Below are 54617 nucleotides of genomic sequence, written 5' to 3' on the forward strand. Positions count from 1 at the left end.
TCGGTAGCGCCTTCCAGGCAGTTGATGGGCAGGTAGCCGGGCGGAATCGGCGGGTTGCCGGGGCGGCAGGTCCAGATGTGGGTGCCGGGCTTGAGCTCTACCACCACCTGGGTGCCGGCCAGCTTGCCCAGCTCGGGGTGGTGGGCAATGTCGGCCTGCAGCACGTTGGGGCGTGGGGAGGTGACGCGCAGTTGCGGGTTGGCAATGGGCGGCGCGTATTTTTGGATGTCCTTGGGCCAGTCGTCCAGCTCGTTGCGCGCCTGGACCATGGCAATGCGCCACTGCACCAGCTCACCCCACACCGGGCCGACATTGACCGACGCCAGAAACGAGCCGCGCGTGACCGGGTTGAGCTGGGGCGTGAAGAGCGCACTGGCCACAAACAGCGTGACCACCGCAATCACCACCGCGCGCACCACGGCCTTGGACAGCAGGGGCTTCAGTCGCTCAAACATGATTCCAACACCATGAGGCCCGCATCCCGAATAGTGGGGCAGCGCCAGTGCAGCCGCGCTGTGTCGCCCGTGCCGCGCACATGGATGAGGTTGCCCCAGAACAGGCTGCGCAGTTCGTCGTCTTGCAGATAGGGCCGCGCACGGCCCAGCTCGTCGGCCTGCAGCAGTTGCTGCAAACGCGTGCGCGTGGCAGGCGCCTGGGCCAGCGGCAAAAAGGTTTGCCACAGGCGCGGGCTGCTGGCCAGGTGCGTGCGCAGCGCGCTGGATGATGCATAACCCTCGCCCACACCCTGGTCTACCAGCCACTGCAGCCCTTCTTCAAACAACGCGGGGTGGCCGCCGCTGAGTGCTTGCAGTGCCGAGATCACGGGCTCGGTCCAGCGGTGCTCGGGCCAGCGGTGGCGGGCCAGTTGCAAAAGGTCGTCCAGCGACGGGTCGGGCCAGTGGTTGACCTGCGCGATGTTGAGCAGCGACAGGTCGCCACTGCGGTATTTGAGGTCGGCCAGCGCCTCGCCGCCGCACAGCAGCAGGTGCAGGCGGCCGCTGTGCATCTCGCTCAGGCTGCGCAGGATGCCGGCCAGGGTTTCGCGCAGCGCGGGCGTGCCTTGCTCGAAGCGGCTGACCAGGCAGAACAGGCGCTCGCCCGCCAGTAGGCGGCGCTCCAGCGCAGATTCAAACTCGTAGTCCGACGCCACCTCGCCCAGGCCACACTGGCGGCCGATGGCGGCAAAGTAGTCGGCCTGCGCGGTGCTCACGCTGTAGGGCGGCTGGATGTGCAGCACCGCGCCCTCGCCGTATTGCGCGCGAGCGCGCTGCAGCAACTCTTGCCGAAACGGTGGCTGCCCCCAATGGGCAGGCGACAGCAGCAGCGAGATGGGGTACGGCACGGCCTGCGCGAGCTGGGTGAACAAACGGTCCTGAAACGCCGCAAATGGCTGCGTGCCCACCGACTCGGCCTGCAGCGGAAACTCGGGCTCGAAGCCCGCGGCGCAGAGCAGGCGGTTGGCCTCGCTTTCTGTGAGGCGCAGGTAGCGCGTGCAGGCCACCACGCGGTCGCGCGAGCGAACGTTGGGGGCAGAGACGCCGTTGCGCCAGTTGTTCACCGCCTCGCGGCTCAGGCCGATTTCGGTGGCTACGCCCGAGGCACTGGCGCGGATGCGGCGCATATAGATCGACAGCAGGTCGGCAAAAGAATCGGTGGCCATGGGCGGTGGAGTGGGGGGGCGGTGCAAGGGTGCCAGCGCCCCGAGAGCGGTTCAGACAGAAAAATGGGGAGGTGGGCTGGCACGGATTGTCATCTGTGCCAGAGCCTCTGGCGGCCGAAAGGCTGGCAATGGGCTGCAGAAAGCCTGCGGCCTGCTACACCAGCCCTTGCACCATGGGCCACGCCTTGGTGCAACCCAGCCCGCAGGCCACGAGCACCGGGCTGTACAGCACCACAGCACCCAGCACAGACGCCCACCCGTCAGACGCTTCGGCTTCGGCGGGGGGAGCCTCGTCTTCGCTGGTGTCGCCCGTCAGTTCCTGCGCCAGCATCACCAGCACCATCACTAGCGATGCCGCCAGCACGGCCAGGTAGGCGTACTGCAGTGCCGTGCGCTCCAGCGGATAGAAGTAACCCGCCAGAACCACTGCGGGCAGCAGGTAGAACGCGTGCATCTGCAGCCGGTACCAGGGGATGCCTTCGTCCTCTGTCTCCAGCGCGCCCATCACCATCCGGTAGGTCAGCGCGCCCACCACAAAGATCAGCCCGCCCCACCATTCGATTGGCGTCAGCATGGTGCCTGCCTTCGGGTTCAATGGCTGGCCATGACGGTGACCGGGCCGCCGTCCTCGCCATCCGCATCGCTGTCGTCGTTGTCCCCCTTGAGGGCCTTGTACTCACTGAGCATGTAGTACAGCGGCAGCACCACCGCCAGCACCAGCCCCAGGCCCAGCCAGAGCCAGAAGCCCTTGAACAGCAGCACCGCGAGTACTGTAAAGACGAACGCCTGCAGCAACCCTTTGAGCCCGGCGCGCAGCAGCAGCACCGCAATCAGCCCCTGCACCGGCGAGGTGCCGCTTTTGCCCATCGCCTGGGCCAGGCCGACAAAGGCTTCCACGGCTTCCTGGGCCTCGCGCTTGCGCTGTGCCTCCTGCTTGCGCAGTTGGGTGACGGAGAGGGGCTTGACGGGGTCCTTGGAGCAGCCGTGGTCTGCGTCCTCATCGCCCTCGCTGGCATCGCCTGCTTCGTCGCGCCCGGCCTGGGGCTCCACCACGGGGAGCCACTGCGGATTTTTCTGGATGAACGCTTTGCGTGACACCCATTGCCCGGCGTCGAAATGCATGCGCTCGGTCTCGCCCACCTGGTCGTAGAACACCTCCAGCACGGCCGCCTGCAGGCCGTGGGCAAACAGGGTCTCCAGTGCGTGCAACGGCAGGTCGTCGCTCGTGCCGGTGTCAAAGCGCAGCGTCAGGTGGTCGGGCCTGGCAAACACCTCCTGGTTGAACCACTGTGCATCCCACAGCGCTTGCAGGTCGGAGGCGCCGAGCCTGTCGGCCCAGCGCTGGGCCTGTTCGGTATGGCCCGTCACCAGGTACTGGTAGACCAGTTGGCCCAGTTTGAGCTTGATGGGGTCTTGAAAGAAGAGGTGCAGGGTATGGGTGTTCTGGGACATGGCGCGGCGGGTGGTTGTTGGCGTGCAAAGGGGGTGTGCGTTGATGGACCCATTGTTCCGTGCAGGGCTGCGGCTGTCCCTCGCGACCTTGTCCATGGCGCACGGCACGGTCTTGACAAAATGTCCACCGCTAGTGTCCTGTCCCGCTGATACGTGAGCAAAGTCGATGCAACTTCTCAAGAATCGAATCTGCGGTGGCCGTCCATTTGAACGGCTGGCTGTTGGCGTTGTGGTGAGCGACGAACTGATCGATGCGCTGCACGAGCTGCTTGACGCTGGTGAACGATCCGCGCCGGATAGCCTTGTCGGTGATCAGTGCGAAGAAGCGCTCGACCTGATTCAGCCAGGAACTGTAGGTCGGAATGAAGTGCATGTGCCAGCGCGGCCGGGTGGCCAGCCAAGCCTTGATCTTCGGGTGACTGTGCGTGGCGTAGTTATCCACGATGCAATGGATGTCGAGCTCGGGCGGCACAGCAGTCTCGATCTCGCTCAGAAACGACAGGAACTCCTGATGCCGATGGCGCGGCTTGCAACTGGCCAGTACTGCGCCGTTGAGTACGTTCAACGCGGCAAACAGCGTTGTGGTGCCATGGCGCTTGTAGTCGTGAGTGACACCTTCGGCGTAGCCAAAGCCCATGGGCAGCATCGGCTGCGTGCGCTCCAGCGCCTGACATTGGCTTTTCTCGTCCACGCAGATGACCAAGGCGTTGTCCGGGGGACTCAGGTACAGACCCACCACGTCGCGCAACTTCTCCACGAAGAACGGATCATTGGACAGTTTGAAGCCCTCGGTGCGATGCGGCTGCAGGCCAAAGAGCTGGAAGTAGCGCTGCACGCTGGTCTTGGAGATGCCCGTCTATGCGGCCACGCCGCGCACGCTCCAGTGCGCCGAGCCGTTTACCGGCTTGGTGTGCAGCGTGGTGTTGATCAACTCCGCGATCCGCTCATCGTCGATGGTGCGTGGCGCGCCGGGGCGAATGTCATCGTACAGACGGGCGATGCGCCGCTCGATGAAACGCGAGCGCCACTTGCCCACGGTGGCATTGGTCAATTTCAGCCGCGCGGCGATCGCGTTGTTGGGCTCGCCCTCAGCGCTGCTAAGAACAATGCGCGCCCGGCTGCTCAATGCCGCTGGCAACGAGCGGCTGCGCGCAAACGACTGCAATTGCGATCGCTCGTCGTCACTCAGTACCAATTCAGATTTCGGTCTGCTTGTTCTCATCGCGGTATCTCCGTTCCAAAGATACCGCACTGGCACGCAAAACTAATGCCAGTTATTTGCAGGACGGGACACTAGCGCGGTGAAGGCGCTGGCGGTTTCCATTCCACGCCATACGGGGGTTGACAGAGTTGCATGTGCGGGTGGCTTTGCTCAATCGACTCACGCAACTTGGGTGCCCGACAACGGAGCCAGTGCCTGTCGTGGCATGGCTGCGTCTGGTTTATGCAACAAAGCCTTTCCGTACATTTTCCGTACGAACAAACAAAAATGCCCGCTTGTTAGCGGGCACTTCTGCTGCAAGCCCTGGTTTAGCTTGCAATATTTGGTAGGCGCGATTGGACTCGAACCAACGACCCCCACCATGTCAAGGTGGTGCTCTAACCAGCTGAGCTACGCGCCTGTAATCGTTTTCGAGAAGCTAGAAGTATAACAATAAAAAAACGCCTCCCAAGAAACTACAGCGATTTTTTCAACGTCGCCTTGCGGCGCGCACGCCCTGCACGCCAGCGACCATCGCCAGCACCTTGTTCAGGCGGCCGGAGTCGGAAACCTCGACGGTGAAGGTCATCCAGGCCGTGCCTTTGACGGACTGGGTCTGCACGCCGATGACGTTGGTTTTCTCGCGCGCAAAAACTTCTGAAATGTCGCGCAGCAGGCCCTGGCGATCGGCGGCCTCGACGGCCACGTCCACCGGATAGACGGTGCTGGCGACGGTGGTCTTGGGCTGGCCCCAGGCAACGTCGATCACGCGCTCGGCACTGCGCACCTGCATTTCGCGGAAGTTGCTGCAGTCGCGCCGGTGCACGCTCACACCCTTGCCACGGGTGACGAAGCCGGCAATCTCATCGGGCGGCGCCGGGCGGCAGCATTTGGCCAGCTGCGTCATGAGCGAATCGACGCCCACCACCAGCACCCCGCCCTTGGGGCTGCTGGCGTCCTGCGGACGCGGTTTTTTCAGCAGCAGCTGCTCCTCGGGGGCCGGCTCGGGCTCGCTCGGGCGCAGCAGGTTTTCGATGTTGCGCAGCGAAAACTCGTCCTTGCCCACCACTTCAAACAGCGCATCGGCGTTCTTGAAGCCCAGCTGCACCGCCAGGTCGTCGAGCTTGAGCGCCGTCTTGCCCTCGCGCTGCAGCAGTTTTTCCACCGCCTCGCGCCCACGCCCTATGGTTTCGTGCAGGGCCTGGGCGTTGAACCAGGCGCGCACCTTGGCGCGCGAGCGCGGGCTCACCAGGTAACCCAGTTCGGCATTGAGCCAGTCGCGCGAAGGCCGGCCTTCCTTGACGGTGGTGATCTCCACCGTCTGCCCGCTTTGCAGCGGCGTGTTCAACGACACCATGGCGCCATCGATGCGCGCACCCCGGCAGCGGTGGCCCAGGCTGGTGTGCACGGCGTAGGCAAAATCAACCGGGGTGGCGCCCTGCGGCAGCTCGATGACGGCAGCATCGGGTGTGAGCACGTAGATGCGATCGTCGAACAAGCCGCTGTGGCTGGAGTCGGCCATGTCGCGCCCCCAGGCCAGCAGCTGGCGCAGCACGGCGATCTTGGCGTCGTACTCGCCGCTGGCGGAGACGCCGGCATAGCCCTTGGTGCCCGCCTCTTTATAGGCCCAGTGCGCGGCCACGCCGTGCTCGGCGTGGTCGTGCATGGCCTGGGTGCGGATCTGGATTTCGGTGGCGCGGCCATCGCCGTCGCGCACCACGGTGTGCAGCGACTGGTAGCCGTTGGGTTTGGGTTTGGCGATGTAGTCGTCAAATTCTTCGGGGATGGACTCGAAGTGCTCGTGCACCCACGACAGCGTGGCGTAGCAGTCTTTGACCGAAGGCACGATGACGCGCAGCGCGCGAATATCAAACACCTGCTCGAATGGCAGCGACTTGCCGCGCATTTTCTTGACGATGCTGTAAATGTGCTTGGGCCGGCCAGAAACCGTCGCGCTGATCGAGCGCGCGCGCAGCTCGGCCTCCAGGCGGCTGCGCAGCTGCTCCATGTTGAGTTCGCGCTCAACGCGTTTTTCGTCGAGCAGGCGCGCGATCTGCTTGTAGGTATCGGGCTCCAGGAAGCGAAACGACAGGTCTTCGAGCTCCCACTTCATCTGCCAGATGCCCAGGCGGTTGGCCAGCGGCGCAAACACCTGCAGCGCCTCGCGCGCCAGGCTGGGCGAGACGGGGCGCTTGCTGGCGGCGTAGTAGCGCAACGTCTGCAGGCGCGAAGCCAGGCGCAACAGCACCACGCGCAAATCGCGCGAAAAACCCAACAGCATCTTGCGCACGTTCTCGGTCTGCAGCTGGGCATCATCGACGCGCTGGCCCGCATCTTCTGCCGCGCGCGCCTGCTGCTGCACGCGCATGAGCTTGGTGGTTTCGACCGCCAAGGTGGCAAAGTTCTGGCCAAACGCCTTGGCGATCACGTCCTCGGGCTTGTTCAGGTGCACGCAGGCGTGCACCAGGTAGCTCGCGGCCTGCATGGCTTCGGAGCCGCCGATGTCGCGCAAGATGGCCGCCACGGCGTCGGCGTGCTCCAGGGTGTTTTCCCCGGTTTCCATGACCTCGGCGGCCAGCAGCGGCTCGGCAAAAGCACGCGCACGGCCCAGGGCGTTGACCTGTTCGGGCAGCTGCTGCGCGGTGGCAGCGATCAAAGGCGAAATAGGGGCTGGCGTGGCCTCGCCCAGCACCAGGCTGGGGGGCGCGCTGGCAACGATGCTCTTCATGCAGCTTCCAACAAAAACGATTGCACGGCGGCCACCTGCTCGGCAGCCACCAGGGTCGGGGCGTGACCCACACCCGGAAATTCCAGCAGCCGCGCACGCGGGCCGCGCTCGCCCATGGACTGGGCCGTGGCAGGCGAGAGCAGGTCAGAGTCCTGCCCGCGCAGCAGCAGGGTGCGCGCCTGAATCTGGTCGTAGAGCTGCCACAGCAGCGCCTCGCCGGCCTGCGCCGCCTCGGGCGTCACGGCCTGAAACGGCTGCGCCAGCGCCGGGTCGTAATGCAGGCCCCAGCCACCACCGGGCAGCGCGCGCAGCATAGGGCGCGACAGCGCCAGCCAGGCCTCAGGCGTATGCGGGCCAAACGATTGCGAGATCGCCCACAGACCGGCAGCGGCCTGCTCGATGCTGTCAAAACGCGGCATTTTTCCCAGGTATTGGGCAATGCGCTGCAGCGCCGGCCAAGCCAGTGCCGGCCCCACATCATTGAGCACCAGGCGGCGCAGCGGTGCGGGCAGCGGCAAGCCACTCTGGCCCGCCAGCACCATGCCAATGAGCCCGCCCATGCTGGTACCCACCCAGTCGAGCTGGGCAATGGGCGCCTGCGCCTGCAGCTGCGCCAGCAGGGCCAGCATGTCGGCGGCGTACTGCGGTATCTGATAGCCCAAAGGCTCTGCGAGCCAATCGCTCTCGCCGCGCCCGACCACGTCGGGGCAGACGACGCGCGCGTGCGGCGCGAGGGCGCGCGCCAGGGTGTCGAAGTCGCGCCCCTGGCGCGTCAGGCCGTGCACGCAGACGATCACGTGCGGATGACCCATATCACCCCACTGCGAGTACGCCATGCGGTGCTGGCCTTCATGCCCCGGCTGGGGGGATTGCGCAGCGCCTGCGCACCATACGTGGTTCAACCTGGGTTCTGTCATGGGGCGGGTCTAGGGAACTGGCCCAATAATGGCCGGGTTCGATCCTAAATCATCCGGAGAGTTACTTATGCTGAAAGGTAAAACTGCCCTCATCACCGGCTCCACCAGCGGCATCGGCCTGGGCATTGCCAAGGCCCTGGCGCAGCAGGGCGCAAACGTGGTGCTCAACGGCTTTGGAGATGCCGATGCGCCCCAGGCCGAAGTGCTGGCCGCCGGTGCTGGTATCGGTGTGCAAGTGGCATACCACGGCGCCGACATGTCGCGCGCCCAGGAAATTGAAGACATGATGGCGTTTGCCGCTGCCCGCTTTGGCCGGGTAGATATCCTGGTGAATAACGCTGGTATTCAACACGTCGCGCCGGTAGAGGAGTTCCCCCCCGAGCGCTGGGACGCCATCATCGCCATCAACCTCAGCAGCGCCTTTCACACCACACGCCTGGCGCTGCCGGCCATGCGCGCGGCCAACTGGGGGCGCATCATCAACCTGGCCTCGGTGCACGGCCTGGTGGCCTCGGCACAAAAATCGGCCTACGTTGCCGCCAAGCACGGCATTCTGGGATTGACAAAAACCGTCGCCCTGGAAACCGCCACCACCGGCGTCACCTGCAACGCCATCTGCCCTGGCTGGGTGCTCACGCCGCTGGTGCAAAAGCAAGTCGATGCCAAGGCGGCGCAGCACGGACTGTCCAACGCCGACGCCACCCGGCTGCTGCTCGGAGAGAAGGAGCCGTCGCTGCAGTTCACCACGCCCGAGGAACTGGGCGCACTGGCGGTGTTCTTCTGCTCCGCTGCCGCCGCCAACGTGCGCGGCGCCACCTGGAACATGGACGGCGGCTGGGCGGCGCAGTAACCCCTCGCATTAAGCTATAAAAAAGATAGCTGCTTGCGCTTACCCCACAAGCGTTAGCAGCCATTTTCTTTCAAATCAGTGCATTTGCACGCTGCCCGAGACGCTGACCTCGACCTGGGCCTTTCCCGCCTCCACCGGCAGCGGCGCATCGTCCATCGGCGCGGCCTTGGCGGCCATGGCCCACATGCGCGGCTGGGGGCCGGGGCTGCTCTCGTGGCTGTTGACCTGCACCTCGCGCAGGCTGTAACCAGTAAAACCAAAGCTGCGCGAGAGCTCCTGCGCCTTGGCCTGAAAGCGCGCCACGGCCTGCGCCTGCACCTGGCTCTCGGCCTCGGTGCGGGCCTGGGGCGAGAGGGCAAAACCAATCTGGCGAATGACCATACCCGGCACCTGCGCTGCCGTGCCGGTGATGCGCCCAAAATCGCGCCCTTGCAGTAGCAACTCGGCACGGCCTTGCCAGCCGCTGATCTTGCCGTCCTTGCCGTAGCGCGGCGTGATGGCAAAAGCGCCGCTGCGCCACTCGAGCTGCCCCGGCTGTGCCTGGCGCCGCAGCAGGGCCTGGGCACCCTCCAAATCCTGGCGCAGCTGCGCCTGCACCGCGCCCGCGTCGCTGCCCTCGTGGGTGCTCGCCAAGGTCAGCTGCAGCCAGTCCTGCGCCACCTCGGTGCTGGCGCTTGCCGAGAACTGCAGCACCTGCTGGGGTACAGGCAGCGCAGAATTTTGAGAAAAAGCGGCCGTAGCGCCCGCCAATAAAGCGCCAGCAGCTACAAATTGAATAGCAAATCGCATCATTACATCCTTTCCTGAAACAAGCCCACCACGCTGCCACGGAGGAAAGTGGCGCCGGCGCAAAACATGTAACATTGGGTCAGGCTGCCCGAAAAAGGCAGAACTTCGCCGCCGGCTCTGGTCAGAATCGGTACTGTTACAAATCAGACGTTGCAAGTATGGCCACAGTTACCACTTCCCGCGCCGACAAAATTCTCGTCGTCGATGACGATGCGCGCATCCGCGACCTGCTGCGCCGCTACCTGACGCAAGAGGGTTTTGAGGTCATGATCGCCGAGGACGGCAAGGCCCTCAACCGCATCTTGCTGCGCGAGACGGTCGATTTGATCGTGCTCGACCTGATGATGCCGGGTGAAGACGGCCTGTCGATCTGCCGGCGCCTGCGCGCGGCCAGCGACCGCACGCCCATCATCATGCTCACCGCCAAGGGCGAGGACGTGGACCGCATCGTCGGCCTGGAGGTCGGCGCCGACGACTACCTGGGCAAGCCCTTCAACCCGCGCGAACTGCTCGCGCGCATCCACGCCGTGCTGCGCCGGCGCCCGCCGCAAGAGGCTCCGGGCGCACCCTCGGGCGAGAACGAGATCGTCACCTTTGGCCCCTTCAGCTTCGACATGGGCACGCGCACGCTGCAGAAAAATGGCGAAGAGCTGCCCCTGACCACGGGCGAGTTCGCCATGCTCAAGGCCCTGGTGCGCCACCCACGCCAGCCGCTGTCACGCGAAAAACTGGCGCTGCTCGCGCGCGGTCGCGAGTTCGAGCCCTTCGACCGCAGCCTGGACGTGCAGGTCTCGCGCCTGCGCAAACTCGTCGAGGTGGACGCCGCCGCACCGCGCTACATCCAGACGGTGTGGGGCGTGGGCTACGTCTTCGTACCCGACGGCACCAACTGACCCCAGGGATCGCTACTGCACTGCCGCCGCCGGCGCCTGCCCGGCGGGCCAGTGCAGCACGCGCTGCGGGTACGGAATATCAATGGCGTGCGCGCGCAAGGCCCGCAAAACTGCCAAATTGATGTCCGAGCGCAGGCCTAGCAGACCGTTGTGCGGGTCGTCGATCCAAAAGCCAACGGTAAATTCAAGCCCATCGGCGCCAAAGTTGGACAAAGCAGCACTCGGCGCCGGCTCGCGCAGCACGCGCGGGCAAGACAGGGCGGCCTCGGTCAGCAGGCGCATGACCAAATCCACATCGCTGTCGTAGCCCACGCTGATGACGGTGCTGTTCCACACCTTGGGGTCGGCCAGTGAAAAATTCTCCACCCGGCTGCCCACCACCATATCGTTGGGTACGATGGACTCGCGCCCGCTGCCGGCGCGGATCACGGTGTAGCGCCCGGTGATATCCGTGACGCGGCCCTCAAAGCCGTCGATGCGCACGTTGTCGCCAATGCGCACGCTGCGCTCGGCCAGAATGACGAAGCCGCTGACGTAGCTGGCAGCGAGCTTTTGCAGCCCCAGGCCCACGCCCACGCCCACCGCCCCGCCAAGCACCGAGAGCGTGGACAGGTCAATGCCCACCGACGAAGCCGCCACCAGCAGGCCGACGAACAGCAGCAGCGCTCGCAGGCCATTGGCCAGCGCCTTGCGCAGCGACAGGCTCGCGCCCGAAGCTTGGCGCAGCAGGCGGTTTTCCAGCACGGCCGACAGCCACAGCGTCACCAACAGCACCACCCCGGTGGTCACCAACCCTTCGAGCAAGGTGCGCAGCGACAGCGTACTGGCGCCCACTTTCCAGCGGATGTCGTCCAAGTCATTGAGCAGCACCGGCAGCAGCCCCGTGACCCACAGCGCCATCGCCACCCAGGCGAGCCAGGAGATGGTCTGCTCCAGCGGCGGCACCCAGTGCGCGCGCGGAAACGCCAGCTGCAGCACCTTGGCACCCACGCGCACCACCACCAGCGCAATGAGCACCGGAATGGCCAGGCGAAACGCCGTCGCCGGCAGCCACTGCAAGAGCAGCGCGCGCGCCAAGAAGGCGCTGCCCAGCAATGCCAGCGGAAAAAGCACACCGTCAATCGCCCGCCGGCCAAACAGCGTCGAGCGCGGGTCGTTGTGGTAGAACTTTTTGCGCAGCAATAGCACCACCAGCCAAGCCAGGCCGGCGCACACCAGCAGCGCGCCAATTTCAATCAGGATCGATGGGCGCGAAAAGTCGTACAGCCAGCGGCCCAAATCCTCAAACACCGGTGTCTTGGCGGGGCCGCTCATGCCTGCCTCCAAACCGGGGGACGTTTTTCGGCAAAGGCGCGCGCACCCTCCTGGGCAGCGGCATCCATCATGTTCACGGCCATGCTCTGGCCGGCGAGCTGGTAGGCCGCCGTCAAACCCAACTCCCGCTGCTGGTACACCAGGGCCTTGCCCATGGCCAGCGCCGCACGCGGCTTGGCGACGATGGCGTCGAGCAACTGCGCCAGCTCGGCGTCGAGCTGCTCGGGCGGTGCCACGCGGTTGACCAGGCCGTGCTGCAGCGCCTGCGCGGCGTCGATGAAGTCGCCGGTGAACAGCATCTCCAGCGCCGGCTTCAGGGGCATGGCGCGCACCAGTGGCACGCTGGGCGTGGCGCAAAACAGGCCGTAGTGGATGCCGCTGGTGGCAAAGCGCGCCTCGGTGCTGGCCACGGCCAGATCGCACTGTGCCACCAGCTGGCAGCCCGCCGCCGTCGCCAGGCCATGCACGCGGGCAATCACCGGCACCGGCAGCTGCACCAGCGCCAGCATGACGCGCGCGCACTGCGCAAACAGCTGCTGGTAGTAGGCCAGCTCGGGCTGCTGCGCCATTTCCTTGAGGTTGTGGCCGGCGCAAAACGCCTTGCCCTGCGCCGCCAGCACCACGGCGCGCGCCGCCGGGTCGCCCGCCACCTGGGCCAGCGCTGTTTGCAGCGCCGCCAGCATGGCCTCGCCCAGGGCGTTGAAGCGCGCCGGATCGTTCAGGGTAAGGGTATAGACGCCGCGCGCGTCGCGCGCCACGTCGAGCAGCGAAGAAGTGGGATCGGTCATAGCCGACCGATTTTAGGCAAGCCGGCGCTACAGATCCGCGAGCACGCGCACATGCGCCTCGACGCTGCGCGCCAGCGGATCCATGACGTAGCCGCCCTCCAGGCAAGAGACGATGCGCCCGCCGCACAGGCGCCGCGCCACGTCCTTGATGCGCTGCGTGATCCAGGTGAAATCGGACTCGGTCAGGCCGAGCTGGCCCATGTCGTCGTCGCGGTGGGCGTCAAAGCCAGCGCTGACGAAGATCATCTCGGGCTCAAACTCCTCCAGGCGCGGCACCCACATCATCTCGACGATTTCGCGAATATCCATGCCGCGCGTGTACGCTGGCACCGGCACGTTGCACATATTGGTCGCCGGGCTGTGGTCGCCGCTATAGGGGTAGAAGGGGTGCTGGAAAAAACTGCACATCAGCGCGCGCTCGTCGCCCGCCAAAATATCTTCCGTGCCGTTGCCGTGGTGCACATCGAAGTCGATCACGGCCACGCGCTGCAGGTTGTGGCGCTGCAGCGCGTACTTGGCGGCCACGGCGACGTTGTTGAAAAAGCAAAAGCCCATGGCCTTGCTGCGCGTGGCGTGGTGGCCGGGCGGGCGCACCAGGCAAAAGGCGTTTTCCAGCTCGCCGGCGAGCACGGCGTCGGTCGCCGCCATAGCGGCGCCCGCCGAGCGCAGCGCCGCCGTCCAGGTGTGGGCGTTGATGGAGGTGTCGGGGTCCATGGGCGTGTGCGCCGGGCCGCCGGCGTCCTGCTCCTCGACCAGGCGCAGCGTCAGGCCGCGCAGCGCCGCCACGTGCAGGCGGTCGTGCGCCAGCTCGATATCGTTCAGGGAGGCCAGCGGCGCCTCGCGGTGTTCGAGCGCGTCGCTCACGCCCGTGACCAGCAGGCGGTCTTCAATGGCATCGAGCCGCGCCGGACATTCCGGGTGGCCTGGCCCCATTTCGTGCTTCCAGCAATCGCGGTGGGTGAAATACCCCGTCTTACTCACAGTTGTCTCCCCAGCCTTGTTTTTCGGCTAACGTCACACCCATGCATGAACAACAAACTATTGCATCTCTGCTGAATCAGCTTAACACGGTGATCGTAGGGAAAAGCTTACAAATCCGGGACTGCGTCACCTGTCTGCTCGCCGGTGGCCACCTGCTGATCGAGGACGTTCCGGGCGTCGGCAAAACCACCCTGGCGCACGCCCTGGCGCGCAGTTTTGGGCTGTCGTTTGCGCGCGTGCAGTTCACCGCCGACCTGATGCCCAGCGACCTCACCGGCCTGTCGATCTACGAGCGCGGGCGCGAGGGTTTTGTCTTTCACCCCGGGCCGGTGTTCACCCAGGTGCTGCTGGCCGACGAGATCAACCGCGCCAGCCCGAAGACGCAAAGCGCGCTGCTCGAAGCGATGGAGGAAAAGCAGGTCACCATCGAAGGCCAGACACGGCCGCTGCCGCAGCCGTTCTTCGTCATCGCCACGCAAAACCCGCTCGACCAGTTGGGCACCTTCGCCCTGCCCGAGAGCCAGCTCGACCGCTTCCTGATGCGCATCGCCCTGGGCTACCCCGACCGCGCCGCCGAGCGCCTGCTGCTGTCGGGCCAGGATAGGCGCGACCTGCTCGACACCCTGCCGGCGCTGCTCACGCCACAGAGCCTGGCGGCGCTGCAGCAGCAGGTGCGCGCCGTGCACGCCAGCGATGCGCTGCTGGCCTACGTGCAAGACCTGCTCGACGCCACGCGCTCGGGGCGCTGGTTCGTGCAGGGCCTGTCGCCGCGCGCCGGCATGGCGCTGCTGCGCGCGGCCAAGGCGCGGGCGCTGATCGAGGGGCGCGACTACTGCGCCCCGGACGACGTGCAGGCCATCTGCGCCCAAACCATGGCGCACCGCCTGGTGCCCGTAGGCGAGGCCGGGCGCGCCGCCGTGGCCCAGGTGCAGGCCATGGTCGAAGCCACGCCCCTGCCCTGACGCGCAGGCCGCCCCCATGCGACAGCGCCTCCTGGCCCCCCTGCGCCGCTGGTGGCTCGCACGCCTGCCAGCCACCGACCAGCTGCAGCTGACGCAGCGCAACGTCTACATCCTGCCCACCGGCGCCGGCGCCATGCTGGCGCTGACGCTGCTGGCGCTGCTCATTGCCGCCATCAACTACCAGCTCAACCTGGGCTACCTGCTGACCTTCGCCCTGGCCGGCAGCGCCGTCAGCAGCATGGTGCTGTGCCACGCCACGCTGCGCGGCCTGCAGCTGCACCTGCTGCCGCCCGAGCCGCAATTCCTGGGCCAGGTCGCGCGCCTGACGGTGCAGCTGCACAGCAGCGCACGCCGCCCACGCTACGGCATTGGCCTGGCGCCGCGCCCCGAGGACGGCCAGGCGCCGTCCTGGGCCTATTGCGACGTGCCGGCGCAGGGCATGGCGCAGCTGCAGATCGGCTTTGCGCCGCAGCACCGGGGCTGGCACCGGCTGCCGCTGCTGACGGCGCAAACGCGCTTTCCGCTGGGCATTTTCCGCGTCTGGTGCTGGTGGCAGCCCGCGGCGCAGCTGCTGGTCTACCCCGCGCCCGAGGCGCACCCGCCGCCCCTGCCCGCCGGCCAGCCACGGGCCGGCGACGGGCGCAGCCACAGCGGCGGCAGCAGCGGCGAGTTTGACGGCGTGCGCCCCTACCGCCGGGGCGACCCGCTCAAGCAGCTGGTGTGGAAGAAAGCCGCCCAGGCCTTTGCCAGCGGCAGCCAGGCCCTGGTGAGCCGCGACGCGCAGCACAGCCAGCAGCTCGACCTGTGGCTGGACGTGAACCACTGCGGCCTGGCGGCGCCCGAGGCGCGCATCGCCCGCGTCACCGCCTGGGTGCTGCAGGCCGAGCGCCTGGGCCTGCGCTGGGGCCTGCGCCTGCCCGGCGGGGCGCAGATGGCCCCCGGCAGCGGCGCACAGCACCAACGCCGCTGCCTGGAGGCGCTGGCCCTGTGCTAAATCAGCCTCAAACCCATATACAGCAAGCGCTACCAGCTATTAAATTCATAGTATGTTGAGCCCCCTCCTGCGCCCTGCCGCCTGGCAACACCTGCCGCGCGAGAGCCGCGACACGCTGTTCCTGCTCGCCCTGTGCGCCTGGCTCGTGCTGCCCCTGGCCTGGCAGCTGCCGCCCTGGGTGCCGCTGGCCAGCGCCGCCTTGCTGCTGTGGCGCGCGCAGCTGGCCTGGCGCGGCCGGCCCCTGCCCCGGCGCCGCACCATGCTGGCGCTGGCCGCGCTGGTGCTGGTGGCCACCCTGGCCGAGCACCGCAGCATCCTCGGGCGCGACGCTGGCGTCAGCTTCGTGGTGCTGCTGCTGGCGCTCAAGACGCTGGAGATGCACGCGCGGCGCGACGCCATGGTGGTGTTCTTTCTGGGCTTCTTCGTGCTGGTGGCGAACTTTCTGTTCTCGCAAAGCCTGCCCGTGGCCGCCGCCATGCTGCTGGCGCTGCTGGGCCTGCTCACGGCCCTGGTCAACGCCCACCTGCCCGTCGGGCGCCCGCCGCTGCGCCAGTCGCTGCGCCTGGCGGGCCAGATGCTGCTGTGGGGCACGCCACTGACGGCGGCGCTGTTCCTGCTCTTTCCGCGCGTGGCGCCACTGTGGGGCCTGCCCCAGGACGGCCTCAGCGGCAAAAGCGGGCTCTCGGGCGAGATGCGCGTGGGCGACATCGCCAGCCTGGCGCTCGACGACAGCGTGGCGCTGCGCCTGCGCTTTCTCACCCCCGGCGGCCAGCCGCCGGCGCAGTCGGCGCTGTACTTTCGCGGCCCGGTGCTCGAACAGTTCGATGGCCGCGAATGGCGCCAGGCCCATGCCCGGGTGAGCGAGGCCGCCGCGCTGCAGGTGCAGGGCGCGCCCGTGCCCTACGAGGCCACGCTCGAACCCCTGCAGCTGCCCTGGCTGCTGCTGCTCGACGCCGCCCCCGAGCCCCCCGCCCTGCCCGAGGGCTGGCGCGCGCAGCGCAGCGCCGCGCAGCAGTGGCAGGTGCAGCGCCCCATCACCTCGGTGCTGCGCTACCAGGCCACGAGCTACCCCGATTTCCGCTACGGCCCGACGCACATGACGCCGGCCCTGGCCGCCCTCACGGCGCTGCCGCCGGGCAGCAACCCGCGCACCCGCGCCCTGGCCGCCAGCCTGCGCGCGAACCTGCCGCCGGGCGCCAACGACAGCGCTGCGCTGGTGGCCGCAGCGCTGGCGCAGCTGCGCAGCGGCGGCTACCGCTACACGCTCGCCCCCGGCATCTACGGCGCCGACACCGCCGACGAATTCTGGTTCGAGCGCAAGGCCGGTTTTTGCGAGCACATCGCCTCCGCCTTTGCCGTGCTCATGCGCGCGGCGGGCGTGCCGGCGCGCATCGTCACCGGCTACCAGGGCGGCGACAAAAACCCGGTCGATGGCTACTGGAGCGTGCGCCAGAGCGACGCCCACGCCTGGGTCGAAGTCTGGCAAGAGGGCCAGGGCTGGCGGCGCGTCGATCCCACCAGCGCCGTGGCCCCGGACCGCATTGGCGAGCTCGCCCGCCTGCGCCCGCCGCCCACCCTGCTGGGCAACGCCGTGGGCATCGTCCTGAGCCCCGGCCTGGCGCAGCAGCTGCGCGCGCTGTGGGAGGCAACCAACAACGGCTGGAACCAATGGGTGCTCAACTACACCCAGACGCGCCAGCTCGACCTGCTGCAGCGCCTGGGCTTTAGCGCCCCGAGCTGGGCCGACCTGCTGCGCCTGCTCGCCGGCCTGATCGGGCTCGCCGGCCTGGCCGGCGCCCTCTGGGCCGCCTGGGAGCGCCAGCGCCGCGACCCCTGGGTGCGCCTGCTGGCGCAAGTGCGCCAGCGCCTGGCGCGCCGGGGCATCGTGCTCGCCGCGCACCTGCCGCCACGCGCCATGGCGGCCCAGCTGCAGGCACAATGCCCGCCGCCCCACCCCGAGGCCGAGGCGCTTGGCGCCTGGCTGCTGCAATTTGAACGCGCCCGCTACGCTGCAGCGGGCCGCACCGCCGATACCTCCTTGACCCTGCTGAGGCGCCAGCTGCGCCGCCTGCGCTGGCCCCGCCGCCCAACCCCACCATGAAACGCCTGCTCGCGATTGCTCCATTTTTGATAGCTGCTAGCGCTTGCCCCGTAAGCGCCAGCACCCAAAAACACGCCAAAAACCACGCCCCCAAGCCCGCTGCGGCCACGCAGGGCAGCCACAGCTACGCCGGCAGCGCCCAGGCGCAGGCTTTTGCCGCCGAACTGGCCGAGCGCCACGGCCTGGAGCGCGCCTGGATCGACGCCGCCCTGGCGCAGGCGCGCTTTCTGCCGCGCGTGCCGCAGCTCATGCTGCCGCCGGCGCAGGGCCAGGCGAAGAACTGGCAGGCCTACCGCAGCCGCTTCGTCGAGCCCATCCGCATCCGCGCCGGGCTGCGCTTTTGGCAGGAGAACGCCACCACCTTGGCACGCGCCGAGGCCGAGTACGGCGTGCCGGCGCAGATCATCGTCGGCATCCTGGGCGTGGAGACGATCTACGGCCAGCACATGGGCGGCTTTCGCGTGCTCGACGCCCTGGCCACGCTGGCGTTTGACTTTCCCAGCGCCCACCCGCGCGCGGCCGAACGCCAGGCGTTTTTTCGCGGCGAACTAGAACAGTACCTGCTGCTGTGCCAGCGCAGCGGCCAGGCGCCCGAGGCGCTGCGCGGCAGCTACGCCGGCGCCATGGGGCTGCCGCAGTTCATGCCCACGAGCTGGCAGCGCTGGGCGGTGGATTTTGACGGCGATGGCCGCATCGACCTGTTTCGCAGCCGCGCCGATGCCATCGGTTCAGTCGCCAACTACTTCAAGGCCCATGGCTGGGTCAGCGACATGCCCACGCACTACGCGCTGGAGTTCGACGCCGCCGTGCTCGACCTGCCGACGCTGCTCGCGCCCGACATCCGCCCCACTTTCAACGCCGCGCAAATGGCCGCCCTGGGCGCGCAGCCGCAGGGCGCGGGCGCCACGCACGCCGGGCCGCTGGCGCTGATTGCGCTGCAAAACGGCAGCGCGCCGCCGAACTACGTTGCCGGCACGCAGAATTTTTACGTCGTCACGCGCTACAACTGGTCGAGCTACTACGCCCTGGCCGTGATCGAGCTGGGCGCGGCCATTGCGGCGGCACGCTGACGGTACGCGCTGACGGCAGGCCATCACCAGCGCTGCATTTACCAGCGCTGCATTTACCAGCGCTGCATCTGGCAGCTGCTGGGCAGCTCGGCCTGCGCCGCCGTCAGCTGGCGCAGCACGCGAAAGCCGTAGCCCGAGCCTTCCACATCGAACGGCACGCCCGGCTGCCCCTGGCGCTGCATCACGCCCACCACCAGCGGCTGCTGGAACTGGTGGTCGAGCGCGCGCATGGCCCCGCCCTGGCCGGCGAGCTGCACCCGCGCCTGCTCCAGCGCGCGCGCCAGGGGCGCGGCCTCCAGGCTCTGGGCACGCTCCATGGCCTGGGCCAGCGCTTCGAGCATGAGCTGCATCCGCAGGTGCAGGTAATCGTCCTGCGGCTGGGGAAAGCGCTGGCGAAACGCCTGGTAGAACGCCGCACTCTCGCGCCCGGGCAGATTCGGCAGCCATTCGGCCACCGCCAGCACCTTGCCCACGCCGGCCTCGCCCAGCGCCGTCGGCACGCCCAGGGCGTTGCCGTAGAAGGTGTAGAACAGGCCGTCGTAGCCGACCTCGCGCGCAGCCTTGACGAGCAGCGTCAGGTCGTTGCCCCAGTTGCCCGTGACGACGGCCTGCGCGCCGCTGGCCTTGATCTTGACGGCGTACGGCACAAAGTCCTTGACCCGGCCCACGGGGTGCAGCTCGTCGCCGACGATGGTCACGTCCGGGCGCAGCTGCGCCAGCTGGCTGCGCGTCTGGCGCAGCACGGCCTGACCAAAGCTGTAGTCCTGGCCAATGAGGTACACCTTGCGCAGCGCCGGCTGCGCGCGCAGCTCCTGCATGAGCGCGGCCAGGCGCATGTCGGCGCTGGCGTCGAAGCGAAAGTGCCAGAAGCTGCAGTGTTCGTTCGTCAGGCTGGGCTCGACGGCGGCGTAGTTCAGAAACAGCACGCGCTTGTCGGGCTCGCGCTGGTTGTGCTTGTTGATGGCCGCCAGCAGCACCGCCGCCGTGGCCGAGGAGTTGCCCTGCAGCACGATGCGCGCACCGGCGTCGATGGCGGCGCGCAGGGCGGCGAGCGCCTCCTCGTTCTGCCCTTTGCTGTCGTAGCGCAGCAGCTGCCAGGGGCGCGCACCGCCGGGCAGCGGCACACCGCCCCGGGCGTTCACGCGCTCGGTGCCCCACAGCAGGTTGCGGTACACGGCCTCGCCGGTGTTGGCGAAAGGGCCGGAAAAACCTTCGATCAGGGCCAGGGGGATGGGCGCAGGCGCCGGTGTGGGCGAGGCCGCCCCGGCGCGCACGCCGGCGGCGGTGGCCAGGCCCGCCAGCAAGGCCTGGCGGCGCAGTCGGTTCATGGTTTTTACTCTGTTTTTGATAGCTGCTCGCGCTTGACCATCAAGGGCTAGAAGGAAATTTGATGCCTATTCAAGCTAAGGAATCGAGCGGCCAGCGGGGTTTGACGTCAAAGGCGTACAGCGGCGCCGGCACCTCGCGCCCGCACTGCAGGCGCATGGCGGCGGCCATGGCGATCATGGCGCCGTTATCGGTGCACAGGTGCAGCTCTGGGTAGTGCACGCGCACGCGCTGCTGGGTGCAGGCGGCGTTGAGCTGGGCGCGCAGCAGCGCGTTGGCGCCCACGCCGCCGGCCACCACCACGCGCTGCAGGCCGGTGTGCTGCAGGGCCTTGAGGGTTTTTTTCACCAGCACCTCGACGATGGCCGCCTGGGTGCTGGCGGCCAGATCGGCGCGGCGCGCATCGAGCTGGTCGCCGAGCTTCTTGGCCTGCGTCAGCACCGCCGTTTTCAGGCCGGCAAAGGAAAAATCAAGGTCGCCGCTGTGCAACAGGGGGCGCGGCAGGGCAAACGCTTTGGCATCGCCTTGCTCGGCCAGGCGCGAGAGCGCCGGCCCGCCGGGGTAGCCCAGGCCGAGCAGCTTGGCCGATTTGTCGAAGGCTTCGCCAGCGGCGTCGTCAATCGTCTCGCCCAGCAGCTGGTACTGGCCGACGCCATCGACGCGCATGAGCTGGGTGTGCCCGCCCGAGACGAGCAGGGCGACAAACGGAAATTCGGGCGCATCGGCGCTCAAGAAAGGCGAGAGCAAATGCCCTTCGAGGTGGTGCACGCCCAGCACCGGCTTGCCCAGCGCCGCGCCCAGGGCGCAGGCCAGGCCCGCGCCCACCAGCAACGCGCCAGCCAGGCCCGGGCCGCGCGTGAAGGCAACCACGTCCACCTCGGCGCGGCGGCGCCCGGCCTGGGCAAAAACGTCTTCCATCAAGGGCAGCACGCGCCGGATGTGGTCGCGGCTGGCCAGCTCGGGCACCACGCCGCCGTAGGCCTGGTGCATGTCGATCTGGCTGTGCAGGGCGTGCGCCAGCAGGCGCGGCAGGCCGCTGGCGGGGGTCTCGACCAGGGCCACGCCGGTTTCATCGCAGGAGGATTCAATCCCCAGAATCAGCAAACTCATGGCCGCGAGTGTAGGGCCGGCGCGCCCGGCCTGCGGCCACCGGGGTCAGCGCCCGCCGCCGTGGATGTAGTGCGTGAGCTGCTCGATGATGAACTGCTGCGCGCTGATGATGTCCTTGACCAGGTCGCCGATGGAGACCATGCCCAGCAGCTTGCCGCCCTCGTCCACCACCGGCAGGTGGCGCAGGCGGTTTTCGGTCATGAGGGCCATGCACTGCTCGCTGCTCTGGCTCGGGCGCACGCACAGCACGTTGCGCGTCATCACATCACGCACCGGGGTTTGGGCCGAATTGCGCCCTTGCAGGGCAATTTTGCGGGCGTAGTCACGCTCGGTGAAGATGCCAACGATTTTCTCGTCCTCCATCACCAGCAGCGCGCCAATGCCCTCGCTGGCCAGGAGTTGCAGGGCGTCAAGCACCGAAGACTGCGGGCCTACGCGGTGCACGGCGACGCTGGATTTGGCCTTGAGGATGTCGGCAACAGCGGTCATACAAAACTCCCGAAAAAAAGTAAACGCTGTGATTCAAACCCAAGCACCCGGGCCTGGCAACAGGGTCAGCCCGCTGTGAGCTGGGCCTGGGCCGCGCCAGTGGCCACCGGTGCGCGCTGCGCCTTCATGTTGCGGCGCAGGGCGACGGCATCGGGCGCCGGCGCGCGCGCACCATCGTCGAGGCGAAACACCTGCACCGTCTCGGACATGGTCTGCGCCTGGGCCTGTAGCGCCTGGGCGGCACTGCCGTTGTGCTGCACCAGGGCACTGTTTTGCTGCGTGATGGCGTCGAGCTGTGCCACAGCAGTGTTCACCTGCGAAATACCCGTGAGCTGCTCGTTGGCGGCGTGGTGGATTTCACCCATGCAGGTGCTGACGCGACGCACCAGCGCCAGAGATTCGCCCATGGTGCTTTGCGCGGCCTCGGTGCGCTCGTGGCCCTGGCGCACTTTGTCGGCGGAGTCGGTGATGAGCTGGCGGATTTCTTTGGCCGCATCGGCGCTGCGCTGCGCCAGCGAACGCACCTCGCCAGCGACCACGGCAAAGCCCCGGCCCTGCTCGCCAGCGCGCGCGGCCTCTACCGCTGCGTTGAGCGCCAGGATGTTGGTTTGAAACGCAATGGAATCGATGAGCTGCGTGATCTCGCCAATGCGCCCCGACGCCTGCTGAATCTGCGCCATGGTGGCGGCCACGCCATCGACGGCGCTGCTGCTGCGCTCGGCCACCGCCGTCGCTTCGCTCGCCAGCTGCGCCGCCTGGTTGGCCGAGTCGGCGGTGAGTTTGACGGTGCCGGTGATCTGCTCCATGGAGGCCGCCGTCTCCTGCAGGTTCTCGGCCTGGGCCTCGGTGCGCTGCTCGAGCTCGTCGTTGCCCTGCGCCACGTCGTTGGACGAGGCGCGCATTTTCTGGCTTTCATCGCGCGCATCGCGCACCACGGATTGCAGGTTGACGCGCAGCTGGGCCAGGGCTTTTTCCAGATCACCGACGATGCCGCTGTGGCGCACATCAATGGGGTGCGACAGATCACAGGCCGCCAGGCGGTTGGCCAAGCGCACCAACGCCAGCAGCGGCAGCACCGCCATGCGGTACGCGCCCCAGGCAATGGCCAGGGTCAGGCCCAGGGCCACAGCCCAGGCCAGGGCCGTGCCCATGCCCCACACCATGCCGCTGGCCAGGGCCGCCATGCCGCCCACGAACAGCACGCTCAAGGCCACCAACACCAGGCGCCCGAACATGTTCAGTTGCAACACCTCTTGCACGCGCCCCCAGGCGCTGGTGCTTATCAGGCGGCCCGCACGCAGCCGGTGCCCAGACTGACCAGCGGCCTTTTCATCGCGCAGGATTTTGAAGTGGCGCTCAGCGGCCGCGATCTGCGCCCGCGTGGCCTCGGTGCGCACCGACATATAACCGGCGGGCTGGTCACCCTCCATGAGGGGGGTGACGTTGGCCATGACCCAGTAAAAATCGCCGTCTTTGCGGCGATTTTTTACCGGGGCGGACCAAGGTTGGCCGCTTTTGACCGTTTCCCACAGGTCGAGGTAGGCGGCCTCGGGCATGTCAGGGTGGCGCACGATGTTGTGCGGCTGGCCCAGCAGCTCCTCGCGCGGGTAGCCGCTGACTTCAATAAAGCTGGGGTTGCAGTACAGGATGCGGCCCTGCAGGTCGGTGGTGGACACCAGGGTCTGCCCCTTGGGGAAGGGGTACTCTCTCTCGCTGACCGGAAGATTCACGCGCATACGCTATTCCCTCCAAAAAGTCGATAGATTCATTGCGGCATTGCCGTCCCGGACAATAGCCGGCGTTTTGAACCACTTCAACCCCTTTTTTCCCCATGGGCATCAGCCACTACATCAAAGAAATCGGGCGCGGCGCACGCGGCGCCAAGGCCCTCACCCGCACGCAAGCGGCCGACCTGCTCAGCCAGTTGCTCGACGGCCAGGTGAGCGATCTGGAGATCGGCGCCTTCTGCGTCGCCATGCGCATCAAGGGCGAGAGCGCTGAGGAGATGTGCGGCTTTTTGGACGCCGTGCTCGCGCGCGCGGCGCTGTTCCCGCCCACGGCACGGCCCCTGATCGTGTTGCCCAGCTACAACGGCGCGCGCAAGCTGCCGGTGCTGACGCCGCTGCTGGCGCTGCTGCTGGCACGCCAGGGACTGCCGGTGCTGGTGCACGGAATGCGCACCGAGGAGCGCCGGGTTTTAGCGTCTGAAGTGCTGCAAGCGCTTGATATACCTGCGCTAACAGCTCCTGAAACAATAGCAAACGGCACGGTGGCGCACATCGACACGGCGCAGTTGCACCCGGCACTGGCGCGGCTCTTGGCGGTGCGCCAGGCGATTGGCCTGCGCACCCCCGGCCACAGCCTGGTCAAGCTGCTGGCGCCCTGCCAGGGGCCGGCGCTGCTGCTGACCAGCTACACCCACCCCGAATACGCCACGCTGATGCAAGAGGTGCTGGCCGCACGCGGCGCCCACGCCCTGCTCTCGCGCGGGCTCGAAGGCGAGGTGGCCTGCGACCCGCGCCGCCAGGCGCGCTACGACGCGCTGCTCGCCGGCGTGCACCAGGTGCTGGCCGAGCAGCAGCCGGGCACGGCAGCCGAGGTGCCGGGCCTGCCCACAGCCATCGACGCGCAGAGCACCGCGCACTACACCCGCGCCGTGCTCGCCGGAGCGCTGCCGGTACCGCCGGCGCTGGCGCAACAGGTGGCGCATGTCTGCGCCCTGGTGGCGCAGCTGGAGGCGGCGTGAGCACACCCGACTTTGATGCCATCGTCATCGGCGCCGGCGCCGCCGGCCTGCTGTGCGCGGCACTGGCCGGGCAGCGCGGCCTGCGCGTGCTGCTGATCGACCACGCCGAGCGGGTGGCGGAAAAAATCCGCATCTCCGGCGGCGGGCGCTGCAACTTCACCAACCGCGACCTGGACGTGCGCGCGCCGCAGCGCCACTACGTTGGCCAGAACCCGCAGTTCTGCCGCTCGGCGCTCTCGCGCTACACGCCGCAGGACTTCATCGCCTTGCTGCAGCAGCACGGCCTGGCGTTCCACGAAAAGCACAAGGGCCAGCTGTTTCTGGACCGCTCGGCACAAGACCTGATCGACCTGCTGCTGGCCGAATGCGCCCGGGGGCAGGTGACGCACTGGCAGCCCTGCCGCGTAAAAAATGTGGCGTTTTTGGCCGCTAGCGCAGACCAGTCAAGCGCGAGCAGCTATCAAATTGATACCGATAAAGGCCTAGTACAGGCGCGTAGCCTGGTGCTGGCCACGGGCGGGCTGTCGATTCCCGCCATTGGCGCAAGCGATTTTGGCCACCGCCTGGCACGCCAGTTCGGCCTGCCGGTGGTCGCGCCGCGCCCCGGGCTGGTGCCGCTGACGTTTGACGGCACCGCCTGGGCACCCTACGCGCAACTCGCCGGCCTGGCGCTGCCGGTGGAAATCAGCTGCGGGGCGAAGAAAGAGCGCGTCGCCTTCCACGAGGATTTGCTGTTCACGCACCGGGGGCTTTCCGGCCCGGCGGTGCTGCAGATTTCGAGCTACTGGCAGCCCGGCCAGCCCCTGGGCATCAACCTGGCGCCACACACCGACCTGGCGGCGCACCTGCTGGCAGCCAAGGCGCAGTCCAAAAAACGCATTGCCAACGAACTCGCCACCTTGCTGCCCAGCCGCCTGGCCGAAGCCTGGTGCAGCCAAAGCGCCGACTGGCAGCGCCCGATCAACGAAGCGAGCGACAAAGCCCTGCTGCGCCTGGCCGAGCAGCTCGCGTGCTGGCAGCTCACGCCCACGGGCACCGAGGGCTACAAAAAAGCCGAAGTGACCCTGGGCGGCGTGGACACGCGCGCACTCTCGCAGCAAAGCATGGAATGCAAGGCGCAGCCAGGGCTGTACTGCATTGGCGAGGTGGTGGATATCACCGGCTGGCTCGGCGGCTACAACTTCCAGTGGGCCTGGGCGAGCGCTGCCGCCTGCGCGCGTGCCTTGCCGGGTGCTGGTGATTCGTTATAATGCTCGGCTTTGCTGGCAAACGCCCGTCGGCCGGAATACTAGTTAGAGACGGGCAACCCCGCTGACCATGGCTTTTGGGCCCGATCTTCCCAACAACCCGCTGGCAGCACTTAATTTGGAATCCATAAGCCAATGACCACCATCCGCGTAAAAGAAAACGAACCGTTTGACGTTGCCCTGCGCCGCTTCAAGCGCACCATCGAAAAACTGGGCCTGCTGACCGACCTGCGCGCCCGCGAGTTCTACGAAAAGCCCACCGCCGAGCGCAAGCGCAAGAAGGCCGCCGCCGTCAAGCGCCACTACAAGCGCGTGCGCAGTATGCAGCTGCCCAAGAAGCTGTACTAAGCTTCTACTGAGCATCGTCCAGGGCTTTGCGCCCAGACACTGAAAAAACCCGCGCTAGGGACGCCAAGCGCGGGTTTTTTCGTTCTGTATTTTTTTGATCTGACCCCGCCGGAGAGAACGCCATGAGCCTCAAAGAGCAAATCACCGAAGACATGAAAACCGCCATGCGCGCCAAGGACAGCGCACGCCTGGGCACCATCCGCCTGCTGCAAGCGGCGATGAAGCAAAAAGAAGTGGACGAGCGCATCACGCTCGACGATGCGGCCATCGTCGCCATCGTCGATAAGCTCATCAAGCAGCGCAAGGACAGCATCACGGCATTTGAGGGCGCGGGCCGCCAGGACCTGGCCGATCAGGAAAAGGCCGAACTGGCCGTGCTGCAGGTGTATTTGCCCGCACGCATGTCGGAAGACGAGATTCGCGCCGCCGTGCAGGCCATCGTCGCCGAGCTGGGTGTAAGTAGCCCTGCGGATATGGGAAAAGTGATGGGCGTGGTAAAAACCCGGCTTGCAGGAAAAGCCGATATGGGCTTGGTGTCTGCGGCCGTCAAAGCCGCCTTGACCCCCTAAGCCGCCACCGGCACTTACTCCCGCTTTTATTTTTCGCCGCTGCCAGCACCCCACCAGGGTGCTGGCTTTTGTTTTTTCAGGGCCCAAGAAACCCTATCGCCCACCACCAGCGCATAGCAACCGACGGCATTTCACAGGCAGACAGAGACCGCCTGAATTCTGGCACAAGAAACCATCAGTTACGCGCAAAAACAAAAAAACATGAACCCACACCATTGGAAGCAACTCCCCGCCCTCCTCCTGAGCGCCGCCACCCTGAGCGCCTGCGGCTGGGTACCCGACGACGACCTCCATGCCAACAACAACGGCAACACCACCCAACCCGACGGCGGCAACCAAAACGGTGGCAATGGCGAGGTCACGCCCCCAGTGACCGCACCCCCAACAACCACGCCGCCCGAGACCACCCCGCCGGCCACTACTCCGCCCACAACCGAGCCCGAAGACCCTGGTGCAGTGGGTACACCGCCTGCGACGACGCCGCCCGTCACGACACCACCGGTGACCACTCCGCCCGTCACCACGCCCCCCGTCACGACACCACCGGTGACCACTCCGCCCGTCACCACGCCCCCCGTCACGACGCCACCGGTGACCACTCCGCCCGTCACCACGCCGCCGGTGACCACCCCCCCCGTCACGCCCCCGCCACCCCTGACCCCGGCGCAGAAGTACCCTGAGCCCGTCGGCGCCCAATACCAAGTGCCCAACGCCCGGGCGTTTTACGACAGGGACAAGACCGGCGCCCCGCGCGCCGTGCGCAACGACCTTGGCGGCACGCTGCCGGGCATGGTGCAGTTTGTGCAAAGCCATAGCGTCGATCCCTCGGGCAACGAGGCCAAGGAAATGCCGCGCCTGACGATGCAGCGCGAGGCCCTGCTCCTGGTCACGCCCGACCCGGCACTGCAAGACGTGAGTGACCTGCAGGTCAGCGTCACCGTCAACGGCCAGAGCAAGGGCACGCTGGCCCTGAAGCACCCGAACCTGATACCGCGCTCGGATTACTCCAACCGCGATGGCCGCCCGGACTACGTTTACTCACTGCGCGCCTGGTCGGCCGTGCTGCCCTGGGACTCGATGGTGCCCGGCCTGGAGCTGCGCGTGAGCGACAGCAAGAACCGCACGGGCACGCTGGCGGCCAATGCCATCGACTTCTCCGGCGCGGGCGAACTGGTGCTGCACAGCGTGCGCCTGGGAATGCTGACCGACCCGCCCAACGGCAACCACCGCTTCCTCACCAACACCATCGACGCGGCCAGCGACTACCTGCAAACCATTCCGGCTGCACGCATCACTGCCGCGTACTACGAGGACGTCAAACTCTCCAAGGTCATCGTCGCCTCGGGCGTGATCTATGACACCCAAAGTGCCACCAACGGTGACGTCTACAGCGGCGACATGCGCGAGAACACCGGCAAAGCCACCTTCAGCGTCGGCATCAACCTGGCCAATTGGGGCGTGACCAGCGCCGGGATGCAGTCGCAGCAGCAGCCCCAGGTAACGCAGGCGGCCGTCATGCACCACGCGCGCGGCATGTACGCCAACGGCGCCCAAACCCACGGCCTGTCGGGCGGCAACAGCATCCTGACGCTGTACGACAGTGCCGGCAACGAGTTCAGCCACGAGATCGGCCACCACTACGGCCTGGGCCACTACCCTGGAGAGGTCAACGGCAACTACTTCTGGTCGGTGCACCACCACGACAGCGGCTGGGGCTACGTCAGCTACCGCAAGCGGATGCGCGCCAACATCAACTGGCACGAGAGCAAAACCTACGGCCCCAACGGGATGCCGGTGCTCGACGACACCTACGCCTTCAACAAGGACGCCATGGCCGGCGGCAACCACGCCAGCGCCCTGTCCCACTACACCCAGTACACCGGCTACAGCACCAAGCAAAGAATCCAGCCGGCGTTTGACCGCGCCGCCGTGTACGCGCCCGATTCGCCCACCGGCTACCGCAGGTGGAACGCCAGCACGCGCACCATGGAAGACGTGGCCCCGGCCATCCCGAACCAGAACGATGTTTGGTTCAACAGCGCCAGCGGCAAGTTCCTCAAGCCCCGGCGTTTTGGCGTGCCCGTCGTCACCCTGCTCGGCGGCTACGACCCGACCAACAACAAGGCCCTCATCTACCCGGCGCTGCGCAGCAACTGGGGCAATGTGTTTGACCTGCCCACCCAGGCCGTGAGCACCACCGAACCGCGCCAGTGCTGGCTGCAGGTCGATTTTGCCGCCCAACCCAGCCAGCGCATTGCGGTGGCCGGCAAGCGGATGCAAAACGGCTCGATCAACAAGCTGCACGTCAACCTGGCGCAAGACGAGCAGCCGCGCCGCGCCGAGCTCAAGTGCCAGACGCCGAACCAGGCCGAAGAATCGCTGTACGTGCTCGACATCCCCACCAACCAGCCCGCCATGACCGCCCCGGTGGTGGTGGGCAAGGAGCAGGGCTACAGCGCGCTGCGCGCAGCCGAGCTGCCGCAGCTCGACAGCGCCTTGCAAGCGCTCGCCGGTAAAGCGGTGCCCGTTCTTTCAACCGCGTCCCAGCGCCAGCTCGATAGCTGGGGTGACAACACCCAGGGCCTGTCCGCCGCCGCGCAAACCCAGCTCGTCCGCTACCAGCAGCAGCAAAGCAACGCCCAGCGCCTGAGCCTGTGGATGGACACCTACGCCAGCGCCCTCGACCAGGGCCTGGCCGATGCGCAGACCGCGCTGCTGGACTTCACCCAAACCCTGGGCCTGTACCGCACCCCGCTGATCCCCACCGGCCAGACCATGAAAATGGCCAACGGCAACTGCATCCAGAAAACCGGCGACAGCGGCGTGCGCATTGCCGGCAAGAGTCTGTGCAGCGGCGACATCAATGAGCAGTGGATTCTCGACAGCCGGGGCGCCATCCGCAGCCGCGCCAATATGGACTTGTGCCTGACCGACCAGGGCGGCAGCAACGCCGTCAAGCTCGCGCGCTGCGACAGCGCCAACGACGCCCAGGCCTGGAACACCGCCACCGCCAACCGCTACAGCCGTAGCGGACGTTGCCTGGACTTGAACCAGGGCTTTTTGACCAACAACGTGGGCACCCTCATCACCTACAGCTGCTCGGGCGGCGCCAACCAGTACTGGGCTGGCCTGGTGATGAGCGACAACCCGCTGCTGTTCCTGGTCGGCGGCGCGCACCTGCACCGCCTCGAGAGCGCCGCCGCCAACGCCCAACCCAGCAGCACCGGCGTGGCTGCGCAGCGCCAGCGCTGATCCCACGCCCAGGGCCACAACCAAAAACCCCGGTCTTGCGCCCTGCAAGCCCGGGGTTTTTTACTATTAAATCAATAGCTACTCACGCTTATACAGCAAGCGTTAGCGGCTGTTTTCTTCTAAAAATCAGCTACCCGCCACCTTCATGCGCCCGATGAGCACCGAGCCCACCGTCTTGGCGCCGTAGCCGTAGGCATCGGCGCCCACGGCCTCGATGTCTTGGTACATCTGGCGCAGGTTGCCGGCGATGGTGATCTCGTGCACCGGGTAGGCGATCTGGCCGTTTTCGACCCAAAAGCCGCTGGCGCCGCGCGAATAGTCGCCGGTGACGTAGTTCACGCCCTGGCCCATGAGCTCGATCACGAACAGGCCGGTGCCCAGTTTTTGCAGCATCGCGTCCAGGTTGTCGCCCGCACGCGTCAGGCGCGAGGTGAGCGCCAGGTTGTGCGAGCCGCCGGCGTTGCCGGTGGTCTTCATGCCCAGCTTGCGCGCCGAGTAGCTCGACAGGAAATAGCCCTCGACCCGGCCCGCATCCACCACCTTGCGCGCTTGCACGCGCACGCCTTCTTCGTCGAACGGCGAGCTGCCCTTGCCGCCGAGGATGAACGGGTCTTCGCTGATATCAATGTGCTGCGGGAACACCTGCTGGCCCAGGCTGTCGAGCAAAAAGCTGCTCTTGCGGTACAGCGCGCCGCCGCTCACGGCCTGCACAAAACCGCCGAGCAGGCCCGCTGCCAGCGGCGACTCGAACAGCACCGGGCATTCGGTGGTGGCGATCTTGCGGCTGCCCAGGCGGCTCAGGGCGCGCTCGGCGGCATAGCGGCCCACGGCTTCGGGCGCCGCCAGGTCGGCCGCGCTGCGCTGCGAGCTGTACCAGGCATCGCGCTGCATCTCGCCATGGCGCCCGGGCAGCGAGGCAATCGGCGCCACCGACAGGCTGTGGCGCGAGCTGGCGTAGCCGCCGCGAAAACCGCGCGTGTGCGCGCTGAAGAAATGGCTTTGCTGCACCGACACGCCCGCGCCCTCGCTGTTGGTGATGCGCCTGTCGGTATCGAGCGCCGCCTGCTCGCACTGCAGCGCCAGGCGCGCGGCCTGCTCGCTGTCGATGGCCCAGGGGTGAAACAGCTGCAGGTCACGGTGGCTGGCCTCGGGGGCGATGTCGGCCGCATCGGGCAGGCCGGCCACCGGGTCTTCGGCCGTGAAGCGGGCAATGTCGTAGGCCGCCTGCACGGTTTGCACGATGGCGGCGCTGGAAAAGTCGGAGGTACTGGCATTGCCCCGGCGCTGGCCAAGGTACACCGTCACGCCCAGGGATTTATCACGGTTGCGCTCCACCGTTTCGAGCTCGCCCTTGCGCACGCTCACCGACAGGCCACAGCCCTCGCTGGCCTCGGCGCCGGCGTCGGTGGCGCCGAGTTTTTTCGCCTCGGCCAGGGCCTGATCGACCAAGTCGGCAAAAAAATCGCGGGAATAGCTAAAGCCGCTGTCGGCTGCGGACGGGGAGACATGGGGTTTTTTCATAGCGGCGGCTATGATACTTGCCACCCGACAGGCTGCCCGCGCAGCATCCACGCCCTGCGCCTCTGCGCCTCTGCGCCCCAGGGCGTTTTTCATTCTGGCTCCACCATGTCACGCAAACCCCAAAAAGGCTATTACGTCAAAGGCCGCTTCGTCGCCGAAGGCAGCGAACTCGACCTGCAGTACAAGGCCGAACTCAAAGGCACGACCGAGGCCAGTAAAACCGACCTCAAGCGCGAAAGCGACGCCCTGCAAACCATGGGCAAAGAGCTGCTGACGCTGCGCTCTGACCTGCGCCAGCGCCTGCAGCTGCCCGACAAGCTGCTCGACGCCCTGGCCGAAGCGCAGCGCATCACCGCCTTTGAAGGCAAGCGCCGCCAGATGCAGTTCGTCGGCAAGCTCATGCGCAAGCTCAGCGACGAAGAAATCAACGCCATCGAAGCCGCCTTGCACGAGCAGCGCCACGGCAGCGCCGAAGAAAAGCTCTCCCTGCACCTGGCCGAGCACTGGCGCGAGCGCCTGATCGCCGACGACCAGGCGCTGACCGCCTGGATGAGCGAATTTCCCGCCACCGACGCGCAGCAGCTGCGCGCCCTGGTGCGCCAGGCGCGCAAGGATGCCCCGGGGGCACACGCCGCCGCCGTGACCGAAGCCGAGGGCCTGGCACCGCGCAAGGGCCGCGCCTACCGCGAGCTGTTCCAACTGGTACGAACCCAGCTAGACAGTGCCCAGGACGACTCCCAGAATGGCAGCTCCACCCCCGAGGAGCCAGGCCATGACTAAAACGCACACCCCGCCGCCCGAGCCGGTCAAGATCGGCATCGTCTCCATCAGCGACCGCGCCAGCAGCGGCACCTACGAAGACAAGGGCCTGCCCGCGCTGCACGACTGGCTCAAGCGCGCGCTCAAAAACCCCATCGCCTTCGAGCCGCGCCTGATCCCCGACGAGCGCGAGCGCATCAGCGCCACGCTCATCGAGCTCGTCGATGCCGGCTGCTCCCTGGTGCTGACCACCGGCGGCACCGGCCCGGCGCTGCGCGACGTCACGCCCGAGGCCACGCTGGCCGTGGCCGACAAGGAAATGCCAGGGTTTGGCGAGCAGATGCGCCGCATCGGCCTGCACTTCGTGCCCACCGCCATCCTCTCGCGCCAGGTGGCCGTCATCCGGGGCCAAAGCCTCATCATCAACCTGCCGGGCCAGCCCAAGTCGATCGCTGAAACCCTGGAGGGCCTCAAGGACGACACCGGCACCAGCCTGGTGCCCGGCATTTTTGCCGCCGTGCCCTACTGCATCGACCTCATCGGCGGCCCCTACCTGGAGACGCACGAGTCCGTCTGCAAAGCCTTCCGCCCCAAGGGCGCGCAAAGGCCGGTGCGCTAAGGCAACGCTAAAACCGCCCCCTGTTTGCAGGCACAATGCCCGGCCAACGCCCCGCCCAGGGGCGTTGGCCTTTTTGTTGTTCTGACGCCCGCCCCACTCCATGCCTCTGTACCGTTGTAACCACTGCGGCTTCATCTCGGAAGAAGCCAGCGCCGCCATCGGCACCCAAACACCCTGCGCCCGCTGCGGCACGGCGGCCACCATTTTTGGTACGGTGTTCTACGTCGAAAAGCTGCTCGAGCGCTACTTTGCCGCCCTGCGTGAAATCAAGTCACTGCAGCAGGCCGAAAACAACGAAGAATCGCCCAAAGACGCCGCCCCCGAAGCGGCCGGCAGCACCCAGAACCTGGACCTGCACAACACCAGCAGCCTGGCCACGGCGGCGCAGCACGCGCCCTTGCAGCAATGGTTTGCGGCCCGCCAGATCACGGCCCAATTCGATTACGCACAGGTCGATACCAGCGGTTTTTTTGATGACGCGGCCCGCATAGTGGGCGAAAACTACGCCCTGTTTGGCGAGTTGGTCGATCGCGTGCGCTGGGCGTACCGCAAGAGCTACAGCAGCGTCAACCTGGAACTGGCCCAGGTGGCACAAAAAGACGCGCAAGCGATCAACGCCCTGTGCCGCCAGCTCTACAGCCACACGTTTTTTGCCCGCTACCACTACCAAAAGCCAGAAAAAATCGTGCGCCTGACACTGCAAACCGCACCAGCGGTGCGCCAGTTTTTCGATGGCGGCTGGCTGGAGTGGTATGCCTTCATGGCCCTGATCGGGCAGCTGCAGCAGCGGCGCATCGACTTTTCCTGCGCGCGCGGCGTCAAGGTCGTGTTCCCGAACGAGGACTTGCACGAGCTCGACGTCATGTGCCTGCCCGCCGGCCAGGCGCCAATTTACATCGAGTGCAAATCGGGCGAATTCCGCCGCGACATCGACAAATACCTGCGTCTGCGCAAACGCCTAGGGCTGGAAAAAAGCCGTTTCATTCTGTGCTCGCCCGAACTGAGCGACGAGCAGGCGAGCGGCCTATCGGCCATGTACGACCTGAGCTTCGTCAACCTGCAAACCCTGGGCACGCACCTGCAGCGCTTGTTCTGACGCCGACGCTAATGCCGACGGGCTCAGCGCTTATTGCAACAAATGCCGCAGCCCGTTGTGGTCGATTTCATGCATCAGCGCCAGCAGGCGCCCGAGCTCGCCGGGCGGGAAGCCCTCGCGCGCAAACCAGTTGAGGTAGTGGCCGGGCAGCTCGGCCAGCACCCGGCCCTTGTATTTGCCGTAGGGCATGGCCAGGGTGCGCAGGCGCGCAAGCGGGGCGCTGTCCATGCTCAGTAATGCGGCGGCAGTTCGTCGCGCAGGCTGCGCACGGCTTGGCCGCCGCCCTCGGGCTGCTGCTGGCGCAGGTCTTGCACCGCGCGCAGCAGCTGGTCGATGGTTTGTTGCTGGCGGTAGATCGTCAGGTTGAGCTGGTCGAGCAGGTCTTCGGCAAAGGCCGCCTTCATTTCCAGCGCTTCGAGCCGCGCCTGCAGTTCAGGTTGCGCGCGGCTCATGGCTGCAGCGCCCGGGCCAGGCGCGCCACGCCGGTGCGGATTTTGTCCACGTCCGCCGTGGCGAACGACAGGCGCAGCGTTGCCGGATCGGGCTGCTGACAATAAAACGGCGCCCCCGGCACAAAGGCCACGCCCTCGGCAATGGCGCGCTGCGCCAGCTGCTGGCCATCGGCCAGGGCGCCGCCGGCCCCCGTCAGCCGTGCCCAGATGAACAGGCCGCCCTGCGGCGCCACGAAGTCGATGGCGCTGCCCAGCTCCTGGCGCAGCGCCGCACCCATGGCCTGGGCGCGCTCGGCGTACACCTGGCGCACTCGCTCCAGGGTGGCGGGCATCCGGCCCGCGCGCAGGTACTGCGCGGCGGTGGCCTGGGCGAAGGTGCTGGTGTGCGCATCGGAAAACTGCTTGCACATGGTGGCCTTGGCCAGCAGCTCGGGCGGGGCAATCATCCAGCCCAGGCGCAGGCCGGGCGAGAGTACCTTGCTCAGGCTGCCGCAGTGCACCAGCCAGTCGCGGCTACCGGGCACCTGCGCCGACAGCGCCAACAGGCTCAGCGGGGGGGCGGCATCAAAGTACAAATCGCCATAGGGGTCGTCCTCGACCAGCACGGTCTGGTACTGCACCGCCAGCTGCAGCAGCTTTTTGCGCCGCTCCAGGTTCAAGAGGGCGCCGCTGGGGTTGCCGAAGGTCGGGATGACGTACACCAGCTTGGGCCGGTGCTCGGCGATGAGCTGCTCCAGGCGCTCGGTCTGCACACCCTCGCCGTCGATCGGCGCGCTGATGAGCTCGGCGCCATAGAGGCGAAAGCACTGGATGGTGGCCAGGAAGGTGGGGCCTTCGACGATGACTTTGTCGCCCGGGTTGAGCAGGGTCTTGCCGATCAAGTCCAGCGCCTGCTGGCTGCCGGTGGTGACGATCAACTCCTCGGGCGCCAGCGCCGCAACGCCTTTGCTGGCCATGAAGGCGGCCAGCTGCTCGCGCAGCGGCTGGTAGCCTTCGGTGGCGCCGTACTGCAGCGCCGCACCCGACTCGGTGCGCAGGGCCGCCTCGCTGGCGGCGCGCAGGCCATCGACATCAAACAGGGCGCTGTCGGGAAAACCGCCGGCAAAGCTGATGATGCCGGGCTTGCCCAGCAGCTTGAAGAGTTCACGGATGGCCGAGGTTTCGACGTGGTTCAGGCGGTCGGCAAAGGCAATGGGCATGGCGGGGCGCTTTCAGGCAAGACGGCGGGGCAAAACCCGCATTTTCGCCAATCCCGCCGCCGCTGCCGCGCAGCGACAATCGCCGCCATGAAACGCCAGGACATCGCGCCCTTTTTTGCCACGCTGCAGGCAGCCAACCCCCACCCGCGCACCGAGCTCGAATACAGCAGCGATTTTGAGTTGCTCACCGCCGTGCTGCTCTCAGCCCAGGCCACCGACGTGGGCGTGAACAAGGCCACGCGCCGGCTCTTTGCCGTCGCCAATACACCCCAGGCGGTGTTGGATCTGGGCCTGGAAAAACTAGAGACGTATATCCAAACCATTGGCCTGTACAAAAGCAAGGCACGGCATTTGATCGCCACCTGCGAGCTGCTGCTGGCGCAGCACGGCGGCCAGGTGCCGCGCACCCGCGCCGCCCTGGAGGCACTGCCCGGCGTGGGCCGCAAAACGGCCAACGTGGTGCTCAACGTCGCCTTTGGCGAGCCCACCATGGCGGTCGATACGCACATCTTTCGCGTCAGCAACCGCACCGGCCTGGCGCCGGGCAAAACCCCTCTGGCCGTCGAGCAAAAACTGCTGCAACGCATTCCCGACGAATACCTGTTGCACGCGCACCACTGGCTAATATTGCATGGCCGCTATATTTGCCAGGCGCGCAAACCCCGGTGCTGGGAATGCAGTGTAGTAACATATTGTAAATACAGTCCCAAAACACCTGCGCCCTGACCCCGCTGCCCATGCTCCTCGCCCTTGATCCCCGTTCGCTGATTGCCATTGCCGGTGTCATGGCAGCGTTGATGGCCGTGGTGCTGGCCTTTATGCGCCGCCACTACCCGGCGCACATCAAGGGGTTGGGCTACTGGGCGGCCGCGCCCACGCTGTGGCTGGCATCGACCATTCTCTACAGCGGGCGCGACACCGCCATGCCCACCTTGCTGTCAGTGGTCGGCGCAAACACGATACTGATGATCGGCTCCACCTGCTACTACATGGGCTGCCGCACTTTCTTTGGCCACGCCAGCACCTGGCGCACCTGGGGGCTGTACCTGCTGCTGGCGGTGCTGCTGCAAACCGGGGTCGATATCGTCGGGCGCAATTATCAAATCCGCCTGGTGGTCTTTACCGCCCTGGCGTTGGCCATCTACGGCGCCAACCTGCGCTTCATGCTGCGCCACGGTGGGCGGCGCCTGCCCTCCATCATGGTGCAAATCGTGCTGGCCGTGCATCTGCTCATCCTGGTCACACGCCTGGCCACGGCCAGTTTCGGCATGGTGGGCGCAAGCATGATGGAGGGCAACCTGCTGCAGACGCTGTACATCGCCTCCTACGTGCTGACGGTGCTGATGCTGTCGATTGCCGCCGTGCTGATGGCCACCGACGGTTTGGTCACCGAGCTCGAACACCTGGCCACGCACGACCCGCTCACGCGCAGCATCAACCGCCGCGCACTGCTGCAGCGTGCCAGCGACGAGCTCGCCCGCAGCCAGCGCAGCGGGCGTGGCCCGGCGCTGGCAATGCTCGACCTCGACCACTTCAAAAAACTCAACGACACCCACGGCCACCAGCATGGTGACGCCGTGCTGGTGCACTTTGCACAAACCACGCAAGCGCTGCTGCGTCGCGCCGACCGGCTCGGGCGCTACGGCGGCGAAGAATTCGTGCTGCTGCTGCCCGAAACCGCATTACCCGAGGCGCAGATGGTGACCCAGCGCATCCACGGTGCCCTGGCCAGCGGCCACGCGCTCGACTGCCAGCTCAGCATCGGCCTGACCACCTGGAAGGGCCCCTGCGACACGCTCGACGCCATGCTCGCACGCGCCGACAAGGCGCTCTACCAGGCCAAGGCGCAGGGGCGCAACCAGACCTGCGTCGCCTGAGCCGGCGCTTTACGCCGACTGCTGCGACACCCCGGCCGACGCAAAGCTCGCCATCTCCGCCAGGATGCGGCAGGCCGAGGCCAGCAGCGGCCAGGCCAGCGCCGCGCCCGAGCCCTCGCCCAGGCGCAACCCCAGGTCCAGCAGCGGCTGCGCCTGCAGCTGCACCAGCATCGCGCCATGGCCACGCTCGCCCGAGCGGTGCGCAAACACGCAGCGCTGCAGCACCAGCGGCGCCAGGCGCGCGGCCACCAGCACTGCGGCGCAGGTGATGAAGCCATCGACGACGATCACGCGCCGCTCGCTCGCCGCCTGCAGCACGGCGCCAGTGAGGGTGGCAATCTCAAAACCGCCCAGCGCTGCCAGGGCATCGAGCGGCGCCTGCGCCGTGGGGTTGGCGTCCAGCGCCTGCTGCAGCACAGCCTGCTTGCGGGCGATACCCACTGCATCGAGCCCGGTGCCCGCACCCACGCAGTCAGCCAACGGCAGCCCGCCCAGGCGCGCCAGCAGCAGCGCCGCAGCCGAGGTGTTGCCAATGCCCATTTCGCCCAACAAAAGTGCATTGCCCGGCAGCGCCCGCACGATGTCCATGCCGTTGGCCAGCGCCTGCTGGCACTGCGCCGCACTCATCGCCGGGCCCACGCTCGCATCCTGCGTGCCGGCGGCAATGCGGTACGACAGCAGGCACGGCGCCCCGGGCGCCACCGCACGCGGAGCAATGGCCCGCGCCACGCCGCAATCGACCACCGACAGCTGCAGCCCATGCTGGCACGCGAGCACGCTCACGGCGGCGCCACCGGCGAGAAAGTTCTCCACCATCTGCCAGGTGACGTCGCTCGGGTAGGCCGAGACGCCACGCGCCGCCAGGCCATGGTCGGCAGCGCAGACCAGCATCTGCGGCGCCTGCAGCTGCGGCTGCTCGCTGCCCAGAATCAGGCCCAGGCGCAGCGCCAGCGCTTCGAGCTGCCCGAGCGCACCCAGGGGCTTGGTTTTGTGGTCCAGCACATGCTGCAGGCGCGCGCGCAGCGCAGCGTTGTCCAGCTCGGGAATCGAAGGGAGTTGAAAATGCATAGATTGTTTACTACAAAATAAATAGCTGGTAGCGCTGATAAACAAAGGGCTAGAGCCCAATTTCATTCCAAAATTTGTCCCAGGCTGCCGGGCGCAAACCACTGCCCCAGGCCGCTGGCCATGCGCTCGAACGCCTGCTCCAGCGTCGGCGCGTTGGCGCCAAACAGGGCCTGCAGCACGCTGGCATTTTCAAACAGGCCATGCAGGTACAGCCCGAGTACGTTGCCCGCCGGGTTCTGCCAGGCCAGGCCGGGCAGCACCTCGCGCGCGACGTCGCCCTTGGCGGCCATGGCCGGGTGCTGCGCCGTCTGGCCGTGGTGAATCTCATAGCCCTGCAGGGCCACCCCCGCCAGCGCCTGCCAGGCGCCCTGCAGTGCCCCCAGGCGGTACTGGCCGGGGCGCACGGTTTTCTCGCGTTCAAAACTCGTCACCAGCGGCAGCAGGCCCAGGCCGGGGCCGTTGCCATCGACGCCCTGGGTGTCGATCAGCGCCTCACCCAACATCTGCAGGCCACCGCAAATGCCCAGCACGCGCCCGCCACGCGCGGCGTGCGCTGCCACTGCGGCATCGAGCCCCTGTGCCCGCAGCCAGGCCAAATCTGCCGCCGTGGCCTTGGAGCCTGGCAGGATGACCCAGTCGGCCCCCGCCAGCTCGGCCGGGCTGCGCGCCCACGACAACGCCACGCCGGGCAGGTTTTTGAGCGGCTGGAACTCATCGAGGTTGCTGATGCGCGGATAGGCCACGACGGCAATGCGCGTGTGCACCGCCCCGCTGCCGGTGCTGCGGGCGTCAAACACGCCGTCTTCCTCGGGCAGGCCGTGCTGCCACTGCATGGGAATGGTGGCCAGCACGGGCACGCCGGTTTTCTCCTGCAGCAGCTGCGGCGCCGGCGCCAGCAAGGCGGCGTCGCCCCGGAATTTGTTGAGCACAAAGCCCGCCAGCAGCGCCTGATCGGCCGGCGCCAGCAGCGCCCAGGTGCCGTACAGGTGGGCAAAGGCACCGCCCCGGTCGATGTCGCTCACCAGCAGGCAGCGGGCCTGCCCGTGGTGCGCCACGCGCAGGTTGACGACGTCGCTGGCCATCAAGTTGATCTCCGCCGGCGAGCCCGCGCCCTCGATCACCACCACGTCGTTCTCGGCGCGCAAGGCATCGAGCGCGGCCGCAATCTGCGGCCACACCCGCTGGCTGCGCCCGCGCCAGGGCAGCGCGCTCAGCGCCGCATCCACCTGCCCGAGCAGCACCACCTGGCTGTGGGTATCGGCCTCGGGCTTGAGCAACAGCGGGTTCATGCGCACATCGGGCACGGCCCGTGCGGCCAGGGCCTGGAAGTACTGCGCACTGCCGATCTCGCCATACCCCCCCTCGGGCGTGGCCACCACGCGCGCGTTGTTGCTCATGTTCTGCGCCTTGAACGGCGCCACCTTCAAGCCCTGATTGCTGTAGTAGCGGCACAGCGCCGTCGCCAACCAGCTCTTGCCCGCACCGCTGCTGGTGCCCAGCACCATGACGCAGCGCGCCGGCCCGCAAAGGGTTTTTTCCATAGCTCCATCGCCTCGATTTATTTCAAAAATGATAGCTGCTGGCGCAGTACCCACCTTGCTTTTCAGGCCATATGGCCATTGAAATGGCGACAAGAACGAAGCCCACAAGAAACGCTGCTACAATGGCGGGCTCCGGAGAGGTGGATGAGCGGTTTAAGTCGCACGCCTGGAAAGCGTGTGTGGGCTAATCCCCACCGCGGGTTCGAATCCCGCCCTCTCCGCCAGTATTGCTAAGTTGTTGATTTCAAACAACTTTTTCAAAGAGGCTTCAAAAGTCGTGTACCGAAAGGTGTACTGCTTTGAAGCCTTTTTGCTTTGCATCCCATGCCCCTCCCCCTCCTCTGGCACGACCCCCACCTGGTGGCTTTGTACAAGCCTGCCGGCTGGCTGGTGCACCGCACCGGGCTCGATGCCGGGGAAACGCGCTTTGTGGTGCAGACGCTGCGCGCGCAGCTCGGGCAGATGGTGTACCCCGTGCACCGGCTCGACAAGGGCACCTGCGGCGTGCTGCTGATGGCGCTGCACCCCGAGGCAGCGCGGCGCCTGTGCGCCGCGTTTGCGCAGCAGCAGGTGCACAAGCGCTACCTGGCCTGCGTGCGCGGCTGGGCGCCCGAGGATTGCTCCGTCGATCACGCCCTGCGCCCGGACGATGCGCCCGCCGACGCCCCGGCGCAGCCCGCGCGCACCCGGTTCACGCGCCTGGCGCAGCTGGAGCTGGCACAGGCCAGCGATGCGCGCTACGCCAGCACCCGTGCCAGCCTGGTGCTGGCGCAGCCGCAAACGGGGCGGCGCCACCAAATCCGGCGCCACTGCAAGCACATCGCCCACCCCATTTTGGGTGACGCCACGCATGGCAAGGGGCCGCTCAACCGCTGGTGGGCGCAGCAGCTGGGGCACCAGCGCCTGTGGCTGCACGCCTGGCAGCTCGATCTGGCCCACCCCATGACCGGGGTGCCGCTGCGGCTGCACAGCGGCCTGCACTGCGCGCCGGCAAGCGCCGCATCCACCGCCGCGCCGGCGCCGCACACGGATCTGCAGCATTGGCAGCAGCTGCTGCAGCAGCCCTGGCAGTGGGCGCCGCGTTAAAAACGCCGCTTCTTGCGCCGTTTTTCGTGCTCGGCCTTGCGTGCCAGGCGCTCGGCCTCCTTGGCCTGGCCCACGGCGAGCCAGGCGGCAAATTCTTCCACCGTCTCCAGGGTGATGGCGCCGATGGCGCCGCTGCGAAAGTCGGTCAGCACCAGTTCAGCGGCTTTTTGCAGGTTCACGCGCCCGCCGCTCATGACGGCGCCGCGCTTTTTGCCGATCGCCGTCAGCAGCTCGTCGTCGTGCAGTGCCTGCAGCTGCGCCAGCGGCAGGTCGAGCTTGTAGCGGTCGAGCAGCGCCTGGGCGTAGTGGCGCTGCAGGTACAAGAGCAGCTCCAGCGCCACCAGCTCCTCGTCGTAGGCGTTGCGGCCCACGGCGCCGCTGGCCGCCAGGTTGTAGCCGCTTTGCTCGACGATGATGCGCGGCCAGAGCATTCCGGGGGTGTCCCACAGATAAAAATCATCGGCAACGACGATGCGCTGCTCTTGTTTGGTGACGCCGGCCTCGTCGCCGGTTTTGGCCTGAAAGCGTCCGAGCAGGCTGTTGTTGAGGGTGGATTTACCGACGTTGGGAATGCCGCAGATCAGCACCCGCATCGGGCGCGAGAGCCCTTTGCGCTCAGGCGCAAGTTCGCGGCAGGCAGCGAGCAGGCGCTGCGCCGGGGCGCGCTCGGAGGCGTCGAGCGCAATCGCACGCGTGCCCGGCTGTGCGTTGTACCAGGCCAGCCAGGCGGGGGTGCGCGTGGAGTCGGCCAGGTCTTGTTTGTTCAGCACCTTGAGCGTCGGGCGGTGGCCCGTGAGCTCAGCGAGCAGCGGGTTGGCGCTGGAGCCAGGCAGGCGCGCATCGAGCAGCTCGATGACGACGTCGATGTCTTTGATGCGCTCGGCAATTGCCTGGCGCGTGAGGTGCATATGACCGGGGAACCACTGGATGGCCATGGGGATTTTTCTCGAACGGCAAAGGGCGCAAGGATAATCGCCCACCCTTGCCCTGCTGCTGCACCATGACAAAGCCCGCCACCGATCTTGCCAGCGCCCGCGCCCTGTTCGCCGCCCTGCAAGCGCGTGCCCAGGCCGCCGGCATCACCCTGCGCCGCCCACCGCCCGAGCCGCAAAGCTGCTGCGGGCGCGGCTGCAACGGCTGTGTCTGGGAGGGCTTCTTCGCCGCTGCCGCCTACTGGCAGGAGGAGGCGCTTTTAATGCTCGAATAGGGCATTAACGCTTACCCAGCAAGCGCGAGCAGCTATCAATTAAATAGCAAGCGCAGCATCGGCCTCGCGCCGCAGTTGCAGCGCCAGGGTCTCGGCCAGGGCCAGGCGGCGCAGCAACCAGGGGGTCAGGTCGATCTCGGCCGAGGGTGCAACGGCGCCCAGCGGCAGGCTCGCGTCCTCGTCCCAAACCGGGGGGGCTTCATTTTCTGCCGGCAAGGGCGCACCTTCGAGCAAGGCGCTGATGCGCGCACTCGCGGCCTGCAGCGGCGCCCGCACCTCATCGCCATCGAGGTGCCCCCGGCGCAACAGCAGCATGGCCTTGACGGCGGTGAGCTGCGCCAGCAGCTGGTAGCAGTGCACCTGCAGGCGTTCGAGCGGCAGCAGCGGCGGGCGCACGGCACGCGGCTCCTGCCAGGCGCGCTCGGTGGCCTGCACCAGCGCCGCCAGGCTGTCGAAAGCTTCGCGCCGCGCCAGGCGCCAGGCGAGCTCGGGGTGGTTGTCCACCGCTTGCAGCTGCCCCAGGGCCAGGGCTTCGCGCACATGGCGCACCTGCGCCGCCAGGCTGCGCGCCACCAGCGCCGGCACCTGCTGGCGTTCCCAGGACGGCAGCACGTAGGCAAAGGCCCAGGCCATGCCGGCGCCGAGCAGGGTGTCGGCAATGCGTTCGAGCAGGTCGAAGGCGGCGTTGTCACCACCGTGCAGCAGGTGCGACTGCACCAGGCCGAGCACCGTCGCCGCCACCGCCGCCACCAGGTAGCGCCGGATGGTGAAGGCGTGCACCACCGCCTGCGCCAGCGTCACGCACAAGAGCAGCGCCCAGGCCGGCAGCTGCGCCGCCAGCAGCAACGCCGCCAGCAGGCAGCCGAGCAAGGTGCCGGCAACGCGGGCGTTGCGCCGCTGCAGGGTCTGCGCCAGGCTGCCGCGCAGCACGACGACGATGGTCAGCACCACCCAGTAAGCGTGCGTGCCCCAGGGCAGCAGCTGCGCCACGGCGTAGCCCGAGCCCACGGCCAGCGCCGCGCGCAGGGCGTGGCGCAGCGGCGCCGCCTGCCAGCGCCACAGGCGCAGCAGGGGCTGCCAGCTCCAGCCGGCGGGGCTGACGAACATCTGCCAGCTGGCGCGTACCACGGCCAGGTCGGGCTGGGCCTCGCCCCGGGCCAGGGCGTGCAGGCGGCCAATGTCAAGGTGGATGTGGCCAATGCGGTGCGCCAGGCCACGCGCCAGGCGGGTGGGCGTAAAGCCCTGGGCGCCGGGCTCGGGTGCCAGGTGGGTGTCGGGCGCCGGGCGCTGCCAAGCGGCGGGGACGCGCCCGCGCAAGAGGGCGTCGGCCAGGTCTTCGAGCGCCTGCGCCTGCGCCAGCAGCTCGCCTTGCAGGCGCTGCAGGGCGCCGGCCTGCGCCGGCTGCTGGCGCAGCATCTCCAGGTCCAGGCCGCAGGCGAGCAGGTGGTCGCGCAGCTCCAGCGCGCACAGCAACATGCCGGCGAGCTGCAGCTGGCGGGGGCGGCGCGGCGCTTCGTACAGCAGGTCGCGTGCGGCCTGCATCTGCTCGGCCAGGGCCGCCTGGCAGCGCAGCAGCGCGCCGGTGAGCGCGTCGCTGCCCTCGCGCACCAGGGGCGTGAACTGCTGCGCCTGCAGGCGCAGCAGCGCCGCGAGCGAGAACAGCAAATCCGCCATCAGCTGCGCGCGGTAGCGCTGGTTGAGCAGCGCATTCATCAGCACCGCCCAGGGCAAGTACAGAAAGGCCCCCAGGCCAAAGTACAGCGTGCTGTGCAGCGCTTGCTGCGCCGCATCGACCCCGGTGGGCACGGGCAGGGCCATGGCGAACACCAGCGCCAGCATGGCACCAATGGCCACTGGCGCACCGCGCTGGCCCCAGGCCATGAGCAAAAAGACGCAAAAGCTCGCCGGCACGATGAGCAGGCCCAGCGCCCAGGGGCTGCCTTCGAGCCGCAGCACGGCGTAGAACAGCGGCAGCGCCAGCAGTGGCGCCGGCAGCATGTGCCAAAACTTGCCGCGCCGGGGTGCGTGCATATCCGGCGGAATGCTGACGATGGTGCCCACCGCTGCGGCCGAGGCTGCTTCGCTGCCCAGCACGAGCTGCACCAGCGCCGCAATCACCAGCAGGCCCAGGGCGCTGCCGACGCCGTTGGCGACGTAGTGCGACAGCAGTACGCGCAGGGCCGATCGCATGGTGTGGGTTAGCCCAGCTGGCGCGGGTCCATGTACTGCTGGCGCCAGGCTTCAAAGTCCAGGGTGTCAGCGTCTTCGATGGCTTTTTGCGCCGCCAGCGACTGCGCTGCCAGCGTTTGGTAATGCTGCTGCTGCGCCGCGCTCCAGGGCTGGGCCAGCAGGGCGGCGCGCGCCTGCTGCGACTGGGCGAAGGAAAACGCCTCGAAGCTGCAGCCATGCTGCTGCACCATCTGCGCCAGCACCTGCGCCGAAGGCGTGCGGGCGCTGTCGGCCAGGCGCTCCTGGGCGGCCTGCACGGCGGCGCCGTAATCGAGCCCGCCGTGCGTGGCATCCAGGCGTGCGGCCAGCGGCGCACATTGCGCCAGCACCTGCGCCGCCCAATCGCGCAGCAGCACCGGCTGGCCCTGGCGCAGCAGCTGCAGGCCAGCTTCGCGCCCACGCTCGGCGGCGAGCAGCTGGTTGTGCTTGAGCTCGGCAATTTCCTGCGGCGTATCCGGCGGGCTGTCCGAGAGCAGGCAGTGCAGCAGGAACACGTCGAGCAGGCGCATGGTCTGCGCCGTGATGCCCACACTCTCGAACGGGTCGAGGTCCATGAGCCGCACCTCGACGTACTCCACGCCGCGCTCGCGCAGCGCGTGCAGCGGGCGCTCGCCGCTGCGCACCGTGCGCTTGGGGCGGATGCTGCCGTAGAACTCGTTTTCGATCTGCAGCAAGCTGGTGCCGAGCTGGTTGTAGTCGCCGCCGATGTTGCGGATGCCGATGGCCTCGTACGCCGGGTAAGGCCGCGTCAGGGCCTCGTGCAAGGAATCGGCGTAGCCGGCCAGGCCGTTGTAGCTGACGTTGATGCTCGCCTGGGCCTCGCTCTGGTAGCCCAGGCGCCCCATGCGCAGCGAGGTGGCGTGCGGCAGGTGCAGCGCCTGCCCGCCCTCGCCCAGCGGCTGCAGGCTGTGCGCGCGCCCCTGCACAAAGCAGGGGCACAGCGCCGGCGAGGCGCCAAACAGGTACAGCAGCACGAAGGCATGGCGGCGGAAGTTGCGGATCAGGCCGAAGTATTCGTCGCTCGTCACCCCGGGCAGCGACCAGTTGTAGTGGATGCCCGAGATGGTTTGCATCCGCCGCCCGTAGCGGTGCGCCAGGCCCATGCGGTAGATGCTCTTGGCGCGGCCGATGTGCGAGTGGCCGTAGCGGCCGATGGGGATGGTCTCGTCCGTCGGCAGGCCGCAGGGCATACTCGCCGCCCACAGCAGCTCGCCGCCGCCCTGCTGCAGGGTGCGCAGCACGTACTGGTGAATGTGCGTCAACTCATCGAGGCAGCCTTGCACGCTCTGGTGCGCGCCGGTGATGAGCTCGATTTGCGATTCGCTGTAGTCCGTGGTGATGCTGGCGTGCGTCAGCGCCGCCCCCAGGGCCTGGGGGTGCGGCGTGAGCGCCAGCCCGCCTTCGGCGCGCACGCGCAAGCCCTCTTTTTCTATCCCTCGGCGGATGCCGGCCAGGCGCTCGCCAGAGACGGCGGCCAGACGTTCGTGCAGGGTATTCATACGTTCACAACCTTTTTCTTTTCCAGGTGGGAACTTAGCACGCGCCGCCTGGCGCTGGCTTGAAGCCGGCGTTTTATCCCCGCGCCGCCAATGCCTTGCCGACTTCCAACATGCCCTGGGCGCTGCCATTGGGCGGCACCTGCTCGCCCTCACGCGCGGTCACCTCGGCCAGGCGCGCGGCCAGCTGCTCGGCGGTGTCGGCACCGGCGCCCAGGTAAATGCCCTGCGTGAGGGTGATGTGCGCAGCCTCGAAGCCCCCGGCGCCAGCGCACAAGATGGTGCGCGTGGGCGCGCTCTGGTGCGCCAGCACCAGCATGGCGGGCACCACTGCCTCGGGCTGCAGCGCCTGCAGCACCGGCGGCGGGAACAGCGCCTCGGTCATGCGCGTGGCCGCCGTCGGCGCCAGGGCGTTGACGTGGATGCCCTGCTTGGCACCTTCGAGCGCCAGGGTCTGCATCAGCCCCACCTGCGCCATCTTCGCGGCGCCGTAGTTGGACTGGCCGAAATTGCCGTATAGGCCGCTCGACGAGGTCGTCATGACGATGCGCCCGTACTTCTGCGCCACCATCTGCGGCCACACCGCCTTGCAGCAGTGCACGGCGCCCATCAGGTGCACTTCGAGCACCTGACGAAAATCTTGCAGCTCCATCTTGGCAAAAGACTTGTCGCGCAGGATGCCGGCGTTGTTCACCAGGATATCGACCCGCCCCCAGGCATCGACCGCCTGCGCCACCATGGCCTGCACGGCGTCAAAGTCCGTCACCGAGGCGGTATTGGCCAGCGCCTGGCCGCCAGCGGCCACGATTTCATCGACCACCGCCTGCGCCGCGCCCGTGCTGCCGGCGCTGCCGTCGAGCGCCCCGCCCAGGTCATTGACCAGCACCCGCGCGCCGCGCGCCGCCAGCGCCAGCGCGTGCTGGCGCCCCAGGCCGCCGCCAGCCCCGGTCACGATGGCCACCTGGCCCGAAAAATCCATGCGCTGCATGACTGCCTCCTCCAACTAAAAAACGATGCGGCGCACTCTACCAGCCGCACGGTCTTATCCCGTCACGCACTGGACAAACATGTGGACAACTGTGAACAAGTCCTGTATGACACGCGTAACTTGTTGATTTACAAACACATTCAACGCGCTGCTGATTTTTTGTGCAGCAACAGAGCGGGTTTTCCCGCGCCGGACTGGACAATCATGTGGATAACTGGGGATAAGCCTTGTATGGCCAGCGTAAGTGCTTGATTTGCAAGACAATACCTTGTGCTGCTGAAAATTTAAGCAACACCAACCCCATTCCGCCAGCACTACAACCACTATCATTTTTATAGCTGCTCGCGCTTATTCTGCAAGCGCTAGAGCCATTTTTTATCCTGAAACAAGCCATGACACCCAGCGACCACCCTGCCCTGTACACCGCCCGCATCGCCGGCGAAGACGCGCAATGCGACGCCTTTGCCAACCAGCCGCTGCTGCAATCGCTCGAAGCCGGCGGCATCGCCTGGCCCAGCTCCTGCCGCAACGGCAGCTGCCGCACCTGCATCGGTCAACTGATCGAGGGCCAGGTGCGCTACGAGATCGAATGGCCGGGCGTGACCACCGAGGAGCAGCAGGCCGGCTGCGTGCTGCCCTGCGTTGCCTACCCCGAGGGCGACGTGCGCCTGGCGCGCGAAGGCTGCTAGCAAAGCGGCGTAAAATCCGCGCCTTTGGACGGCACCAGCCGCCCCCTTTGTGGCCGCGCCGCATCGCATGTTCTTTGGCGACAAGACAGGGAACTTGCGCCGCGCCGCGCCCCCGAACCGGCCCCAAGGAAAGCTCCCTCCCATGACTACCCCCCTCACCCCCGTGCCCGTCTCGCCCGTGCAAGACATCGTGGCCGAGATGCGCGCCGGGCGCATGGTCATCCTCGTCGATGAGGAAGACCGCGAAAACGAAGGCGACCTGGTACTCGCCGCCGACCACGTCAGCCCCGAAGCCATCAACTTCATGGCCCGCTTTGGCCGTGGCCTGATCTGCCTGACGCTCTCGCGCGAGCGCTGCGAGCGCTTGCAACTGCCGCCCATGGTGGCACGCAACGGCACCAAGATGGGCACGGCGTTCACCGTCTCCATCGAAGCCGCCGAGGGCGTGACCACCGGCATCAGCGCCGCCGACCGCGCGCGCACCGTCGCCGCCGCCGTCGCCCCCGGCGCCCAGGCGGCCGACCTGGTGCAGCCCGGCCACATCTTCCCGCTGCAGGCGGTCGATGGCGGCGTACTCATGCGCGCCGGCCACACCGAGGCCGGCTGCGACCTCTCCGCCATGGCCGGCTGCAGCCCGGCGGCCGTGATCTGCGAGATCATGAAAGACGACGGCACCATGGCGCGCCTGCCCGACCTGCAGCTGTTCGCCGCCGAGCACGGCATCAAGATCGGCACCATCGCCGACCTGATCGAATACAGAAGCCGCACCGAAACCCTGGTGGAACAAGCCGGCAGCCGCAGCCTGCAAACCGCCTTTGGCGAATTCACCGCCCACGCCTTCCGCGACAAGCCCAGCGGCAGCGTGCACCTGGCCCTGGTGCGCGGCCAGTGGCAAGCCGACACCAGCGTGCCGGTGCGCGTGCACGAGCCGCTGTCGGTGCTCGACCTGCTCGAACCGGGCCGCGCCATGCATTCCTGGAGCCTGGACGCCAGCCTGGCCTACATCGCCGCACAAGGCTGCGGCGTGGCCGTGCTGCTCAACTGTGGCGAAAGCGGCGAGCAGCTGCTGGCGCAGTTCGACGGCAAGGCGCGCGCGGCCCAGGCGCCCGAGCGCGGCCGCATGGACCTGCGCACCTACGGCGTCGGCGCGCAAATTCTGCGCGAGCTGGGCGTGAGCAAAATGCGCCTCATGGGCCAGCCCCGGCGCCTGCCCAGCATGGCCGGCCACGGCCTGGAAGTCACCGGCTACATCACCAAGGAATAAACCATGCAACACGCAGACAAAGGCCAGGCCCGCAGCATCAGCGGCGCCGGCCTGCACATCGGCATCGTCCAGGCACGCTTTAACGAAGGCATCACCAACGCCCTGGCCCAAGCTTGCCGCAGCACCTTGCTCGACCTGGGCGTGAGCGCCGAACACATCACCCTGGTGCAAGTGCCCGGCGCCCTCGAAGTGCCGCTGGCCCTCGCCGCCCTGGCCGAACGCGAGGAGTACGACGCCCTCGTCGCCCTGGGCTGCATCATCCGGGGCGAGACCTACCACTTCGAGCTCGTGGCCAACGAATCGGGCGCGGGCGTGACGCGCGTCGGCCTCGATTACGGCATCCCCGTTGCCAACGCCATTCTGACCACCGAGAACCTCGACCAGGCCGTGGCCCGTCAGACCGAAAAAGGCCGCGACGCCGCCTACGTGGCGGTCGAAATGGCACAGCTGCTCAACGACCTGACCTGAGCACCCCCACCATGAACGACCATTCCAGCCCCGCCAGCCAGCGCCCGCCACGCCAGACGCGCAAGGGCCTGACCAGCACCGGCGCGCGCAAGGCCGCGTCCAAATCGGCGCGCTCGCGCGCCCGCGAATTCGCCCTGCAGGCGCTGTACCAGCACCTGGTGGGCCGCAACGAGCTCACCGCCATCGACCTCTTCACGCGCGACCTGGCCGGCTTTCACAAGGCCGACATCCCGCACTACGAAGCCCTGCTCAACGGCTGCACCCAGATCGAGGCCGACCTCGACGCCCTCATCACCCCGCAGCTCGACCGCAGCCTGGCAGAAATCTCGCCCATCGAGCGCGCCGTGATGTGGATCGGCGTCTATGAATTCATGCACTGCGCCGACGTGCCCTGGCGCGTGGCCATCAACGAGTGCATCGAACTGGCCAAGGAATTCGGCGGCACCGACGGCCACAAATACGTCAACGCCGTGCTCGGCGGCCTCGCGCCCAAGCTGCGCGCTGCCGAGGTGGCGGCCGATGGGCAGCGCGGCGAACGCCCGCAAGCCCCCGCCAGCGACGCCTGACCCTCGTCTCCACCCGCTGGCCCCTACGGCGGCGGGTAACCCACTGCGCCCATGAAACTCTCCCGCCGCGCCCAGCGCATCGAGCCCTTTTACGTCATGGAAGTCGCCAAGGCCGCGCAGGCCCGGGCGGCCGAGGTGGCCAGCGGCGGCGCGCCGATGATTTTTCTCAACATCGGCGAGCCCGACTTCACCGCCCCGCCGCTGGTGCAAGAGGCGGCAGCGCGCGCCATTCGCACCGGGCAGTCGCAGTACACGCCGGCGCTTGGGCTCGACGCGCTGCGCGAGGCCATCAGCGGCTGGTATGCGCAGCGCTTTGGGCTGCACATACCGGCGCGGCGCATCGTCGTCACTGCGGGCGCTTCAGCGGCGCTGCAACTCGCCTGCCTGGCGCTGATCGACGCCGGCGACGAAATCCTCATGCCCGACCCGAGCTACCCCTGCAACCGCCACTTCGTCACGGCGGCCGAGGGCCGGGCGGTGCTGCTGCCCACCGATGCGAGCGCGCGCTTTCAGCTCAGCGCCGCCCAGGTGCAGGCCGCCTGGGGTGAGCGCACGCGCGGCGTGCTGCTGGCCTCGCCGTCCAACCCCACCGGCACCTCGATCGCGCCCGCCGAGCTGCGTGCCATCCACGAGGCGGTGCGCGCCCGTGCCGGCGTGACGCTGATCGACGAGATTTATCTGGGCCTGTCCTACGACAGCGCCTTTGGCCAGAGCGCACTGGCGCTGGGCGAAGACGTCATCAGCATCAACAGCTTCAGCAAGTACTTCAGCATGACCGGCTGGCGCCTGGGCTGGCTGGTGCTGCCCGAGGCGCTGGTGCCCGCCGTCGAGCGCCTGGCGCAAAACCTGTTCATCTGCCCCAGCACCATTGCCCAGCACGCGGCGCTGGCCTGCTTCGCCCCCGAGAGCCTGGCCGAATACGAGCGCCGGCGCGCCGAGTTCAAGGCGCGGCGCGACTACTTCATCCCGGCGCTCAACCAGCTCGGGCTGCAGGTGCCGGTGCTGCCCGACGGTGCTTTCTACGCCTGGGCCGACTGCAGCGCAGCCGCGCAGCAGCTGGGCGTGGCCGGCAGCTGGGAGCTGGCTTTTGCCCTCATGGAACGCGCACACCTGGCCGTCACGCCCGGGCGCGATTTTGGCCTGCACGCGCCCGAGCGCTTCGTGCGCTTTTCCACCGCCAATTCCATGGCGCAGCTGCAAGAGAGCGTGGCGCGGCTGGCGCGCCTGCTGGGGTAAAACCAAGGGATAGAACAAGACCATGGCCTTTACCTTTCCCGTGCGCGTGTATTGGGAGGACACCGATGCCGGCGGCATCGTCTTCTACGCCAATTACCTCAAGTTTTTCGAGCGCGCGCGCACCGAATGGCTGCGCAGCCTGGGCTTTTCGCAGCAGGCGCTGCGCACCGAACACGGCGGCATGTTCGTCGTCAGCCAGGCGCAGCTGCAGTACCTGCGCCCAGCGCGCCTGGACGATGAACTTTGGATCACCGCCCAGGTCAGCGAAAAAGGCCGCGCCGCGTTGACCATAGAGCAGCAGGCGCTACTGAAACCGCAGCAGGCCGGGGCCGCCCCGACGCTGCTGTGCCAGGGGCAGGTGCGCGTCGGCTGGGTCGATGGCACCCACCTGCGCCCGGCCCGCATCCCGAATTTTGTGTTGGAAACCTTTGCATGAACTCCCAAGACATGTCCATCGTCAACCTCATGCTGCACGCCAGCTGGGTGGTGCAGCTGGTGATGCTGCTGCTCATCGGCGTCTCCATCTCCAGCTGGGCAGCGATTTTTCGCAAATTTTTTGCCTTGAAGCGCGTGCGCGCGCTCAACGAGGAATTCGAGCGTGAATTCTGGTCCGGCACCAGTCTGAACGAGCTTTTTTCCGCCGCCGCGCAAAACGCCAAGCACTGCGGCCCGATGGAGCGTATTTTCGCCAGCGGTATGCGCGAATACCAAAAGCTGCGCGAGCGGCGTATCACAGACCCCGGCACGCTGCTCGACGGTGCGCGCCGCGCCATGCGCGCGAGCTTCCAGCGCGAGATGGACGTGGTCGAATCGAGCCTGTCCTTCCTCGGCTCGGTGGCCTCGGTCAGCCCTTACGTGGGCCTGTTTGGCACCGTCTGGGGCATCATGCACGCCTTCACCGGCTTTGCCGGCATGGAGCAGATCACCCTGGCCACCGTCGCCCCGGGCATTGCCGAGGCCCTGGTCGCCACCGCCATCGGCCTGTTCGCCGCCATTCCGGCCGTGATTGCCTACAACCGCTTTGCGCGCGAGATCGATCGCGTGGCCATGCACCAGGAGACTTTCATCGAGGAGTTCTCCAACATCCTGCAGCGCAACCTGGGCGCGCATTCGCCCTCGGGCCACTGACACCGGAAGCCCCCTATGCCCGCCATGGCCTCGCGCAGCGGCAGCCGCCGCCGCGCCATGAACGAAATCAATATGGTGCCCTTCATCGACGTGATGCTGGTGCTGCTCATCATCTTCATGGTGACGGCGCCCATGCTCACGCCCGGCAGCATCGACGTGCCCAGCGTCGGCAAGAGCAAGAACCAGCCCAAGGCGTTTGCCAGCGTCATCGTCACCAAGGACGGCAGCCTGCGCTTCAAGACCAAGGACGCCGAGCGCAGCCTGAGCACGCGCGAGCTGGGCGAAGCCGCCAAGAGCTGGCAGCAAGCGCAGCCCGAGGGCTCGGCCATCATCATCGCCGCCGACAAGAACGTGCAGTACGAGACCGTGGTCAAGGCCATGGATGCGCTGCAGCGCGCGGGTGTGCAGCGCGTGGGCCTGTCGGTCAAACAAGGGAACCCTTGAGAGCGCCGCCGGCTCCATGACCACCATGACCCCGAGTTTGCGCGACCGCGATCAGTTTGCCCCGCCACCACCGCCTGGGCGGATGCGCGCCGTGGTGCTGGCCGTTTTGGCCCACGCCATCCTCATCGGCGCCCTGACCTGGGGCGTGCGCTGGAAGGCCAGCGCCGAGCAGCCCGCCGTCGAGGCCGAGCTGTGGTCGGCCCTGCCGCAGCAGGCCGCGCCGCGCGAAGTGCTGCCGCCCCCACCCCCACCGCCGCCCGAACCCACCCCGGCACCAGCCCCACCGCCGCCGGCCCCACCCACTCCCGCCCCCAAGGTGCAGGAGCCGCCCGACACGCACGAGGCCGAGATCGCCCTGGCGCAAAAGAAAAAACGCCTGGAAGAAGAGAAAAAACGCCACCAGCAAGAGATCGAGCAAGAGAAGAAGGACAAGGAACGGCGCGCGCACCTGGAGCAGGAGAAAAAAGAGCGCCTGCAAAAAGAAAAGGCCGAAAAAGAGAAAGCCGACAAGGCCAAGGCAGAGAAAGAAAAAGCCGAGAAGGAAAAGGCAGAAAAAGCCGAGCACGAAAAGCAGTTGGCCGAGAAGAAAAAACTCGCCGACGACAAGCGCCGCGCCGACGCTGCTGACGCCAAGCGCGCCGAGGAATTCCGCAAAGAGCAAATGGCGCGCATGGCCGGTCTTGCCGGCGCCAGCGGCGGCGCCAACGCCACGGGCAGCGCCAAGCAAAGCTCCGGCCCCTCGGGGAGCTACGGCGGCAAGGTGGCGGCCAAGGTCAAGCCCAACATCATCTACCCCGACGCCGTGGTGGGCAACCCGCGCGCCGAGGTCGAGGTGCGGGCGGCGCCCGACGGCACCATCGTCGGACGCAAGCTCATCCAATCGAGTGGCAACAAAGCCTGGGACGAGGCCGTGCTGCGCGCTCTGGATAAAACCGAAACCCTGCCGCGCGACGTGGACGGGCGCGTGCCCGCCACCATCGTCATCGGCTTTCGGCCGCAAGATTGACCCCGCGCCGCCCAAGGCAGGGGCGGCGAGGGGACAATCGCCCCCCATCATGACCCTCAAAGCCCCCGAACTGCTGCTGCCCGCAGGCAGCCTCGACAAAATGCGCGCCGCCTACGACTTTGGCGCCGACGCCGTCTATGCCGGCCAGCCGCGCTACAGCTTGCGCGCGCGCAACAACGAATTTCGCCTGGAGCAAATCGCCCAGGGCATTGAAGAAGCGCACGCACGCGGCAAAAAATTCTTCGTCACCAGCAACCTGATTGCGCACAACGACAAGGTGCGCACCTACCTGCGCGACATCGAGCCCGTCATCGCCTGCCAACCCGACGCCTTCATCATGGCCGACCCGGGCCTCATCATGATGGTGAAAGAAAAATGGCCTGAAACCGAGATTCACCTCTCGGTGCAGGCCAACACCACCAACTACGCCACCGTCCGGTTTTGGCAAAAAATGGGCGTCTCGCGCATCATCCTCTCGCGCGAGCTGAGCCTGGACGAGATCGAAAAAATCCGCCAGGAATGCCCGGACATGGAGCTCGAAGTGTTCGTGCACGGCGCGCTGTGCATTGCCTACTCGGGCCGCTGCCTGCTCTCGGGCTACTTCAACCGCCGCGACCCCAACCAGGGCACCTGCACCAACGCCTGCCGCTGGGAATACAAAACGCACGACGCCACCGTCGATCCCAACACCGGCGAGGCCCTGGCCACCGGCATGGACAAGGGCTTTAGCTTCGAGCAAGCGCGCGAAGAGGCCGACAGCCAGTTCACCAGCACCTGCGGCAGTGGCCAGCGCCACCCCAAGGCCGACCAGGTGTACCTGATCGAAGAAATTGGCCGGCCCGGCGAGCTCATGCCCATCATGGAGGACGAGCACGGCACCTACATCATGAA

General features: G+C 67.3%; 52 protein-coding genes, 2 tRNA genes and 1 pseudogene (2 of these 55 cut by a window edge). 29 read left to right on the forward strand and 26 right to left on the reverse strand.

The window, feature by feature from the left end; translation table 11 throughout:
* The 8 genes and pseudogenes from G7045_RS08765 to G7045_RS08800 all read right to left on the reverse strand — a co-directional run.
* Positions 1–455, reverse strand: partial view of an ATP-binding protein gene (locus G7045_RS08765; protein ID WP_166159275.1) — the 5' portion only. 1747 nt of this gene lie to the left of the window's left edge; the window shows 455 of its 2202 coding nt (coding positions 1–455); its start codon is at positions 453–455; its stop codon lies off the left edge, out of view.
* Positions 440–1660 (reverse strand): hypothetical protein, encoded by a 1221-nt coding sequence (locus G7045_RS08770; protein WP_166159276.1) that lies wholly within the window; start codon positions 1658–1660, stop codon positions 440–442. The genes G7045_RS08765 and G7045_RS08770 overlap by 16 nt, the downstream gene beginning before the upstream one ends.
* A 154-nt stretch (positions 1661–1814) precedes the next feature.
* A complete protein-coding gene (locus G7045_RS08775; protein ID WP_166159277.1) occupies positions 1815–2234 on the reverse strand; it encodes a hypothetical protein in 420 nt (139 codons plus the stop codon).
* 17 nt (positions 2235–2251) lie between these two features.
* The gene (locus tag G7045_RS08780) at positions 2252–3112 is read right to left on the reverse strand and encodes a hypothetical protein (protein ID WP_166159278.1); all 861 of its coding nucleotides are present in this window, start codon (positions 3110–3112) and stop codon (positions 2252–2254) included.
* A 130-nt stretch (positions 3113–3242) separates the two neighbouring features.
* A pseudogene (locus G7045_RS08785) lies at positions 3243–4334 on the reverse strand (IS630 family transposase).
* A gap of 323 nt (positions 4335–4657) precedes the next feature.
* A tRNA-Val gene (locus G7045_RS08790) sits at positions 4658–4734 on the reverse strand.
* A gap of 69 nt (positions 4735–4803) precedes the next feature.
* Positions 4804–7041 (reverse strand): bifunctional (p)ppGpp synthetase/guanosine-3',5'-bis(diphosphate) 3'-pyrophosphohydrolase, encoded by a 2238-nt coding sequence (locus G7045_RS08795; RefSeq protein ID WP_166159279.1) that lies wholly within the window; start codon positions 7039–7041, stop codon positions 4804–4806.
* Positions 7038–7958, reverse strand: coding sequence for an alpha/beta fold hydrolase (locus G7045_RS08800; protein ID WP_166159280.1), 921 nt, complete (start codon positions 7956–7958; stop codon positions 7038–7040). The genes G7045_RS08795 and G7045_RS08800 overlap by 4 nt, the downstream gene beginning before the upstream one ends.
* A 67-nt stretch (positions 7959–8025) precedes the next feature.
* On the opposite strand from G7045_RS08800, the gene G7045_RS08805 reads away from it, so the two are divergent.
* The gene (locus tag G7045_RS08805; RefSeq protein WP_166159281.1) at positions 8026–8808 is read left to right on the forward strand and encodes a 3-hydroxybutyrate dehydrogenase; all 783 of its coding nucleotides are present in this window, start codon (positions 8026–8028) and stop codon (positions 8806–8808) included.
* 75 nt (positions 8809–8883) lie between these two features.
* Here the strand turns inward: G7045_RS08805 and G7045_RS08810 are convergent, their stop codons facing one another.
* Positions 8884–9597 (reverse strand): SIMPL domain-containing protein, encoded by a 714-nt coding sequence (locus G7045_RS08810; RefSeq protein ID WP_166160410.1) that lies wholly within the window; start codon positions 9595–9597, stop codon positions 8884–8886.
* 158 nt (positions 9598–9755) lie between these two features.
* Between G7045_RS08810 and ompR the strand changes: the two genes are divergently transcribed.
* A complete protein-coding gene (ompR, locus tag G7045_RS08815) occupies positions 9756–10490 on the forward strand; it encodes a two-component system response regulator OmpR (RefSeq protein ID WP_166159282.1) in 735 nt (244 codons plus the stop codon).
* Positions 10491–10502: 12 nt separating this feature from the next.
* Here the strand turns inward: ompR and G7045_RS08820 are convergent, their stop codons facing one another.
* Genes G7045_RS08820 through G7045_RS08830 form a run of 3 tightly spaced genes read right to left on the reverse strand, consistent with a single transcriptional unit; the run spans position 10503 to position 13525 of the window.
* Positions 10503–11804: a mechanosensitive ion channel family protein gene (locus G7045_RS08820; RefSeq protein WP_166159283.1), complete on the reverse strand. Its 1302-nt coding sequence runs from the start codon at positions 11802–11804 to the stop codon at positions 10503–10505.
* Positions 11801–12592, reverse strand: coding sequence for an enoyl-CoA hydratase (locus tag G7045_RS08825; RefSeq protein WP_166159284.1), 792 nt, complete (start codon positions 12590–12592; stop codon positions 11801–11803). The genes G7045_RS08820 and G7045_RS08825 overlap by 4 nt, the downstream gene beginning before the upstream one ends.
* A gap of 27 nt (positions 12593–12619) precedes the next feature.
* Positions 12620–13525 carry a histone deacetylase family protein gene (locus G7045_RS08830; RefSeq protein WP_166159285.1) on the reverse strand — a complete coding sequence of 302 codons (906 nt, stop codon included), beginning with the start codon at positions 13523–13525 and terminating at the stop codon, positions 12620–12622.
* Positions 13526–13614: 89 nt separating this feature from the next.
* On the opposite strand from G7045_RS08830, the gene G7045_RS08835 reads away from it, so the two are divergent.
* From G7045_RS08835 to mltB, 4 genes are read left to right on the forward strand one after another with little or no spacing between them, the layout of a single operon-like run.
* Positions 13615–14535, forward strand: coding sequence for a MoxR family ATPase (locus G7045_RS08835; protein ID WP_166159286.1), 921 nt, complete (start codon positions 13615–13617; stop codon positions 14533–14535).
* A gap of 16 nt (positions 14536–14551) precedes the next feature.
* Positions 14552–15529, forward strand: coding sequence for a DUF58 domain-containing protein (locus G7045_RS08840; protein ID WP_166159287.1), 978 nt, complete (start codon positions 14552–14554; stop codon positions 15527–15529).
* 52 nt (positions 15530–15581) lie between these two features.
* Complete coding sequence (locus tag G7045_RS08845; RefSeq protein ID WP_166159288.1) at positions 15582–17630, forward strand: DUF3488 and transglutaminase-like domain-containing protein; 2049 nt, start codon at positions 15582–15584, stop codon at positions 17628–17630.
* Entirely contained in the window at positions 17627–18700 is a 1074-nt protein-coding gene (gene mltB / locus G7045_RS08850) for a lytic murein transglycosylase B (RefSeq protein WP_166159289.1), read from the forward strand. Before G7045_RS08845 ends, mltB begins: the two co-directional genes overlap by 4 nt.
* A gap of 53 nt (positions 18701–18753) precedes the next feature.
* Here mltB and G7045_RS08855 read toward each other — a convergent pair whose 3' ends face one another.
* The 4 genes from G7045_RS08855 to G7045_RS08870 form a co-directional block, all read right to left on the reverse strand.
* A complete protein-coding gene (locus G7045_RS08855) occupies positions 18754–20028 on the reverse strand; it encodes a branched-chain amino acid ABC transporter substrate-binding protein (RefSeq protein WP_166159290.1) in 1275 nt (424 codons plus the stop codon).
* Positions 20029–20098: 70 nt separating this feature from the next.
* The gene (tsaD, locus tag G7045_RS08860; RefSeq protein WP_166159291.1) at positions 20099–21136 is read right to left on the reverse strand and encodes a tRNA (adenosine(37)-N6)-threonylcarbamoyltransferase complex transferase subunit TsaD; all 1038 of its coding nucleotides are present in this window, start codon (positions 21134–21136) and stop codon (positions 20099–20101) included.
* 45 nt (positions 21137–21181) lie between these two features.
* A complete protein-coding gene (locus G7045_RS08865; RefSeq protein WP_166159292.1) occupies positions 21182–21625 on the reverse strand; it encodes a CBS domain-containing protein in 444 nt (147 codons plus the stop codon).
* 65 nt (positions 21626–21690) lie between these two features.
* Entirely contained in the window at positions 21691–23361 is a 1671-nt protein-coding gene (locus G7045_RS08870) for a PAS domain-containing methyl-accepting chemotaxis protein (protein ID WP_166159293.1), read from the reverse strand.
* Positions 23362–23456: 95 nt separating this feature from the next.
* Between G7045_RS08870 and ybiB the strand changes: the two genes are divergently transcribed.
* From ybiB to G7045_RS08895, 5 genes are all read left to right on the forward strand, one after another.
* Entirely contained in the window at positions 23457–24371 is a 915-nt protein-coding gene (gene ybiB, locus G7045_RS08875; RefSeq protein ID WP_166159294.1) for a DNA-binding protein YbiB, read from the forward strand.
* Positions 24368–25621 (forward strand): aminoacetone oxidase family FAD-binding enzyme, encoded by a 1254-nt coding sequence (locus G7045_RS08880; RefSeq protein WP_166159295.1) that lies wholly within the window; start codon positions 24368–24370, stop codon positions 25619–25621. Before ybiB ends, G7045_RS08880 begins: the two co-directional genes overlap by 4 nt.
* 132 nt (positions 25622–25753) lie before the next feature.
* Positions 25754–25966, forward strand: a complete 213-nt coding sequence (gene rpsU, locus G7045_RS08885) for a 30S ribosomal protein S21 (protein WP_007833691.1) — start codon at positions 25754–25756, stop codon at positions 25964–25966.
* A gap of 122 nt (positions 25967–26088) precedes the next feature.
* On the forward strand, positions 26089–26535 hold the full coding sequence (locus tag G7045_RS08890) for a GatB/YqeY domain-containing protein (RefSeq protein ID WP_166159296.1): 447 nt from the start codon (positions 26089–26091) through the stop codon (positions 26533–26535).
* A 201-nt stretch (positions 26536–26736) separates the two neighbouring features.
* Entirely contained in the window at positions 26737–29787 is a 3051-nt protein-coding gene (locus G7045_RS08895; RefSeq protein WP_166159297.1) for a M66 family metalloprotease, read from the forward strand.
* 126 nt (positions 29788–29913) lie between these two features.
* Here the strand turns inward: G7045_RS08895 and pmbA are convergent, their stop codons facing one another.
* Positions 29914–31308 (reverse strand): metalloprotease PmbA, encoded by a 1395-nt coding sequence (gene pmbA / locus G7045_RS08900; protein ID WP_166159298.1) that lies wholly within the window; start codon positions 31306–31308, stop codon positions 29914–29916.
* A gap of 105 nt (positions 31309–31413) precedes the next feature.
* Here pmbA and yjgA point away from each other — a divergent pair, with 105 nt between their 5' ends.
* From yjgA to G7045_RS08915, 3 genes are all read left to right on the forward strand, one after another.
* Positions 31414–32088 (forward strand): ribosome biogenesis factor YjgA, encoded by a 675-nt coding sequence (gene yjgA / locus G7045_RS08905; protein WP_166159299.1) that lies wholly within the window; start codon positions 31414–31416, stop codon positions 32086–32088.
* Entirely contained in the window at positions 32081–32686 is a 606-nt protein-coding gene (mog, locus tag G7045_RS08910) for a molybdopterin adenylyltransferase (protein ID WP_166159300.1), read from the forward strand. The genes yjgA and mog overlap by 8 nt, the downstream gene beginning before the upstream one ends.
* Before the next feature lie 100 nt (positions 32687–32786).
* Positions 32787–33782 (forward strand): hypothetical protein, encoded by a 996-nt coding sequence (locus G7045_RS08915; RefSeq protein ID WP_166159301.1) that lies wholly within the window; start codon positions 32787–32789, stop codon positions 33780–33782.
* 30 nt (positions 33783–33812) lie between these two features.
* Here G7045_RS08915 and G7045_RS08920 read toward each other — a convergent pair whose 3' ends face one another.
* Genes G7045_RS08920 through G7045_RS08930 form a run of 3 tightly spaced genes read right to left on the reverse strand, consistent with a single transcriptional unit; the run spans position 33813 to position 35427 of the window.
* Positions 33813–34010, reverse strand: a complete 198-nt coding sequence (locus tag G7045_RS08920; RefSeq protein WP_166159302.1) for a DUF3820 family protein — start codon at positions 34008–34010, stop codon at positions 33813–33815.
* A 2-nt stretch (positions 34011–34012) separates the two neighbouring features.
* Positions 34013–34234 (reverse strand): SlyX family protein, encoded by a 222-nt coding sequence (locus tag G7045_RS08925; RefSeq protein ID WP_166159303.1) that lies wholly within the window; start codon positions 34232–34234, stop codon positions 34013–34015.
* Positions 34231–35427 (reverse strand): PLP-dependent aminotransferase family protein, encoded by a 1197-nt coding sequence (locus tag G7045_RS08930; RefSeq protein WP_205737233.1) that lies wholly within the window; start codon positions 35425–35427, stop codon positions 34231–34233. The genes G7045_RS08925 and G7045_RS08930 overlap by 4 nt, the downstream gene beginning before the upstream one ends.
* Positions 35428–35520: 93 nt before the next feature.
* On the opposite strand from G7045_RS08930, the gene nth reads away from it, so the two are divergent.
* Together nth and G7045_RS08940 are read left to right on the forward strand one after the other, a co-directional pair.
* Positions 35521–36159: an endonuclease III gene (gene nth, locus G7045_RS08935; protein WP_166159305.1), complete on the forward strand. Its 639-nt coding sequence runs from the start codon at positions 35521–35523 to the stop codon at positions 36157–36159.
* Positions 36160–36170: 11 nt separating this feature from the next.
* Positions 36171–37310 (forward strand): GGDEF domain-containing protein, encoded by a 1140-nt coding sequence (locus tag G7045_RS08940; protein WP_240919193.1) that lies wholly within the window; start codon positions 36171–36173, stop codon positions 37308–37310.
* A gap of 9 nt (positions 37311–37319) precedes the next feature.
* Here the strand turns inward: G7045_RS08940 and cobT are convergent, their stop codons facing one another.
* Together cobT and G7045_RS08950 are read right to left on the reverse strand one after the other, a co-directional pair.
* A complete protein-coding gene (gene cobT, locus G7045_RS08945; RefSeq protein WP_166159306.1) occupies positions 37320–38378 on the reverse strand; it encodes a nicotinate-nucleotide--dimethylbenzimidazole phosphoribosyltransferase in 1059 nt (352 codons plus the stop codon).
* Between the two features lie 62 nt (positions 38379–38440).
* Positions 38441–39919: a cobyric acid synthase gene (locus G7045_RS08950; protein WP_166159307.1), complete on the reverse strand. Its 1479-nt coding sequence runs from the start codon at positions 39917–39919 to the stop codon at positions 38441–38443.
* 134 nt (positions 39920–40053) lie between these two features.
* Here G7045_RS08950 and G7045_RS08955 point away from each other — a divergent pair.
* A tRNA-Ser gene (locus G7045_RS08955) sits at positions 40054–40143 on the forward strand.
* 100 nt (positions 40144–40243) lie between these two features.
* Positions 40244–41005, forward strand: coding sequence for a pseudouridine synthase (locus tag G7045_RS08960; protein ID WP_166159308.1), 762 nt, complete (start codon positions 40244–40246; stop codon positions 41003–41005).
* Here G7045_RS08960 and ylqF read toward each other — a convergent pair.
* Complete coding sequence (ylqF, locus tag G7045_RS08965; protein WP_166159309.1) at positions 41002–41940, reverse strand: ribosome biogenesis GTPase YlqF; 939 nt, start codon at positions 41938–41940, stop codon at positions 41002–41004. The two genes, G7045_RS08960 and ylqF, sit on opposite strands and share 4 nt — an antisense overlap.
* 65 nt (positions 41941–42005) lie before the next feature.
* Here ylqF and G7045_RS08970 point away from each other — a divergent pair, with 65 nt between their 5' ends.
* On the forward strand, positions 42006–42212 hold the full coding sequence (locus G7045_RS08970) for an oxidoreductase-like domain-containing protein (RefSeq protein ID WP_166159310.1): 207 nt from the start codon (positions 42006–42008) through the stop codon (positions 42210–42212).
* Between the two features lie 39 nt (positions 42213–42251).
* Here G7045_RS08970 and G7045_RS08975 read toward each other — a convergent pair whose 3' ends face one another.
* From G7045_RS08975 to G7045_RS08985, 3 genes are all read right to left on the reverse strand, one after another.
* Entirely contained in the window at positions 42252–44402 is a 2151-nt protein-coding gene (locus G7045_RS08975; protein ID WP_166159311.1) for an FUSC family membrane protein, read from the reverse strand.
* An 8-nt stretch (positions 44403–44410) separates the two neighbouring features.
* Positions 44411–45940 carry a glutamate--cysteine ligase gene (gshA, locus tag G7045_RS08980; RefSeq protein WP_166159312.1) on the reverse strand — a complete coding sequence of 510 codons (1530 nt, stop codon included), beginning with the start codon at positions 45938–45940 and terminating at the stop codon, positions 44411–44413.
* A gap of 73 nt (positions 45941–46013) precedes the next feature.
* Positions 46014–46925 (reverse strand): SDR family NAD(P)-dependent oxidoreductase, encoded by a 912-nt coding sequence (locus tag G7045_RS08985; RefSeq protein ID WP_240919194.1) that lies wholly within the window; start codon positions 46923–46925, stop codon positions 46014–46016.
* 392 nt (positions 46926–47317) lie between these two features.
* Between G7045_RS08985 and G7045_RS08990 the strand changes: the two genes are divergently transcribed.
* The 10 genes from G7045_RS08990 to yegQ all read left to right on the forward strand — a co-directional run.
* Positions 47318–47614 (forward strand): 2Fe-2S iron-sulfur cluster binding domain-containing protein, encoded by a 297-nt coding sequence (locus tag G7045_RS08990; protein ID WP_166159313.1) that lies wholly within the window; start codon positions 47318–47320, stop codon positions 47612–47614.
* A 142-nt stretch (positions 47615–47756) separates the two neighbouring features.
* Complete coding sequence (gene ribBA, locus G7045_RS08995) at positions 47757–48878, forward strand: bifunctional 3,4-dihydroxy-2-butanone-4-phosphate synthase/GTP cyclohydrolase II (protein WP_166159314.1); 1122 nt, start codon at positions 47757–47759, stop codon at positions 48876–48878.
* Between the two features lie 3 nt (positions 48879–48881).
* Complete coding sequence (gene ribH / locus G7045_RS09000; protein WP_166159315.1) at positions 48882–49346, forward strand: 6,7-dimethyl-8-ribityllumazine synthase; 465 nt, start codon at positions 48882–48884, stop codon at positions 49344–49346.
* 11 nt (positions 49347–49357) lie between these two features.
* Complete coding sequence (gene nusB, locus G7045_RS09005; protein WP_166159316.1) at positions 49358–49912, forward strand: transcription antitermination factor NusB; 555 nt, start codon at positions 49358–49360, stop codon at positions 49910–49912.
* 51 nt (positions 49913–49963) lie between these two features.
* Complete coding sequence (locus tag G7045_RS09010) at positions 49964–51148, forward strand: pyridoxal phosphate-dependent aminotransferase (protein WP_166159317.1); 1185 nt, start codon at positions 49964–49966, stop codon at positions 51146–51148.
* Positions 51149–51170: 22 nt separating this feature from the next.
* The gene (ybgC, locus tag G7045_RS09015) at positions 51171–51584 is read left to right on the forward strand and encodes a tol-pal system-associated acyl-CoA thioesterase (protein WP_166159318.1); all 414 of its coding nucleotides are present in this window, start codon (positions 51171–51173) and stop codon (positions 51582–51584) included.
* On the forward strand, positions 51581–52276 hold the full coding sequence (gene tolQ / locus G7045_RS09020; protein WP_166159319.1) for a protein TolQ: 696 nt from the start codon (positions 51581–51583) through the stop codon (positions 52274–52276). The genes ybgC and tolQ overlap by 4 nt, the downstream gene beginning before the upstream one ends.
* Before the next feature lie 15 nt (positions 52277–52291).
* The gene (locus G7045_RS09025; RefSeq protein ID WP_166159320.1) at positions 52292–52720 is read left to right on the forward strand and encodes an ExbD/TolR family protein; all 429 of its coding nucleotides are present in this window, start codon (positions 52292–52294) and stop codon (positions 52718–52720) included.
* A 16-nt stretch (positions 52721–52736) separates the two neighbouring features.
* The gene (gene tolA, locus G7045_RS09030) at positions 52737–53726 is read left to right on the forward strand and encodes a cell envelope integrity protein TolA (protein ID WP_240919195.1); all 990 of its coding nucleotides are present in this window, start codon (positions 52737–52739) and stop codon (positions 53724–53726) included.
* Positions 53727–53775: 49 nt separating this feature from the next.
* On the forward strand, positions 53776–54617 hold the 5' portion of the coding sequence (gene yegQ / locus G7045_RS09035; RefSeq protein WP_166159321.1) for a tRNA 5-hydroxyuridine modification protein YegQ. 526 nt of this gene lie beyond the right edge of the window; 842 of the gene's 1368 nt are visible here — the first part of the coding sequence; it begins with the start codon at positions 53776–53778; the stop codon falls past the right edge of the window.

Origin of the sequence: Acidovorax sp. HDW3 (assembly GCF_011303755.1) — a bacterium.
In the GTDB taxonomy this organism is placed as follows: Bacteria; Pseudomonadota; Gammaproteobacteria; order Burkholderiales; family Burkholderiaceae_C; genus Paenacidovorax.

What these genes read in the sequence shown, in the direction of transcription:
- G7045_RS08770 (WP_166159276.1), bottom strand. Translation starts at nt 1,660, where the DNA reads ATGGCCACCGATTCTTTTGCCGACCTGCTGTCGATCTATATGCGCCGC.
- G7045_RS08775 (WP_166159277.1), bottom strand. Translation starts at nt 2,234, where the DNA reads ATGCTGACGCCAATCGAATGGTGGGGCGGGCTGATCTTTGTGGTGGGC.
- G7045_RS08780 (WP_166159278.1), bottom strand. Translation starts at nt 3,112, where the DNA reads ATGTCCCAGAACACCCATACCCTGCACCTCTTCTTTCAAGACCCCATC.
- G7045_RS08795 (WP_166159279.1), bottom strand. Translation starts at nt 7,041, where the DNA reads ATGAAGAGCATCGTTGCCAGCGCGCCCCCCAGCCTGGTGCTGGGCGAG.
- G7045_RS08800 (WP_166159280.1), bottom strand. Translation starts at nt 7,958, where the DNA reads ATGACAGAACCCAGGTTGAACCACGTATGGTGCGCAGGCGCTGCGCAA.
- G7045_RS08805 (WP_166159281.1), top strand. Translation starts at nt 8,026, where the DNA reads ATGCTGAAAGGTAAAACTGCCCTCATCACCGGCTCCACCAGCGGCATC.
- G7045_RS08810 (WP_166160410.1), bottom strand. Translation starts at nt 9,597, where the DNA reads ATGCGATTTGCTATTCAATTTGTAGCTGCTGGCGCTTTATTGGCGGGC.
- ompR (WP_166159282.1), top strand. Translation starts at nt 9,756, where the DNA reads ATGGCCACAGTTACCACTTCCCGCGCCGACAAAATTCTCGTCGTCGAT.
- G7045_RS08820 (WP_166159283.1), bottom strand. Translation starts at nt 11,804, where the DNA reads ATGAGCGGCCCCGCCAAGACACCGGTGTTTGAGGATTTGGGCCGCTGG.
- G7045_RS08825 (WP_166159284.1), bottom strand. Translation starts at nt 12,592, where the DNA reads ATGACCGATCCCACTTCTTCGCTGCTCGACGTGGCGCGCGACGCGCGC.
- G7045_RS08830 (WP_166159285.1), bottom strand. Translation starts at nt 13,525, where the DNA reads ATGGGGCCAGGCCACCCGGAATGTCCGGCGCGGCTCGATGCCATTGAA.
- G7045_RS08835 (WP_166159286.1), top strand. Translation starts at nt 13,615, where the DNA reads ATGCATGAACAACAAACTATTGCATCTCTGCTGAATCAGCTTAACACG.
- G7045_RS08840 (WP_166159287.1), top strand. Translation starts at nt 14,552, where the DNA reads ATGCGACAGCGCCTCCTGGCCCCCCTGCGCCGCTGGTGGCTCGCACGC.
- G7045_RS08845 (WP_166159288.1), top strand. Translation starts at nt 15,582, where the DNA reads ATGTTGAGCCCCCTCCTGCGCCCTGCCGCCTGGCAACACCTGCCGCGC.
- mltB (WP_166159289.1), top strand. Translation starts at nt 17,627, where the DNA reads ATGAAACGCCTGCTCGCGATTGCTCCATTTTTGATAGCTGCTAGCGCT.
- G7045_RS08855 (WP_166159290.1), bottom strand. Translation starts at nt 20,028, where the DNA reads ATGAACCGACTGCGCCGCCAGGCCTTGCTGGCGGGCCTGGCCACCGCC.
- tsaD (WP_166159291.1), bottom strand. Translation starts at nt 21,136, where the DNA reads ATGAGTTTGCTGATTCTGGGGATTGAATCCTCCTGCGATGAAACCGGC.
- G7045_RS08865 (WP_166159292.1), bottom strand. Translation starts at nt 21,625, where the DNA reads ATGACCGCTGTTGCCGACATCCTCAAGGCCAAATCCAGCGTCGCCGTG.
- G7045_RS08870 (WP_166159293.1), bottom strand. Translation starts at nt 23,361, where the DNA reads ATGCGCGTGAATCTTCCGGTCAGCGAGAGAGAGTACCCCTTCCCCAAG.
- ybiB (WP_166159294.1), top strand. Translation starts at nt 23,457, where the DNA reads ATGGGCATCAGCCACTACATCAAAGAAATCGGGCGCGGCGCACGCGGC.
- rpsU (WP_007833691.1), top strand. Translation starts at nt 25,754, where the DNA reads ATGACCACCATCCGCGTAAAAGAAAACGAACCGTTTGACGTTGCCCTG.
- G7045_RS08890 (WP_166159296.1), top strand. Translation starts at nt 26,089, where the DNA reads ATGAGCCTCAAAGAGCAAATCACCGAAGACATGAAAACCGCCATGCGC.
- G7045_RS08895 (WP_166159297.1), top strand. Translation starts at nt 26,737, where the DNA reads ATGAACCCACACCATTGGAAGCAACTCCCCGCCCTCCTCCTGAGCGCC.
- pmbA (WP_166159298.1), bottom strand. Translation starts at nt 31,308, where the DNA reads ATGAAAAAACCCCATGTCTCCCCGTCCGCAGCCGACAGCGGCTTTAGC.
- yjgA (WP_166159299.1), top strand. Translation starts at nt 31,414, where the DNA reads ATGTCACGCAAACCCCAAAAAGGCTATTACGTCAAAGGCCGCTTCGTC.
- mog (WP_166159300.1), top strand. Translation starts at nt 32,081, where the DNA reads ATGACTAAAACGCACACCCCGCCGCCCGAGCCGGTCAAGATCGGCATC.
- G7045_RS08915 (WP_166159301.1), top strand. Translation starts at nt 32,787, where the DNA reads ATGCCTCTGTACCGTTGTAACCACTGCGGCTTCATCTCGGAAGAAGCC.
- G7045_RS08920 (WP_166159302.1), bottom strand. Translation starts at nt 34,010, where the DNA reads ATGGACAGCGCCCCGCTTGCGCGCCTGCGCACCCTGGCCATGCCCTAC.
- G7045_RS08925 (WP_166159303.1), bottom strand. Translation starts at nt 34,234, where the DNA reads ATGAGCCGCGCGCAACCTGAACTGCAGGCGCGGCTCGAAGCGCTGGAA.
- nth (WP_166159305.1), top strand. Translation starts at nt 35,521, where the DNA reads ATGAAACGCCAGGACATCGCGCCCTTTTTTGCCACGCTGCAGGCAGCC.
- G7045_RS08940 (WP_240919193.1), top strand. Translation starts at nt 36,171, where the DNA reads ATGCTCCTCGCCCTTGATCCCCGTTCGCTGATTGCCATTGCCGGTGTC.
- cobT (WP_166159306.1), bottom strand. Translation starts at nt 38,378, where the DNA reads ATGCATTTTCAACTCCCTTCGATTCCCGAGCTGGACAACGCTGCGCTG.
- G7045_RS08950 (WP_166159307.1), bottom strand. Translation starts at nt 39,919, where the DNA reads ATGGAAAAAACCCTTTGCGGGCCGGCGCGCTGCGTCATGGTGCTGGGC.
- G7045_RS08960 (WP_166159308.1), top strand. Translation starts at nt 40,244, where the DNA reads ATGCCCCTCCCCCTCCTCTGGCACGACCCCCACCTGGTGGCTTTGTAC.
- ylqF (WP_166159309.1), bottom strand. Translation starts at nt 41,940, where the DNA reads ATGGCCATCCAGTGGTTCCCCGGTCATATGCACCTCACGCGCCAGGCA.
- G7045_RS08970 (WP_166159310.1), top strand. Translation starts at nt 42,006, where the DNA reads ATGACAAAGCCCGCCACCGATCTTGCCAGCGCCCGCGCCCTGTTCGCC.
- G7045_RS08975 (WP_166159311.1), bottom strand. Translation starts at nt 44,402, where the DNA reads ATGCGATCGGCCCTGCGCGTACTGCTGTCGCACTACGTCGCCAACGGC.
- gshA (WP_166159312.1), bottom strand. Translation starts at nt 45,940, where the DNA reads ATGAATACCCTGCACGAACGTCTGGCCGCCGTCTCTGGCGAGCGCCTG.
- G7045_RS08985 (WP_240919194.1), bottom strand. Translation starts at nt 46,925, where the DNA reads ATGCAGCGCATGGATTTTTCGGGCCAGGTGGCCATCGTGACCGGGGCT.
- G7045_RS08990 (WP_166159313.1), top strand. Translation starts at nt 47,318, where the DNA reads ATGACACCCAGCGACCACCCTGCCCTGTACACCGCCCGCATCGCCGGC.
- ribBA (WP_166159314.1), top strand. Translation starts at nt 47,757, where the DNA reads ATGACTACCCCCCTCACCCCCGTGCCCGTCTCGCCCGTGCAAGACATC.
- ribH (WP_166159315.1), top strand. Translation starts at nt 48,882, where the DNA reads ATGCAACACGCAGACAAAGGCCAGGCCCGCAGCATCAGCGGCGCCGGC.
- nusB (WP_166159316.1), top strand. Translation starts at nt 49,358, where the DNA reads ATGAACGACCATTCCAGCCCCGCCAGCCAGCGCCCGCCACGCCAGACG.
- G7045_RS09010 (WP_166159317.1), top strand. Translation starts at nt 49,964, where the DNA reads ATGAAACTCTCCCGCCGCGCCCAGCGCATCGAGCCCTTTTACGTCATG.
- ybgC (WP_166159318.1), top strand. Translation starts at nt 51,171, where the DNA reads ATGGCCTTTACCTTTCCCGTGCGCGTGTATTGGGAGGACACCGATGCC.
- tolQ (WP_166159319.1), top strand. Translation starts at nt 51,581, where the DNA reads ATGAACTCCCAAGACATGTCCATCGTCAACCTCATGCTGCACGCCAGC.
- G7045_RS09025 (WP_166159320.1), top strand. Translation starts at nt 52,292, where the DNA reads ATGCCCGCCATGGCCTCGCGCAGCGGCAGCCGCCGCCGCGCCATGAAC.
- tolA (WP_240919195.1), top strand. Translation starts at nt 52,737, where the DNA reads ATGACCACCATGACCCCGAGTTTGCGCGACCGCGATCAGTTTGCCCCG.